This is a genomic window from Marinobacter sp. F4218 (genome assembly GCF_019443085.1).
GTDB classification, from domain to species: Bacteria; Pseudomonadota; Gammaproteobacteria; order Pseudomonadales; family Oleiphilaceae; genus Marinobacter; species Marinobacter albus.
In genome coordinates, this window is sequence record NZ_JAHZIL010000004.1 from 287,205 (window position 1) to 342,100 (window position 54,896).

Below are 54,896 nucleotides of genomic sequence, written 5' to 3' on the forward strand. Positions count from 1 at the left end.
TCTGGTGCACCCGCAGGTCCCGCAGGTATCGCTCCAGCGGGTACTCCCGGATGTAGCCGTAGCCACCGTGCAGCTGCAGCGCGTCGTTCACCACGTCAAAGCAGGCGTCGGTGGCGAAGCGTTTGGCCATGGCACAGTGCAGGGTTGCTTCCGGATCTGCGCTATCGAGCTTGAAGGCACCCAGCCGCACCATCTGGCGGGCCGCCACCAGGTTGGTGGCCATGTCGGCGAGCTTGAACTGCAGCGCCTGGAATGCGGCCAGGGGCTTGCCGAACTGTTCGCGCTCGTGCATGTAATTCCGGGCTCGCACCAGTGCCGCCTGGGCACCACCGAGGGAACAGGTGGCGATGTTCAGCCGGCCACCGTCCAGCCCTTTCATGGCGATGGCGAAACCGTCGCCTTCCTCACCTACGCGATTGGAGACGGGGATACGAACGTTATCGAGACTGATCATGCGGGTCGGCTGACTGCGCCAGCCCATTTTTTCTTCATTCTTGCCGTAGGTGATGCCCTCGGCATCGGCCGGGATCACGAAGGTGGAGATGCCCTTGGAGCCACTGTCCGGCGCTCCGGTACGGGCCATCAGTACCAGGATATCGGTACTACCGGCACCGGAAATAAACACCTTGCTGCCGGTTATCACGTAACTGTCTCCGTCACGGACCGCCTTGGTTCGAAGGCTTGCCGCATCGGAACCGGCCCCGGGTTCAGTCAGGCAGTAAGACGCCAGCCACTCGCCGCTGGCGAGCTTGGGCACGATCTCCTGCTTCAGGTCATCCGAGGCAAAGCTGGCCACCATCCAGGTCGCCATGTTGTGGATGGTCATAAAGGCTGCCGTAGATGGGCAGGCAGCGGCCAACTCTTCGACAATCACCGAGGTATCAAGGCGGGACAGCCCCATGCCGCCCAGGGATTCCGGCGTATACAGGCCCATAAAGCCCATCTCGCCCGCTTCCTTCATGACGTCGATGGGGAAGATATGCTCGTCGTCCCATTGTGCCGCGTGGGGCGCCATGGATTTCTCGGCAAAGGCGCGCGCTGCTTCCCGGAACGCCAGCTGGTCTTCGGTCAGATTAAAGTCCATTGAATCACTCCAGATCTAAGAGGTCGGGCTGAGGTGAAAAAAGGGGGCCGGAAACAGGTTCCGGCCCAACTTACCCCACCTACAACACACTCAACGCAACTGGATAGAGAAGTTCGCCTCGGTGCTGGCTTCGCTTGAGAACCAGCGCGACGTGACCGTCTTGGTTTCGGTGTAGAAGCGCACAGCCTGCTTGCCGTAGGCGTGCTGGTCACCGTAGAAGGAGCCCTTCCAGCCGGTGAACGAGAAGAACGGCAGGGGTACCGGGATGGGAATGTTCACACCCACCTGGCCCACATCGATCTCGTGCTGGAAGCGACGGGCGCAGCCACCGGAGGAGGTAAAGATCGAGGTGCCGTTGCCGTACGGGCTGTTATTGATCAGCTCGATGGCCTCACCCAGGCTGTCAGTCTCCATGCAGGACAGGACCGGGCCGAAGATTTCCTCGTTGTAGATGTCCATCTCGGTGGTCACCCCGGAGAACAGGGTCGGGCCGACCCAGTTGCCGTCAGGCAGACCGTCCACAGTGCAACCGCGGCCATCCAGCAGCAGCTTCGCGCCCTGCGCTTCGCCGGTGGCAATCAGGGACTCAACGCGGTCCTTGGCCTTGGCGCTGATGATCGGCCCATAGCTGGCACCGGCGTCGTCCCAGGCGCCCGGACGGACCTTGGCCATGGCTTCCTTCAGTTCCGGAATCCACTGCTGGGCCTCGCCCACGAAGACTGCAACGGAAATCGCCATGCAGCGCTGACCGGCAGCACCCACAGAAGCACCAACCAGGGCGTTGATCACCTGCTGCTTGTCCGCATCCGGCATGATCACCATGTGGTTCTTGGCGCCAGCGAAGCTCTGAACACGCTTCATGTTGCGGGTACCGGTCTCGTAAATGTAACGGCCGACCGGCACGGAGCCAACGAAGGAAATCGCGCGAATGGCGGGATCGGTCAGCAGCTTGTCGACCTGCTCTTTGCCGCCATGAACAACCTGCAGTACGCCTTTGGGCGCACCGGCCTCCTCGAACAGTTCAGCCAGACGCATTGGTGTCAGCGGATCCTGTTCGGACGGCTTCAGGATAAAGGTGTTGCCGCAGGCAATCGCCATCGGGAACATCCACAGGGGAATCATGGCCGGGAAGTTGAACGGGGTGATACCGGCGCACACGCCCAGCGGCTGGATCCAGGAGTGGGTGTCCACTTCCCGTGCCACGTTCTCAACGGTTTCGCCCATCATCAGCGAGCCCACGTTGGCGGCATGCTCGACCACCTCGATACCGCGCCAGACGTCACCCTTGGCGTCTTCAAAGGTCTTGCCGGTTTCCTGGGACAGGATTTCGGCAATTTCGTCGTGGTGCTTTTTCAGCAGCGCCTGGTAGCGCAGCATGACCCGGGCGCGCTCGGACACAGGTGTTTCTTTCCAGGTCTTGAACACTTCACCAGCGTACTTGATGGCCTGGTCCATTTCCGAATGGGTGGTGCACGGAGCCTTGGCGATCACTTCGTTGGTGGCGGGGTCGGTGACATCGATCCATTCATGGGTCTGGCTCTGGATGAATTCACCGGCAAGGTACAGAGGTACATTTTTCATAGCGAAATCCCTGTTTGTTGTTATGAGGGAAGCAAGCCGAAAACCGTGAGGTTCCGACCACGAATGCAAAAAGACTAGCACGGGGTGTGCGGGAAGGTGATTGACTAAATTTCGCTCTTGATGGACTATCTTTCGATTACCCACAAAACCAGCGACACCGTAATGACACAAACCTCGCAGTGGCCGGTACCAGAGGACAGCGTTCGCTATGTGGTACCGGCTCCGATTATCCGGCTGCTCTCCAGTCACCCGCTGACCCGTGACCTGTATCCCCTGGCATTCGGGCACTATCGCCGGGCGGTGGGGCATCACATGCACCGGGAGCACCACAGCGACAATCTTATGATTTACTGCACCGAGGGCAAGGCGTTCCTGAATGTGCTGGGCGAACCCTATACGGTAGAGCCCGGCGACTTGCTGCTGCTACCGGCCGGCGCCCACCACCGTTACACCGCCGATCCGGCCAACCCATGGACAATCCATTGGGTACATTACACCGGCCCCCTGGCTGAGGAATTCCGGAATTACATGGGCTTCTCCGGTACGACCAGGATCCGCCACCTGGGGCGCCAGCCCCGGCTGCTGGTGGACTTTAACGGGTTGCTGTCGGTGCGCCAGACCGGCTTCCGGGCCCGGGGCCTGATCCATGCCGCAAATCGCCTGCGCCAGTTAATGGCGGCCGTCCCCCTCAATGCGGACGAGACGAGCCACGAACACAAGGCTGAGCTGGACACCATCCATAACTACATGCGGGAACATCTGGACGAACGCATTTCCCTGGACCAACTGGCCGATCTCGCGGGCCTGTCTCCGGCCCATTTCGCAACGCGATACCGGGAACAGACCGGCACCTCGCCCATCCAGCATTTCCTGCACCTGAAAGTGGAACGGGCCTGCCAGATGCTGGACACCACCGAGCTCAGTTTTGCCGACATAAGCCGCCGCCTTGGCTACGACGACGCCTATTATTTTTCCCGGTTGTTCAAGAAGGTAATGGGACAGTCGCCGCGGGATTACCGGCACACGGCCCGGCACTGAACCGCGCGATTCAGGCCAGAGTCGCATCTGTCCATTACTGCGACTTTTGTTTGAACAATCAAACGGATACCCTTGGGCGACATAACGCATAACAAGAGTAAGCCCATGGCCATGTATACCATTGAAATCAAGGAAACATTTGAAGTGCCCCGCGACCGGGTTTTTGCCCTGTTTGCCGATCACCACCGCTTCGGCAAACTGCTCGGAGCGCCAATCAAGCGAATAAAGGACAGCGATCAGGCCGACCCCAACGGCATTGGTTCCGTCCGCAAGATCGGCATTGGACCCTTAGGCCTGAAGGAAACCGTGCTCAATTTCGAGCCGGATACGTTGATCGAATACACCATTACCAGCATGAGCCCGATCAGGAATCACATCGGCCGAATCCTTTTCGAGGACACCCCCGAGGGCCATACCCGTATCCACTACACTATCTCCTTCGAAGATATCGTGCCCTTTACCGGCAAGGTGGTCAGGAACGCGCTTGAGCAAGGCATCCGCCGGGGCATCAAACGTGTGCCCGAACTGGCCTGAGAGCTGTCCGGAAATACAAAACCTTACTTGATGAATATCAGATATTTGACCTGTGGCAATAGGCTGTCATTCGGGATTTTGTAATCTCCGCGCACTTTGCAATAGCCGGCCACCCGGCCGGCTATTCCACTTCCAGCGGGAGACCACACATGGCAGCCGAGCCGATTGTTCTGTTCGATAACGGACACCACAAGTGCCTGATGTTCGATTCACTGGTAACCGGCGAGGGCGTTCAGTCCAACCAGTTCCTGATCGTTGACGGCAAACACGAAGCGCTGATCGATCCGGGCGGAGACCTCACCTACACTCCCCTTTCCGTCGCCGCATCGCGGTACATGAATATCAGTGACATGGATTATGTTTTCGCCTCGCATCAGGACCCGGACATCATCGGTGCCATCGATCGCTGGATCGTTCACACCCGGGCCAAAATTGTCACCTCCAAGCTCTGGGCACGGTTCCTGCCCCACCTGGTGTCCGGCTATGTCACCAGCCAGCTCAGCGGCAGCGTCTACGATCGGATCGTGAGCGTGCCCGACGCCGGCGCCAACGTGAAATTCGGTGATTCCTACCTGCAGTGCCTGCCGGCCCACTTCATGCACTCGGTTGGCAACCTCCAGTTCTACGATCCGGTGGCGAAGATACTCTTTTCTGGAGACCTGGGCGCATCACTCGGAGGCGAGGACGACCATCTGCCTGTCGCCGATTTCGACAAGCACATTCCCAGCATGATCGGCTTTCACCGTCGCTACATCGCCTCGCGAAAGGTCTGTCGCCTCTGGGCCAACATGGTGAGGGAACTGGACGTGGATATGATTGTGCCTCAGCACGGCAAGCGCTTCGAAGGGCCAGCCATGGTTGAGCGCTTTCTGGACTGGGTCAGCGAGATGGAATGCGGAATCGATCTGATGACGCAGGAGCATTATCAGCGCCCCATCGACTACGTTTAATCAGGAAGGAACGGCCCCGGACGGCTGTTCCTTGATGCCGGCATATGGAGATTCAAAGCGAACCTGACTGCCGGCTAAATGGGGGCGATTTTAGTATTCGTGATGAATACGCCCCCGATGGCCGGTCCGCCAGTCATGCTTGCGATCCCGATCGTACATACTTCGGCCATCAGGATACCCGGCTGCCGTGGCGGGCAGGTTCTCGATATCATCGATACTGCTAACGCCGGCCGTCGTTGGCATAGTCTCGATATAATCGACACTGTTCTTACCACCCCGCTCCAGCATCATCCTTCGATTTTCCTCCACGCTGGCTACGCGGTACGGCATTCCATCGTCAGAATACATCTGGGACTGATTTTCCATCATCTCCTGGTTAAACCTCTGACGCTCCCAGTTTTCGCCATAAGACGGCGCAACAAACAGCGTCAAAGCCAGTGTTGCCGAACAAATCACTACCTGTTTCATTGAGATACCCTCCTTTTCAAGCCCGATATCCCCGGGCTCAGGAACAGCATCAAAGGACCGGCCATATCAACCCGATCCACCGACTCAGGATACTCCCCGGATCACTCCGGGTAATGCTTAGAGGGTAAATTCGGCAATTCGTTACAAGAATTTCACGGGAAATTCATGCTGCAGACATGTTGCTGACATCCCAGACGCACTGAAGCCTGTTCCCCCGCCAGCCGGGAAGCCCATCGCCGGCTAAATAAGCCTGTTCCATGAGGGCATAGTTGAGTAAAATCCGGCCCTTTCCCAAGAAATAGAGAGGCAGCGCAGATGGGCAGAGCCTACCAGAACCGCAAAGAGTCGATGGCCAAAACGGCCGCAGCAAAAACCAAGGTCTACAGCAAATATGGCCGTGAGATTTACATGGCGGCCAAGTCCGGCGGCACGGATCCGGATGGCAACCTGTCCCTGCGTGGACTGATCGATCGCGCCAAGAAAGACCAGGTACCGTCTCACGTTATCGAAAAGGCCATCGACAAGGCCAGGGGCGGCGCTGGCGAGGATTATTCCCCGGCCCGATATGAAGGTTATGGCCCGGGCAACTGCATGGTGATTGTCGACTGCCTCACCGACAATCCGAACCGCACGTTCGGGGACGTCCGTCTCGCCTTCACCAAGACCAAATGCAAGATCGGCACGCCGGGCGCCGTGGCGCACATGTTCGACCACTGCGCCATTTTCGCGTTCAAGCACGACGACGAAGAAGCCGTGCTGGAAGCACTCATGGAAGCCGATGTCGACGTGACCGACATTGAGAACGAAGACGGGCTGATCACCGTATTCACCCCGAACACTGAGTACGCCAAGGCCCGCCAGGCCCTGGTAGACGCCTTTGAGGGCATTGATTTTGAAGCGGACGAAATCCAGTTCCTGCCGAAGACCACCACCCAGGTGGAAGGCGATGACATTCCGCTGTTCGAGAAGTTTCTCGACATGCTGAATGATCTGGACGACGTTCAGAACGTGTTTCACAACGCCGAAGTGCCCGAGCAATCCGAGTGAATCGTCAGGCAAGGGTCGTCATCCTGAAGACCGGAACCACCTACCCCGCCATCAGGGAGACCTCAGGTGATTTCGAAGACTGGTTCGTTCGTGGGCTTTCGGACGAGCTGGAACTCACCGTTATCAACGTTGAACAGGGTGACGCTCCCGGCAATGTGGAAGACTGGGACGGCATTGTGATCACCGGTTCCCCTGCCATGGTCAGTGATCGGGCGGAATGGAGCGAAACCACGGCGCAGTGGCTGACCGGGGCCGTCGACAAAAAGGTTCCGGTTTTGGGTGTGTGCTACGGACATCAGTTGCTTGCCCACGCCCTTGGCGGTGAAGTCGGGTACCACCCGGAGGGCCGGGAAACCGGCACCTGGTCAATTGAACTGCTGCCGGACGCCGACTCCGACCCCCTGTTCGCCGACCTGCCCGCATCCTTCAAGGTCCAGCTTACCCACAAGCAATCAGTGCTTGGCCTGCCGCCCGGAGCCGTACTTCTCGGTCGCAGCCGGTTTGAACCCCATCAGGCCTTCCGGGTGGGTGAGTGTGCCTGGGGCGTGCAGTTCCATCCGGAATTCACAGACGACATCATGAGAGCCTATCTGTCGGTGCAGACACCGGAACTGGCCGCCGAGTGCCTGAACCCCGATGCACTGCTGGCGGCCGTCGAGCCGGCACCGGTTGCGTCCGGGCTCTTGCAGCGCTTTTCTGAGCTCGTGATTGAAAAACTCGACTGAACCCGGATACGGCGTTCAGTCGAGAATGTAGGCGGTTTTCTCGAGGGCGTTCTCGTCTTCGTCAATAAAACGGAATTGATTCCAGCCAACCCGCACCATATCGTTGCTGTTCAGGCGCTGGCGGCTCTCGACGCGAATGTCGTTGACGAACGTGCCGTTGGTGCTGTCGCTGTCCGTGATGTAATAGTCAATCGTACCCTCGAGATAGGCGTTGGGTACGGCCTCGATAACCGCATGGTGGCCACTCACGGAAATCTCGTCGATCTGGATATCGTTGTCGGTGCGCCGGCCAATCCGGGTCTGGGGTTGGTCCAGCTCAAACGTGTTGACGACCACGTTGTCTACCAGCTGTGAAAACGATGCCATGTCAGGTTCCTCTGCTTAATTCAGGGTCATTAGTACTACAGACACGTTGTCCGATGCCTGATTGTCCAGGGCGGTTTCAATCAATGTCTCCACGGCGCATTCCGTGCTGCCAGCGTTCTTGAGTATGTCTTCCCAGTCCGGCTCCGGAACGGAGTTGGTCAGGCCGTCCGAGCAAAGCAGCAACTGATCGCCAGGCTGGAGAGAGTGGCTGCAGTAGCTGATTTCAAGCGGGTCCATGGCTCCGACCGCCCGGGTAAGCACGTTTCGAAACGGGACATTGGGGGCATCCGTCTCGCTGATGCTGCCATCCTCGAGCATGTTCTGGACGACGGTATCATCGCGGGTCAGGCAGTCGGCTTGCCCATGCCGGATCAGATAACACCGGGAATCCCCGACGTGGGCAACATGCGCGGTGCTCCCTTCGATCCAGGCCACCACCAGGGTGGTGCCCATCTTGTCCAACTGACTGTCGGAAGCCCGCCGCACCTGAATGCGCTCGTTAGCGAGAGCAAGCGCTGCACCGAGGTTTTTCCGGGTGGGCTCCTCGCCGGCGAACAGGCCCGGCGTAAGCGCCTCCATCACCGAATCGGCTGCCAGGCGGCTTGCAATCTCGCCCCCCTGGTACCCGCCCATGCCATCGGCAACGAGCATCAGCGCCGCACCGCCATCATCGCGGACTTGCCACGCCACTACATCCTGATTGCTTTCCCGAACCACTCCTGTGTGGCTCCGGCCTGCAACGTGAACGCTCATCAGGAGACCTCCTTCGCTTCCCTGACAGCCAGCCGGCGGACTGCTTCGGCCATGGCGGACGCGGACGCAAAGCGTTTGTCCGGCTCTCGCTGAATCGCCTTGTTGATCAGTCTTACCAGGCCATTGGGAAGATCGGCATTGAATTCGCGAACACTGCGGGGACGCTTGTTAAGAATCTGATAGGTCAGGTTGGCGAGGGTATCCCCCTGGTAGGGTGTTTCTCCGCTCACCAGTTTGTACAGGGTGACACCGAGACTGTAGATATCGGAGGCACCACTTACCTTCTGCCCCTTGAGCTGCTCCGGCGACATGTAAAGCGGGCTACCCATCACGCTGCCGGTGCGGGTCCGGGAGTCATCGGAAATCTTGGCAATGCCAAAATCGGTAATCTTGATGCCGCCGTCGTCCGGGTTGTAGATGATATTTCCCGGTTTAATATCCCGGTGCACGATTTTCTGGCTGTGGGCATAGGCCAGCGCATCTGCCACCTGGGCAATGATTTCCAGCACGGTATGCAATGGCAGTAACCGGCCTGGCTTGCCGAATTCACTCAGGGGCCGCCCCTTGGCGTAATCCATGGCGATGTAGGCCAGGTCCGCCTCTTCACCGACGTCATAAACCGTCACAATGGCCGGGTGATTTAGCCGACCTGCGGCTTCGGCTTCGCGGAAGAAACGGTCTTTCAGCTCCGCCAAATGACCGTCATCGAATGCCTCGTAGCTCAGGGTCTTGATGGCGACGGTCCGCGCGATTTTGGGGTCCTTGCCGAGGTACACAACTCCCATGGCACCGCGACCTATCTCCCGTTCGATCTCATAACGGCCCAGGGTGGGCCGGCTCAGGGACTGGGCTGGCATAAGCAGCGTTCGGGTACTGTCGAATCCGCCGGTTTGCAGGGACGCTGTTTCCGGGGACAATTTTTCCAGTGCAGAAAGCCGGTCCGCGGCATCCCGGAAACCCTTGCGGTTATCGAGGATGTCCCGGTAGGTCTGAATCGCTTTCTCGTACTGACGCTTCCGCTCCTGCTGGATGGCGATCTCGTATCGGACCTCAAGCGCATCCTCACAGACCGGACACGCCTCGACCGCATCCAGGGCCTCGTCGGTGTGCCCCTGTTGCAGCAGCAACCTCGCGAGACGCACGCGAGCCTCGCGGACGTTGGCACTCAAAGCACGAATCTCACGATCGGGCTGGAGCCAGAACAGCATGGTCACAAACCCGGCAACCAGCAGGGTGATCACCTCGCCCAGCGGTAACCATTCGCTGTGGTAGAACGTCAGCGCTGCCTGCAGAACAATCAGGGAGCCGCCCAGCAGGAGCGTGACCGGAAGTGCCACCGCCGCACCCATTCTCGGGATAGCAAGCACCAGATAGAGAGCCGAAAAAAACAGCCCCACGCGAATGGCCAGATCGGACCAGACCGGCTCGGACAGGCCCCGCGCCATCAGGGTCGACTGCAGTGCATCGGGCGGGATCGGGAGCGACAGGCTTTCGGATTCCGGCGCCCCCAGCAAACTGAGCAGGACTCGATCGGCCCAGCTCAGAAACGCAAACTGATCGCCGGCGAGGGCAAACAGGATCGCAGCAACAACCACCAACAGCCTCAGGCTGAACAAGTGCGAAAACAGGAAGAAGAGTGAGTTCACAGGCTACTTTATTCTAAATGTTTGATCTGGCTAGTTTAGAAACAGTGGACGCCCGGCGATACCGGTAAAGAAGTGTTTTTTGTAAGTGTTTGTTTACCTGAGAGGAAGCTCACGTATAGTAGCCCCAGCACCGATAAAGGATGGCGGACATACAGACATGACATTGAAGTTGCTAATTGCCCTGTTTTTCCTCCTGCTGGCCGGGATTGGCCTGTATCACACCAACAAGCCATTGCCGGCAGGCATCAGTTACCGGGGTACCCCCTCTCCGCTGGAAAACCCGGTTTTGCTTACCGATGTTACCCGGCACCACACGGACGGAACGGAAACCCTTGATCATGAAATTTTCGACGAAGTCCTGCGCCTGATCGGCAGCGCCGAAAAATTCGTGTTGGTGGACATGTTTCTGTACAACAGCACTCAGCCGGAGGGCGCCGCCCACCGGCCCCTCGCGAAGCAATTGACGGAAGCACTCCTGGCCCGCAAGCAGGCTCGGCCGGAGATTGCCATGATCGTCATTTCCGACCCGCTCAATACGATGTATGGGGGCTCCCGATCGCCCTGGTTCGAAGCCTTGCGCGAGGCGGGGATAACCGTCGTCGAAACCCGCTTGCCACCGCTGCGGGATAGCAACCCGGCCTGGTCGTCCCTGTGGCGGCCCTGCTGTCAGTGGTTGGGCAACGATCCTGACGGTGGCTGGCTGTCAAACGCCCTTGGCAATCGCCTGGTAACCGTGCGCAGCTACCTGGCGCTACTGAACTTCAAGGCCAATCACCGCAAACTGCTGGTGGTCGATCAAGGTTCCCGCCTCCGGGGCTTGGTTACCTCCGCCAATCCTCACGACGGTAGCAGTCGCCACGGGAACATTGGCCTCAGCTTCACCGGTAAGGCGGTCGCTGATCTCCTGAAAAGTGAACAGGCGGTGCTGGCCATGTCCGGCGCCGACACATCGGCAGTCGACCGGTGGATCACCATCGCCGAAAATCGTAAGGCTCCGGTAGCCGATAGCCGCACGGCTGCGCCGGACACGGGCCGCGTCATGGTGCTCACCGAGTCTGCGATCCGCGACAAGGCACTGGATATGATTGATCGTGCCGGCCCGGGTGACCACCTGGACCTGGCGGTTTTCTACCTTTCCCATCGCGGAATCGTTGACAGCCTGCTTGAGGCCCACCTACGTGGCGCCATATTGCGGGTGTTACTGGATGCCAACAACGAGGCCTTTGGCCATTCCAAGAGCGGAGTTCCCAATCGGCAGGCAGCGCTGGAGCTGCACCGGGCCGGCGCATCCGTGCGCTGGTGCAACACCAGAGGCGAGCAGTGCCACAGCAAGCTGCTGATGCTCAGACCGGAACAGGGCCACATCGAGATCCTGTTGGGCTCCGCCAACTTTACCCGCCGCAACCTGGACGATCTCAACCTGGAAACCAATGTCTGGCTGTCGCTGGCATCCAGCGCAGCGCCTGCTGCCAAGGCGGTTCATTTTTTCAACGAACAATGGCGGCTCGGGCCCGGTAATGACCCGGTCATGAGCCTGCCCTACGAGGCGTGGGCCGATGACTCCAGAGTCCGTTACTGGCGCTATCGCATTATGGAATTTACCGGACTTTCAACATTCTGAATTCAGTAGATGACAAGATTGTATGTTGAACAGCCTTCCATGTCTGGTCTATGGTCATAACACATAACTAAAAGCGGGAGCCCGATATGTCCGGTATTAGAAAGCACCTGAGATATGTTTCGTTTTTCATGGCCCTGATGATCAGCCTCGGGTCAGTCTGGTCCTCCACCGCCTCCGCGGCCATGGTCGGAACCGGAGAGATGATCAGTGGCCAGGAGGTCCAGCTGGATCGCCAGCAACTGATGGATATGCTGGAAACCCAGGAGGTTCAGGACAAGCTCGCCGAAATGGGTGTCAGCGACGATCAGGTCAGGGACCGGATCCAGAACCTGACACCGCAGGAACTGGCCGATTTCGAGCAGCAGCTCGCTGAAGCACCGGCTGGCCAGGATGTGGTCGGTATCATTGTTCTGTTCCTGTTGGTCTTCATCATTACCGACATCCTGTGTGCAACGAACATCTTCCCGTTCATCAACTGCATTCGGTAAGTGCCCTTCACCATCCTTCCTAAACCGGCCGGCAGCCTGACCAGTCTACTACTGGTTCTGCTGCTGGCCGGCTGCGCTTCAGCCCCCAAATGGCCCTCAGGCACCGACGGCAATCCGTCGCTGCAGACACGCACGGTTCTGGATGAGGTTCCTTTCTATCCCCAGGAACGCTATCAATGTGGTCCGGCCTCATTGGCGATGATGCTGAACAGCCAGGGTCTGGAGACCAACCCGGAAGTATTGCGCGATCTGGTCTACATTCCAGGCCGGGAGGGATCATTACAGGTGGAGATGGTGGCCGCCGGGCGTGCCCACAACATGCTGGTCTACACCCTGGACGGCAGCCTGGAAAGCCTGCTCAAGGAGGTGGCGGCGGGCAACCCTGTTCTGGTCATGCAGAACCTGCTGTTCAACTGGTTGCCCCAGTGGCATTTTGCCGTGGTGATCGGTTTCGACGCGCAAAAGCAGACCATTATCCTGCACACGGATACCAGGGAACGCCATGAAACCAGCGTGGAGGTCTTTTCCAACACCTGGTCTCGGTCCGACAACTGGGCCGCCGTCATGCTGCCACCCGACCGAATTCCCGCGAGCGCCGAACCTCTGGCCTACCTGGCCTCGGCCAACGATCTCGAAACCACAGGGCGGACCAACGCGGCCATGACCGCCTACCAGACTGCGGAACGGCAGTGGCCGGATCAGCCAGCCGCCATTCTGGGCCAGGGTAACATCGCCTACACGCGCCAGAACCTGCAGGAAGCCACCAGCCACTTTGCTCGCCTGGTCTCCCGATTCCCCCGGGAAGCCGTTGGCTGGAACAACCTGGCCCACACACTGGGTGAAACAGGATGCCTCGAAGAGGCAAAACAGGCCCAGCGCTGCGCCTCAGCGCTGGCACCCGATCGTTTCGGCGCTCAAATCGATCCGGGCACGGCGGTGCAGAGTCCGAGTGACTGCCCGACACTGGACTGTCCTGCCCTCACTACGCCCCAGGAATAGGCGGCTTACGCAGCAACGCCACGTCCTTTCGAGGCACCGTCAATTCCCAGCCCAACTGCCCGGCAATGACGGCTAATGTCTGCTCCCGGTAAAAGACTACATGAGTCGGATCCCGTCGGTAATGCCAGTTGGCAAATCGCGCATCGTCCGTCTGAAAGCAGGTCATGATGCCCAGCCAGCCGCCTGGCTTTAGCAGCTCATCCAACTGATGGAACACCTTTGAAGGCCGATGCAGGTGCTCAATTACCTCGGTACAGGTCAGAAAATCATACCGTCGATTGAGCACGTCGGTTGAGGGGTGGAAAAACGGGTCATAGACACACATCTCCATGCCCGCTTCCTTCAGCATCCCGGCCAGTTCAGGACCTGGCCCGCATCCGAAATCCAGGCCGGACAGCCCGGGCTCAAGGCGCTCCAGCAGAGGCTCCGCCAGCTTCGACAGGAACCGGCGATAGCCGGGATCCCCCGTGTCGTTTTCGTGGTAATCGTAGACCGCCTTCTCCTCGGCTTCCGACAGCCGACAGGATTCCGACATCACCGTGGCTTCGCAGACCGGGCACCGCAGGTAATGCCGGGCACCGACCGTCTGGAAATCCATCAGTTGTCCCTGCTCGCACACCGGGCATGTCATGACATTCCGCCGCCGGTGCTGTCGGCCTCCTGAAGACCTGCGGCCGCCTGAACCCCATGGTCCAGATCGGTTTCCGGTAGCTCCCCGGCGCTGATGACCTCAATCCGGGACAGATCGCGGGGTTCGCAGTCAGTAACGGACAGCGAACCATCCACCATATTGAGCGTTCGCCAACCATCGAGACAGTGAATGACAGCCTTGAACCGTTCAAACCGACTGTCCATGGCCAATGCCATAAGCCGCTTTTCGTCAAACCGGATCTCCGGGTGAATCCGCCAGCCAAGGCTTACGTAGCCCTGCCCGGCGTTTCTGACCCGTTGCCACGGCTGCTCCTGAATGTCGGGCGCCGGCACAAAGCCCTTTTCATCATGATGATGGTGGGCGTGAGGGGTCGTTACTTCGGGCAGATCGGTCTGTCCGTCCAGCCATTCGGGCCTCAACCGGCCCAGGCTGGTCAGGAATACCCCCCGCTTTGTGCCGGCGAGAGAGGCAGCCCAGCGCTCAAAAGCGTCAACCTGCGCTGGCGAGGCAAGATCGGTTTTGTTGGCCACGAGAATGTCGGCCGCCGCCACCTGGTCACGAAACTGCACATTCTCGAGCACGCGAGGGTCTTCCAGCTTGCGGGGATCGACCAGTGTGATGACCGGCCCGAGATTAAGCACAGTTGCGTAATGCTCACCGGTCAGGGTCTCAAGGATCTGTGACGGATGACCCAGCCCAGTGGGTTCGATAATCAGACGATCGGGCCTGGCCTGCCGGATCAGCTGGTTCAGACCAACCTGCATAGGCAGGCCGGCTACACAACACATGCAGCCCCCGGGGATTTCCTTGATCACGGCACCCTCGGACTGCAGCATCGCACCGTCTATGCCGACCTCGCCAAATTCGTTGACCAGCACCGCCCAGACCTCGCCGTCGGGTTTGGCTTTCAACAAGTCCAGAATCGCGGTGGTTTTGCCGACACCCAGAAAACCGAGGATCAGGTTGGTAGGAATGGATGTTTTCATGAACGGTATTGCCGCCTTATCGGTTCTTCTGTGTTAACAATCGGTCCAGCCGGAGACGCTCACGGTCGTCGAACAGCCGGCGACTGCCCCACGATACCGCCATCAGGGTTCCGAAACCGGTGCCGACGGTGATAGTCAGCATCACCAGAATCTGGTACTTCACCGCCACCGCGGGAGGGCTGCCGGCCAGAATCTGGCCAGTCATCATGCCCGGCAAGCTGACGATACCGGCGGCGGCCATGGCGTTGATGGAGGGCATCATACCGCTGCGCATGGCGTGTCTGCGGATGTCTTCAAGAGCATCCCGCCAGGGCTCACCGAGCATCAGGCGGTTCTCGATGATCGAGCGCTGGCTCCAAACTGACTCGTTGAGACGGTCCAGGCTCAGGGCCACGCCGGTCATGGTGTTACCCAGCATCATCCCGAGCAACGGAATGGCGTACTGCGGCGCATACCAGGGTTCAGGACCAATGATGACCGCGAGCGTCAGCACTGTCACTGTGAATGAGGAAACAAACATGGCGCCGGTGCCAATGCCGAAGGACCAGAAGCCCCTCAGCCGGCGCTGTTGGCGAGCCATGACTTCCCGGCCAGCCACTAACAGCATGACCGTGGCCAACAGGGCGATCCAGTAGAATTCGGAAGACGCGAACAGTGCTTCCAGCACCAACCCGATCAGCGCAAGCTGGATGACCGTGCGGGTGGCGGCAATGAGGAGACTGCGGGCCACACCAAGCCGGGTGGTCAGGCAGACACCCGCCAGTGCCAGAATCAGCACCGCGGTGAGGGCCAGCTTCCACCAGGCGAGATCAATGACTTCCATGGACGGGCTCCAGTGCATGACCCCGAATGCAGTAGTGCCGATCAGCCACGCGTTCAATCTGGGCGGCATCGTGGGCGACCCAGATCACCGGCAGATCCCGCTTCCTGATTTCCTCAAGCAGCCAGCTTTCAACCTGACGGATCATGGCGTCATCAAGGTTCGCGGTGGGTTCGTCAAGCAGCAGGACCCGGGGATTCCGGACCAGTGCACGCAGCACAGCCAGGCGTTGCTTCTCCCCCGAGGATAACCGGTTCACCGCCCAGTCCATCACGTCCGGCGGGAACCCGAGCGCGCCGGGTACCTCGCGGGCATCCGAACCAAAATGAGAGCCGACGTCCTCAAACCACCACTGGCTGTCCGCCGGCACCATCATGACCTGCTGGCGCCAGATATGCCCGGGCACAGTTCCCTGGAATGTTTCGTCCAGCAGCACCCGGCCCTCATGGGGGTCCAGGTCCGCTACAGCTCGGAGCAGGCGGCTTTTGCCACTGCCTGAAGGCCCGGACACACAAACAATGTCACCGCCATGGACCGAGAGATCGACAGCGTGCAGCGTTCCAACGGAGAGCTTGTTCAAAGTCAGCGTCGTCAAATCGTGCTCCGCAATGGTCAGGACTGCTCGTTTCCGTTAAGAAACATCCGGACCAGGCGATCCGAGAGGAAAACATGGGCAAAAGCCGGATACGGCAGATAGTGAGAAAGCAGGGTCGCGGCGATCAGCAGGTCGAACCCGGTGTCCAGAAATACCCAGGCACCGAACGCCAGGAACAAAGCCCCCAGAAAACCGCCGTAAATCCACAGCGCCCGCGACCGCTCTTCCGGTAAAGGCTCCCGCTTCAGGGCGCGGGCCACCGAGAACCCCATGTAGGCCGCGATCAGTGCTGCAATCAGAACGGACGGCAGTACACCGGTGAATCCGAGAAGAAAACGGCAGAGATAATTCGCAAGGAAAAACAGGACAATACCGGTGACTGCGACAATCGTAATTCGTGTCTTTTCCATAAAGACCTTATAGACCGTTTGAGGGCCGCTCCGTGATGAGGTTGGCCCGTTTGTATTGCGCAAGCGCTGTCGAAAACGCTTCGACCAGATCTTCCGGAATCCCCCGTCGAAAGGCAAGGTATACCGGCCCGCCACTGATCGCGACGTCTGACAGCTCAATCTTGTCGGTCACCCCCATACGATCGGCCTGATTCAACACCACGTACCGGTTGGCAAGCGTGACATCGATGCGCCCCGGCAACAGCATGCGCAGTCCGGAGTCGATACCGGGCATCCTGATTTTCTCGAAGTTGGTGGCGCTGGCAAATCCCGAAGAGTAGGAGTAACCGGGCGAGATTCCGACTCTCAGACCGGCAAGCAAGGCCGTGCCTGCATATTAACGTGGATGATGTCCGAATGATGGCAGAGGCTACGGGAAAGCGCCAGCACAGAGGCTGTAAGCCCGGTACACCCCTGCTATCATGTGCTCACTCAGCCATCAACCGGACCACAGATGACCACCAGTTCCTCCACCCGTCTGAACAAATACATCAGCGAAAGCGGACTCTGCTCCCGGCGGGAGGCCGACCGTTACATCGAACAGGGCAACGTCTACATCAACGGTAAACGCGCCACGGTGGGCGATCAGGTATTGCCCACCGACACGGTCAAGGTCAACGGTCAGGTCATTGAGCCGCGATCAGAAGACGACCTGGTTTTCATTGCCGTCAACAAGCCGGTGGGCATCGTCAGTACCACCGACACCGCCGAAAAGCAGAATATCCAGCGGTTTATCGGTCACAGCGAGCGCATTTTCCCCATTGGCCGGCTCGACAAGGATTCCCAGGGCCTGATCTTCATGACCAGCAACGGTGACCTGGTGAACAAGATTCTCCGGGCCGGCAACAATCACGAAAAGGAATACCTGGTCACCGTCGACAAGCCCATCACCAAAGACTTTATTCAAGGCATGGCCGGCGGCGTACCGATCCTGGGCACCGTCACCAAGAAGTGTAAGGTTCAACAGGAATCCCGATTCGTTTTCCGGATCGTCCTGGTCCAGGGTCTGAATCGCCAGATACGCCGGATGTGCGAGCACTTCGGCTATGAAGTCACCAAACTCGAACGCATCCGCATCATGAACGTCAGCCTGGGCGGCCTCCCGGTTGGCCAATGGCGAGACCTCACCAGCAAGGAGCTGACGGTGCTGTTCGACGCCATCAGGGATTCCTCATCCGAGGCACCGGCGGGAACCCGTAAAAAGACCCGCCCCGCCAAACCGGGCGGCGCTGCCACTGGCAAGCGTCCCGGCAACAAAGCCCGCAAACCCGCCGCTGGCAATAAGCCGGCCGGGAAGCCTCCGGGGCGTTCAGGTGCCAAACCGGCAGCAAGCCGGAAGCCAAAGAAACAGCGCCAGCGCAGCACCAAGCGTTAGCGGCGGCCGTATCATTCCCCTCGCCAGTTCACGCTGTAAAGGTCATGGCGGCGGTCCTGAAGATTCTTCACCGTACCGCTGTTGCGCGCAGTAATCAGTACTTCCGGACGCAAGTCGGCAAAGGCCACCGTTTCCACATTGGGCTCTGTGTCAGCGGCGATACCATCCCGGGCGAACGGAAAATCACAGGGCGTCAGAATGCAGCTCTGGCCGTACTGGATTTCCATGTTTGGCACGTTGGGCAGGTTGCCGACATTGCCGGACATGACCACGTAAACCTGATTCTCCACCGCCCTCGCCTGGCAGCAATAACGTACCCGCAGATAACTCTGACGCTCGTCGGTGCAGAACGGCACGAACACGATCTGGACACCCTGATCCACGAGGTGTCGGGTCAGCTCTGGAAATTCTGCGTCGTAACAGATCAGCACACCAATCGGTCCGCAATCGGTTTCAATGGCACTGACCCGGTTCCCGCCCCGCACGTTCCACCAGTAGGCCTCATTCGGCGTCGGGTGAATCTTGGGCTGGGTGAACACCTGGCCATCGCGCAGACAGATATAGGCGGTGTTGTGAACGGACCCGTCCTCCTCTCGGACAGGCGTGGAGCCGGCAATAATATTGATGTTGTACCTGAGGGCCAGATCCCGCATCAGGTCCCGGTAACGTCCGGCATAATGGGTAACCGCAGCGAACGCCTCGGCCGCGCTTCCATCCCGCCGTTCAATGGACAGCAACTGGAGCGTAAACAGCTCCGGGAACACCACGAAGTCGCCCTTGTAGGTGGATACGACATCCACGAAATAGCGGACGATCTCGCTGAACTCGTCGAATGAACGGACCGGCCGTTGCTGGTACTGGACGGTTCCAACGCGCACCGTATCCGGCATCCGCCTGCCATAGCGCTTGCTCTGCTCGCCCGAACCGTTCTGGGGGACTTTCGGGTTACGCCAGACCAGATGAATGCCGTACCCGAGCGAGTCGTGGTCGGCATCGAGGTAATGGGGAATGATTCCGTGCACTTCGAAGCCATTGTGGAGCTGGAACGACAACACCGGATCCGACTGCTCCTTGGAACGGATGGCTTCAACGTACTCCTCGACGGACTCGTATTTCTTCAGCCGCTTGCGCAGGGTCGGCAGACGCCCGGCGAACACAACACCCTGCAACTCGAGGCTCTGACACAGCTGCTTACGTTCGTTATAGAGACGCTCGCCAATGCGGTAACCGCGACATTCAGGGTCCACGCACACTTCCATGCCATAGAGCCAGTCGCCCTCCGGGTCATGGCGTGAGGCGTACCCGTTTCCGGTGATGGACGTCCAGTCATGGGGCGCCAGGGCAATGGCCCCGGAAATCCGGAAGGTTGCGCAGTAGCCAACCACGGTTTCGCCGAGCATGGCGACAAACTGGCCTTCGGGGAAGGTGTTGATCTGGCCAGTCAGAGGGCCCTTGGTATAGCCATACATGCCTGTGCCTTCATACACACGGCGGCTCAGTTCAATGATTCCGGGAATGTCAGAGAGGGAGGCATTGCGCACGAACAGACGCTGATCGGGATCCGAAAACGGAGGACTCATAACCACCTCAGTGCAAGCGCAGGACTAACCTCATCTTTGGTGAGAGTCGGCGGTTTCGTCAAGGGAATTCGCCAGCGGGAAACGTTCCACCACGGTGTAGACGGAACCCGAGCCACCCTGGGTGCTTTCCAGCAGGACAAACTCCTCAACCAGAAACGCACCGAAGCAACCCTCACGGTGCGCCGCCAGCACTCCGGCCACTGAACCCCGCTGTTTCCGGAACCGTGCCAGGGTAATGTGAGGACGGAACGGTCGCTTCTCGAAATGGAACCCGAGATGCCCCAGACGTTCTTTCAGGATGCCATGGAGGGCTACCACCGGCGGCTCGGGGCAGACACCGGCCCAGACATTGCGGGGTGTTTCCGGGCGACCAAAACACCCCACGCCCCGCACCTCAAGCTCGAAACCGGCCAGTGGCAGCTCCTTCAGCGCCGAGCTGATCTCCGGCAGGCTCTCCCTGTCCACATTACCGAGGAACAAGAGGGTCAGGTGCAACTGGCTGGCATGCTGCCATTTGGCACCGGCAACCGGAGCGGCTACGTTGAGCAATCCTTTTTTCACGGGTGCCGGAATTTCCAGGGCGAAAAACAGGCGCGCCATTGCCCTATTCCCCGTATATCATCTTCCGGACCATGCCCCCGTCCACCACGAAGTTCTGGCCGGTAATGAAGCCCGCTTTTGGCGAGATCAGATAGTCCGTCATTGACGCGATATCTTCCGGCACCCCAACCCGGCCGACCGGATGTTGAGAATGATCTTCCTTGGTCAGCGGCGGAACGCCTTCGGAACTCCCCTGATGGGCCCGGGTATCAATCCAGCCCGGACTGATGCAGTTCACCCGGATTTCAGGGCCCAGGCTCATGGCGAGAGCGTGTGTCAAGGCAACAATACCGCCTTTGGTGGCCGCATAGGCTTCGGTATCCGGTTCCGACTGCAGGGCCCGGGTGGAGGCAATGTTCACGATCGCGCCCCGGGCTTGCCTCAGGTGGGGAACCGCATGTTTGGCGACCAGAAACGGACCGGTCAGGTTCACGTCCAGCCGGCGCTGCCACTCCTTGAGACTTAACGCCTCGACGGGACCGGTCTCCGGATTGGCAATGCCGGCGTTATTGATGACGGCATCCAGGCGCCCTCCCCAGGACAGTGTCTCGCGGAGCATTCGTTTCACATCGCGTTCGCTGGCGACATCGCCGGCAACAAACTTCAGCAACCCCTTGCCCGCTGACTCCAGCGTTTTGCCCACTGTGTCATCGAGGTCGCTGAAGACGACTTTCCAGCCTTCATTGCTCAGGTGCTGGACAATGCCCCGGCCAATGCCTTTCGCACCGCCGGTCACCAATGCCACTCGTTCAGAAGGGTTCACGGTAACCTCCGGTCACGGGAATGATCATTCTATCGTCGCGGCTAACCCGGATTCTGGCAAGGGCAAGAGGGCAAAACAGTACAGTAAGGCGGGTGGCAGCTGCCGGAAAACCCGACAGCTGCTCTGATTTTTCGAACCTTAGTCGACGCGTTTGAGGGTGACGTCGATGTTGCCACGGGTGGCGTTGGAGTAGGGGCAGACCTTGTGGGCTTCATCAATCAGCTGCTTCGCCTGGGCGTCGTCCATGCCCGGCAGGCTGATGCCCAGCTCTACCTCAATACCGAATCCGCCTGGAATCTGTCCAATGCCGACCGAACCTTCAATTGAGGCATCTTCCGGCATATCCAGCTTGTCTCGTCCGGCGACAAATTTCATGGCACCAATGAAGCATGCGGAATATCCCGCGGCGAACAACTGCTCCGGGTTGGTGCCTTTACCACCAGCACCACCGAGCTCCTTTGGCGTGGTCAGTTCGACGTCCAGAATTCCGTCCGAGGAAATGGCACGGCCATCACGGCCCCCGGTGGCTTCTGCAGATGCACGGTAAACGACCTGTTCGATCGACATAACACTCTCCTTCTCTACTTTGATGGTGGACGCCCGAGGCTGCACGGCAACCTCAGGACTTCCCGGATTCCAGATGGTTGAGAAGACGCTGCCTCAACGCATTCAGCTGATTTTTCAGCTCCTCCAGCTCATCCAGGGAACAGCCGGAAGCCGAGGCGACTTGGGGCGGGACGCCCAGCGCCTGTTCCCTGAGACTGTGCCCTTTGCCGGTCAGATGAATCATGACCTGACGTTCGTCTTCGGCGGAGCGCCGCCGGGTGAGCAGTTCCTGCGCTTCCAGGCGTTTGATCAGCGGCGTCAGCGTCCCGTAATCAAGGTGCAGACGTTCCCTGAGCGCAGATACCGACACGCCGTCGTTGTCCCACAGCACCAACATGACCAGATATTGCGGGTAGGTGAGCCCGAGATCGGACAGCAGTGGCTTGTACAACTTGGTCATTGCCAGCGACGCCGAATACAGGGCGAAGCACATTTGACGGTCGAGCTTCAGCAACCCGTCCTGTGATTCACAACCGTCAGCGTTTTTGAGTTCCACGAATTTAACCTCGCACACGATTACCTTGTGTACGAGGTAAATTAGCAAACAGTTCATGAAATCGCAAAAAAGCATCGAGAAGTCCCCACCTGGGCGGGGACAGGATCGAAAGGGCTATTTTTCAGCAGGTGTCGGACGCACCAGAATTTCGTTTACGTCGACGTGGGCAGGCTGGGACACCGCATACATCACAGCGCTGGCTATGTCCTCCGGTTTCAGAGCATGTTCCGGACGTTCGTCAAAGAACGGTGTGTCCACCATACCTGGTTCGATCAGGGTGACCCGAATACCCGAACCGCGAAGTTCTTCGCGTACGCCATAACCAATTGCGGAAACCGCCCATTTTGTCGCGCTGTACATAGAGCCGGGAATTGTCACTCGACCGGCGGCGGATCCGGTCAGCAGGAGGTGCCCCTTGCTTTCACGGAGTGCCGGCAGGCAATGCTGCACCGTCAGACCCACACCGTAAATATTTGTCAGGATCATGTCCTTCCAGACTTCCGGATCGGCCTTACTGAACCCGCCGGGCTCGCCGCCACGACCGGCGTTGGCAAAGACTGCGTCAATCCGGCCGAATGTCGCCAGCGCCCGTTGCACCATCGCTTTCTGATCGTCGCCATCCTGTACATCACACCGGACCGTCAGTACGGTTTCGTCGCCACCCAGCTCCCGGGCCAGTCCGCTCAGTTTTTCCTCGGATCGCGCGGCCAGCACCAGGCGGTAACCTTGTTTGGCGGCCGCCCGCGCAGTGGCAGCACCGATGCCCGAGGAGGCGCCTGTAATGAGCATTACCGGCTGATTTGCCATAAGTCTGGTCTCCAATCGAAAAATTACGAAGTGTGTTACGACGCTTTGGGTGCCGTCGATCAATGGATCACTAACCCCGAGACAAGTGATGCCCCAACAATCAGTCGATATTGATCAGCAACACCCCGATGATGGCGAGGGCGAGCAAAAACCACCGAGCGTAGAAATCGGGTTTGTCATCACCCTTATCGGACGCAACGGCAGTGTTACCACCGGCCTCGTATTCCTGAACCAGTTCTCTGGCCCGGTACAGGTCCTCGTCCTCCACGTGGACATTGCTGAAACCGGCGGCACCGATTTCGCCCATGGCACCTTGCAGGTAGTGTCCGCCCACATGGGCGTCAAGACCGTGGGCATTGAGATATCCCGCTACAATGTGTGCCTCGGTGATGTCCCGGGCCCGATAGGCTATTTGCATCGCCCTGCTCCTTCTGTGATCTTTGAGGGCAGAACCCGCCGCGATCAACGGGTATTATTTCAAGCATAGTTCGCCCCCATGTCCGGGGCCAATTTGATACGGACGCCCCATGCTCTGGATTCTTCTGGCTATCGTTGCACTGATTATTGTCGTCACCCTGGTGCTGTTCCGGGTTGAGGACCTGTCTCACCTCGACAGCCACGAGCACCCGGTCCGGGAGGGCCCTCCGAGCGATGCTCACCAGGAAGTCCTCGGCCGTATTAGGGAACTCGGACAAAGCTCCCGCGGGCTCAGGGGCAAGGCGCGCCTGACTGCCCTGCGGAAACATATGGATGGTCTGAGCGACGGGCTGAGCCTTGATTCCGAATTTCGTGCCAACGACAGCCCCCGGGGCGAATGGGTGATTGCTCCGGGCGTCGACACCCGTCGACGGGTCTTTTACATCCACGGTGGCGCATGGGCGGCTGGCAGCCCAAGAAGCCATCGGGGAATTACGGACCGATTTTCCCACCTGGCCAACGCCGCGGTTTTTGCGGTGGACTACCGGTTGATGCCTGAGAACCGCTACATGGACGGAGTCCGGGATTGCCGTAAGGCCTATGCCTGGTTGTTGAAGCACGGGCCGGATGGCCCCGGGGAGGCTTCTTTCGTAGTGGTCGCGGGTGACTCGGCGGGCGGCAGCCACACCCTCGGATTGCTGGCGTGGATCCGGGACAACGGACTTCGTCAGGCCGATGCGGCCGTAGCCCTGTCGCCGTCGACCGACCTGACCCTGACGGCGCCCAGCAATCGCGAAAACATCCGCACAGATCCGCTGCTCGGGCCCGCATTCGGGGGGCTGTCAAAAATTCCGTTGCCGGTGATCTGGTGGGCCACCCTTGCTGCATTCCGGGTGTCACCCGCAAGCGCCGTGGCGTCGCCGGTCCGGGGTGATCTGCGCAATTTGCCACCCACCCTGATTCACGCCAGCGATACCGAAATGCTGCTCGATAACGCCCGCAGGTATACCGCCAAGGCCCAGGCCGAGGGGTCGCCCGTGGAGCTGCACACCTGGGCCGGCATGGTCCATGTTTGGCACATTTTCGTGTCACTGCTACCGGAAGCGGAAGAAGCCTTCGAAGATATCAAAGAATTTTTGCACAGGGTCGAATCGGGCAGCGCTCAGCCGCAAACGACTCAGACCTGAACCTTGCCGCGCAGAGCCTTGGTCTTGCCCTTCTTGGTTTTACGGTCAACCCGCTTGCGTTGAGCGGATCGGGAGGGTTTGGTGGGCCGGCGGGCTTTTCGCGGTTTGACCGCTTCCAGTATCAGGTCCTTCAGCCGCTTCAGGGCGTCTTCCTTGTTCAGCTCCAAAGTCCGGAAGGATTGTGCTTTGATAACAAGGATACCGTCCTTGCTGATCCGCTGATCATTCAGCGCCATCAGTCGCTCCTTGTAGAACGGAGGCAGGCTCGAGTGCAGGATATCGAATCTCAGGTGAACGGCTGAGGCGACCTTATTTACGTTCTGGCCGCCGGCTCCCTGAGCCCGGATCTGGGTAAGCTCGATCTCCCAGTCGGCGAGTTCAACAGCATTGGATAGTTTCAGCATTCAGTAAGGGTAACAAATCCGGAGGCCCCAGGCCTCGAAAACCCGGTAACCTGAGACATGTGCGGAAGATTCACTTTCTATACACCACCGGAAACCCTGATCAATCACTTCTTCCCGGAGGGGCTTGAAGTCGACGGGCACTTCGACCCCGATTACAACATCCCTCCGGGGGTGGGCATTCCGATGATTCGCACCAGCATGAACGGCACGCTCATACTGTCGCATTCGCACTGGGGCTTCCGCCCTGTTTGGGCGGGTGACAAGGCGCCAGCACCGATCAACGCCCGTGCTGAAACCGTGGCTACGTCCCGGTATTTCCGGGAAGCCTTCGCCCATCACCGCTGCCTGATCCCGGCCAACGGCTGGTACGAATGGAAGCAAACCGAGCGGGGAAAGGAGCCACACTACCTGACCCCCGCCAATCCACGGCAGACCCCTGCCATCTTCTTTGCGGGCATCTGGACGCCCAGAGAGGGCGACGACACCACCGCCTGCGCCATCATCACCGAACCGGCCAGCGATGTGTTCAGGCACATCCACGACCGCCAGCCGGTCGTGCTTGACCCAGCCTGTTTCAAAGGCTGGCTGGATTCCTCATTGACCGATCGGGATGACATTCGCTCTGTCACCCACCGTCTGCCGGTGGAACAGCTGGAGGCGTTCCCGGTCTCCAGCGACGTCAACAATCCTCGCCACAATGAACCGGACCTGATCAACCCAGTGTGACGCCGCGGCTGTGGGTTCACCCAATGACAATAAACCGTAACCTGACATCCGGACCGTTCGGTAATAAGGTTTGTCGTAAACCTTTTCCCGGAGTTACGGAATGGCAGTCACGCTTAGACAATCACTTGTGCTGGTGATTCTCGCCTTTGCGCTCGGCGGCTGTGCCAGCAACCAGAACCTGCAAACCGGAACCGACGCGGGGCTTAAGCGAGTTGAGCCGGTTCCGTCATCGGACAAAGCCCATAGGCTCTGGCAGGTCTACGAACGCTATGCGGGGGCACCCTATGAATATGGTGGCACCTCGGCCGACGGATTCGATTGCTCCGGTTTTATCCTCACCGCATACCGGGAAGGGCTTGGGCAGCAATTACCCCGTACGACCTCACAGATGCTCCGGTACGGCAAAGTCGTTGCGCCGGATGCGGTCCAACCGGGCGATCTGGTGTTTTTCCGAATCCGCGGCAAGGAACAGCATGCCGGCATTTACATGGGCGATGACCGCTTTATCCACGCTTCCACGTCCGTCGGTGTCACCCAGTCAAAACTCGACGGTTATTACTGGAAAGACCGGTATACCGAGGCACGGCGATTTGACTAGACCGGGAATCGCCCTAGCGTTTCTCGCGCACGTAAGCATGTAGAGGGGGTCCACCATGCTGTAGAGCGACCCGCCGCAGTGGGTACCCACGTAGTTGGTGTTGAACCAGTGCTGGCGCATTTCGACCGTCGCGGTACTGAAATCGTCGGCGATATGAGCCACTTTGACGCCAGCACCCAGGTAGGGCCCGAAGGTGGTCAACCTGCGCCGCAACGCCCCGGCGCTCGCAAACCACTGGCGGATTTTTCTGTTCATGAGTACGCCCCTGCAGTGAATTCGGCTTTACATAGCAGCCTATCTTCAACAAGCGCACCCAAGGATGCAATCAAAATTCATACGGTCGTTTGATTTTCCAGAAATCCGATACCGGTCCGATCACAGTCCGCCGAAGGCAAGCTGCAAGGCGATGGCGGCCATCATCAGACCGATCACGCCGTCGATAATGCGCCAGGCCATGGGGCGCGAAAGAACCGGCGCCAGCGCGGAGCCACCCCACGCCACCAGCGTGAACCACAGAATCGAGGCACTGCTGGCCCCGGCCAGAAACGTGGTGGTGCTTTCCTGCTGGGCGCCCACCGCGGGAATCAGCAGGAGCGTATCCAGGTAAACCTGAGGGTTCAGCAGCGTTACCGCCAGGGTAGTGAAGAGCACACCTTTGAGGCTGCGCCGGGTGATTTCGCCGGCTTCCAGGGCCAACCGCCCCCGACCGGCCCGGTAGAAAGCCTGGACCGCCAGCCAGCCGAGAAAAACGACTCCCAGCCAGCGCAGAATTTCCAGTGCCTGTGGCATGGCCATCAGGGCGGCGCTGACACCGAACATCCCCAGGGTAAACAGGGACACGTCCGCGATCATGCAGATGCCGGCGGACCACCAATGGTGCTCACGGCGGATCGCCTGGCTCAGAATGTAGGCATTCTGGGCACCGATTGCCACGATGATGCCACCGCAGACCACCAATCCTGTCAGATAACTTTCCAGCACAGCATGAACTCCTCAGTTGATGGCGCAAGAATAACGGTTCCCGGCTATACTTGAAATTCATACTCGTAATGCTGCATAAGATTTTCTAATGATTGATTACAAGCTGCTGGAAGCCCTGGCAACCGTTATCGAATGCGGCGGGTTCGAACGCGCCGGCGCCGCGCTCGGCCTCACTCAATCCGCCGTGTCCCAGCGAATACGGACGCTCGAGATTCGTCTCGGCCAACCCGTACTGGTTCGCAGTCCCGCCCTGAAGGCGACGCCGGCGGGCCAGCGGCTGCTGAACCATGTGCAACAGGTTCAGCTACTGGAGCGCGACCTCGCCCGCTCCATCCCCGCCATTTCGGAACCGTCTGCCCGGCTGCGAATTGCCCTGAACGCCGACACCCTGGCCACCTGGTGGGCCGGGGCAATAGGGGCGTTTTGCAGTGACGAGGCCTTGCTACTGGACCTGGTGATCGAGGATCAGGACATTGGACTGCGTCGCATGCGCGAAGGCGATGTGGCCGCCTGCCTGTGCAGCAGCCCGCAACCAGTCGCCGGCGCGCGCAGTGTGCCGCTCGGCAGTATGGCTTACCTACCTCTGGCCACACCGGCTTACGTCCGGCGGCATTTCGGTGATGGCTTTAACGAACAGAGCCTGGAGACAGCGCCAGCCATCGTGTTTGGGCCCAATGACCAGCTCCAGCATCGTTTTCTGGCACAGTGCGGTTTCCACGGCAGCGTCCCGCACCACCTTTGCCCGTCGTCGGAGGGGTTTGTGAAGCTGGCATTGGCGGGAATGGGCTACGGCATGATTCCCGAGATGCAGGCGCGCAGGGAGTTGGACGCAGGTACACTGGTCAGCATTGCGCCCGGTAAGTCCTTGCAGGTACAACTATACTGGCATTTTTGGCGTCACAGTGGCGGAATCATGGATCGACTGACCGATACGCTGACAGCCGCCAAACCATTTACGTATTAAAGGAGCTCTGAGAATGGCCACACTGATTGCCGGCCTGGTTCTGTTTTTGGGTATTCACTCGCTTTCCATCGTCAATGAGCCGCTGCGGAACCGCTTGCAGGCCTCTCTGGGCGAATGGCCGTTCAAGGGACTCTATTCGATCGTCGCCCTGATCGGGCTGGTTCTGATTGTGATCGGCTACGGCGCGGCCCGACTGGACCCCACCGTTCTGTACACGCCGCCAGGCTGGTTGCGACACCTGGCCATGCTGTTGCTGGTGCCGGTGTTTCCTCTTCTGTTTGCCACCTATTTTCCTGGCCGCATCAAGGCCACGCTCAAACACCCGATGCTGGTTGCAGTCAAACTGTGGGCCTTGGCACACCTGCTGGCCAATGGAATGCTGCACGATGTGATTCTGTTCGGGGCATTCCTGGCCTGGGCCGTTGTTGACCGCATCTCCATGAAGCGAAGAACCCAGCGAGCGATCCCTGCCCTGCCCGCGGGGAAAGCCAATGACCTGATCGCTGTCATCGGCGGGCTTGCGGTTTATGTGGTCACCGTCGTCTGGGCCCACCAGTGGCTGATCGGCGTATCCCCCACCTGATAGGAATAGGTGGGACACGGTGAAACACCTGGTAGCGGTTTACGGGACCCTGAAGCGTGGCTGCTCCAACAGCGGTCTGCTTCGGGAGGCAACCTTTCTTGGCGAGGATGCTTTGACCGGGTTGACGTTGTATGACCTTGGCCCCTACCCCGGCGCGGTGATCAGGCCCTCGGACGGCGTAGTGGTTGAGGTGTACGCCATTAACGACCGTATCCTCGCGGATCTGGACGTTCTCGAGGACTATTTCCCGGCAGCACCGGAAGAGAGCCTGTACCTGCGCAAGCGCATGGCAACACATCATGGCTCTGCGTGGGTCTATATTTACAACAGGCCGGTTGCATCCCACCGGCGCATAACCTCGGGCGTGTGGTAACCAGCGCCCGCCCATTCGCACTGACAAGGACCCGATTTTGGACCTGACAACGCCTGCCCTGCTGTTCCCGGCGATTTCATTGTTACTGCTGGCCTACACCAATCGCTTCCTGGTTCTTGCCCAGCTCATTCGTCAACTGAAACAGATGGACACGGAGGAAGATCACGCGCTGATTGCCCGTCAGATCAACATGCTCCGCAAACGCATCGTGCTGACCAAGCGCATGCAGGCCTATGGCGTCCTGAGTTTTTTCCTGTGCACCATGTCGATGTTCCTGCTGTTCCTGGGCGCGGAGATGCCGGGCATTGTGGCCTTTGGCATCAGCCTGGTTCTGCTGTCCCTATCTCTGCTTTACTCCCTCTACGAGATACAGATATCCACCAACGCCATCAACGTCGAGCTGTCCAGCTTTGAAGCGCGCAAGAGCGCTCCGCAGGAGGATACCAATTAAGGGTGCTGTCGCGGCGAAACGCCAAACCAGTGTGGGAAACGCAGCAGACAGAACAGCGCGACCATGTCGTACACCGCGTGCCAGATCATAACCATGGAAAGGCTGTCGGACAGGGCGTAGGCGGTGCCCAGCAGCAATCCGAGCCCTGTCGCAACGAGAAAATAGGTGAAGGAAATGTAGTGCACCAGACCAAAGAGCAATGAGGCGACTGCAATCGCGGTCGTTTCGCCCAGGCTGCCAGTGAGCCAGCCCTGCACCGCTCCCCGGAATAGCAACTCCTCACCGACCCCGGCAATGACGGACAACACCACCAGAATCGCCCCACCAAAACTGGCGGCAAAATCGTGAAGATTTTTCATCTGGCGTTCGAGATTGTCCGGGAACAGACCCGGTATGCGGGTGAGCGCAATCAGCACCCCATAGGTACCGACAGCACCCAGACAACCCCAGGTAACACTCTGCAGCCAGGACAGCCCGCTATTCTGAACCGGGATACCAAAGACCAGTATGGCAACCAGCCCCACCACACCTATACCACCCTGAAATAGCAGGGCGCTGAGCGCGGAGATTCCGGAACGGGAGCGCCCGACAGCCATCAGGACTCGAACAGGCCTTTTACCGGGAGCAGGTCACCGTACTCCGGAACCTGTTTCTGGGCCTTGGCCTGGAAAGTTTTCATCATGTCACCCGGCCGGAACATGCCTGCCTGCCAGGTCGCCATGTAGCGAAGGCTGTCTTCGACGGAGTGATCACGGCTGTAGTTGAGCATTTCCTTGCAACCGGTGACCGCCAACGGGGAATTGGCACTGATCTGGCTGGCGATTTCCATAACGGCTTCCAGCAGCGAATCCTGGTCCGGGTAAAGAGCGTTAACAAAGCCAAGGTTCTGGGCTTCCCGAGCCGAAAACTTCCGACCGGTGTAGGCCAGTTCCCGGACCACACCCTCCGGCATTAGCTTTGGCAGCCGTTGCAGGGTGCCGACGTCTGCCGTCATGCCGAGCTCGGTCTCCTTGATGGTGAAGTAGGCGTCCTCGGTGCAGTAACGGCTGTCGGCGGCACACACCAGATCCAGGGCGCCGCCGATGCAGCCACCGTGAATGGCGGCGAGTACCGGCAGACGAACCTTTTCAAGGGAGGTCAGGGTGTCCTGGAGCTGCAGGACAACGCGGCGGAGGTTTTCCGCCATACGGCCCGGATCACCAGTCATGGGCACGGCTTTCGGATCGCTGAAAACCCCCAGATCCATACCTGCAGAGAAGTGCTTGCCGGTACTGGAAATAACGATCACCCGGGCATCGGTATTGGCCTCAATGTCCTGCATGCATTTCGGCAGTTCCAGCCAGAAAGCCTTGTTCATGGTGTTCAGCACGTCCGGGCGGCTGAACTGAACGTGGGCGATGAAATCTTTCACTTCAACGTTGAAGCTTTCGTAAGTGGCAAGATCAGACAAGACAGGACTCCTCCATAGGTTTTGTTTTTGGGCCAGAAAGCACTAGCCTGGCCAGCAACACAACATCATTACCCAGCTAACCATATGCCGACAACCCGGGGCAGGTAAATTCTGATACGTTCAGCCCGATTGCCTCTGCCAACCAGCTTGCTGTTTGATTCGGGCAATACCATGCTGAAGATTCACTGTAAGAGGCGAAAAAATATGACACAGCGCTTTCAGGCACGAACGGGAGAAGTGGGCGGCATACCCGTGGCCCGAAATCTTCCGACTCGGGGCCGTCGCCAGATCGGCGCCTGGTGCTTTCTTGATCACATCGGCCCGGTAACCTTCGATGAAGCCGATCCGGGCCTGCGTGTCGGCCCACATCCTCATATCGGGCTGCAAACGTTCACCTGGATGATTCAGGGCGAGCTTCTGCACCGGGACAGCCTTGGCACTGCCCAGCCGGTCCGACGGGGCGAAGTCAATCTGATGACCGCGGGCCAGGGGATCAGTCACACCGAGGAATCACTGTTCGGTGACCGGACGCTGCACGCCGCCCAGTTGTGGATTGCCCTGCCTGAGGCCGACCGCAATACGCCACCGCGATTTGATCATTATCCCGCTCTGCCCTGCTGGCAGAATCAGGGAGCAACCTGGACACTGCTGACCGGTCAGTACGAGAAACGTCAGGCAGACACCCTGCACTACTCGCCTCTGGTTGGCCTGGATATTGACTGCGAGTTGCGCCAGACCCTGGCACTGGAACTGAATCCCGAATTTGAATACGGCATCCTGCCACTGACCGGAGCCTGTGAAATTAACGGCGAGCGGTTCGAGGCGGACGAACTTGCCTACCTGGAAGAGGGCCAGACAACGCTGGCCGTAACCTGTGATCCGGCAACCCGCCTGCTCCTCATCGGCGGGGAACCTCTGGAGAAGGAGGTGATCATGTGGTGGAACTACGTGGGTTATCACAAAGAGGAAATAGTCGAGGCCGAGCAGGACTGGGACACCGAAAGCCTCCGGTTTGGCAATATTCCCGAGTGGCCGGGTGAGCGGCTCCAGGGGCCGCCGTCACCGTGGCGACGGTGAGGCCGCCAAAAGCTCTTCGCCGTCCACCAAGCGGGCGCGGATCCGCGGGAGATACTCCGGGTAGTTCTCCTGGAGGAAGGTAACCAGGCCCTCGCGTATAGCACACCTCAGATCCCAGGCCTTACTGGAATCCGGGGCACTCATCAGGAAGCGTACCTGGATCGTCCGGTCGTCGGAGTCAGTCACCTGTACCGTTTCCACCTTGCCATCCCATTGCGGTGCCTCCCGCAACAGCCGGGCAAACTCCTCCCGTAGCGGAACAATCGGCATGCCGTAATCGAGCCGGATGAACACGGTGCCGAGCAGATCGGAGTTGTTCCTGGACCAGTTCTGGAACGGATTCTCGATGAACCACTGCAGGGGCACGATCAGGCGCCTTAAATCCCAGACCCGCAACACCACATAGGTGGCCGTCACCTCTTCCACCCAGCACCACTCACCCTGCACGTACAACACATCATCGATTCGGAACGGCTGGGTCAGCGCAATCTGCATTCCAGCCAGCAGGTTCCCCAACACCGGCCTGGCGGCAAAACCCAGAATGATGCCACCAACACCTGCCGACGCCAGCAGGCTGCCACCGACATGGCGAACCGAATCGAAAGTCATCAGGGCTGCACCGAGACCGAGGATCACAATGAGAATATTCAGGCCACGGACCAGGAAGCGGGTTTGGGTTTCCACTTTCCGGGCCCGTTTCCATTCACCCTCGAGAACCGGGTTCAGTGTGACGATGACATCGCCGAGGGCCGAGGTACATCGCACCAGCGTCCAGGTACCGGTGATAATCAGCAACAGCGTTGCTGTGTGCTGCAATTCGGCCAGAAACGGAAGTCTGGAAGGGGCAGCCTCAAGGACACCATTGAGCACCATCAAACAGATAAAGATGCCCAAAGCCCTGGCTGATGCATCAAGGAAGAGGCGGGGGACCGCCTTACGGCGCGTGAGCCGCCGGATTATGCCGAGAACCAGACGGAAAACAGCGTAAGTCAGAGCGACGGACACGAGGGCCGTCAGGCCCGGATACAACCAAGAACTCGTGCCCGCCTGAAGAGATTCCAACATGCCCTGCTCCGACTACCCTAAGTGATTGTGTCTAAAGATAGCAGGCAATCTGGAACAGAAGACAGTTTCCGGCACTCCCTAGAGGCTCTCGCAGGGAGAGTCCTCAACTGGCACAGAGTGTATTGAGTTTGCTTCTTTGCTCAGGTCGATACCGAAGGTTCTCACCAGAGTTACATCGGAAAATGTTGTTCGGTTTCGGAAACAAACCGCTGTATTTTCTGATCGATATTCAAGGGGCAAGTCTAAACGGATGGGCAACGATACGACTCCATCGGCCACTTCTACCGGCATTTCCTGACCACCAACAATCCAGGCCAATTCCAAGTTCATAACCGGGTCGCCATCGGGATCCATGGCCATAGGTGGAGAATAGAGATCGACGCGAACTGGCTGAGCACCGTCCAGACCGTCCTTGACGATCAAATACTCCAGGGGGGCGTTTATCCAGAGCGGAAGAGCGTCATCGACAGGTTCGCCCAACAAAGGGGTTTCATTCTTAAAAACTCCGACATTGGTTACACTGCCATCCTGCTCAGACACGACCTCAGCTCTTACTCGCTGCTCCAGATCGGCGTAGTCCGGCAGGGCGATAGAATTTAGCTGGCCAACCAAAGTTACATCATCGTTATAGAACTCCACGCTGGCAAAATCATTAATGCCTTCGGGACCATTAGAATAGAATACTCCTGCCATCCGGTAAGCACCCAATTCCCAGTCCGTTACGTAAACGCTTCCCGAAAGTAAGGACTCCACTCTTACCGTTTCCTCTACGTCGCTCGAAACTTCGGTGTATTCAACCGGGAGATCCGCGACGATTCGAACAAACCGCTCCGAGTTCACCTCACGAAGTGTCGTGTCCATCGTCCATAATCGTTTAACCAGGTAATCATTCACCCCAGAATGAACGACATTTTGCCAGCCATGAAGTCCAAAGTACCCTTCGCTGCCAGTTACCCGAAGATCATAGAAAAATAGCCGGTATTCATAGAAATCCGGTTTTTCAGGAATCAGGTCAGTGGTGTCGACGTCAGGCCCCAACTCTATGACGACACCGGCGCTTGCTGACGCCTGGCCCGAGTCCGAGTTGCTTTGGACAATATCCGCGCCGATCGAACCATGGTATTGCCAACCATTCAGTTCAAAACCGTCAAAGGTGACGATAAGGCTGGCATTGGTCACTACATCTTCATTGCCTTCGACGCCTCCGACAACCCGAATGCCCGGCGCCTGTGCCAGGCCTTGCAGGCGTCGCTCGGCAATATCAAGCAGCAGATTGGGATTTACCCACTCGAACATCCAGTGAAGATTGGGGGCCGGGGTGGCTGGATCAGCCCAGAAAACTTTTGCCGCTTTGCGAAGGTTATCTGGGGTTGGCGTCATTGGCGATTGCCGCCCAGCGTAATTAGGGCCCGTATCGATCAGCGCGACGATATCCGCTTCCGACACCTCTTCTGGTAGCTGCGAATAGGTGGATATGAGGTGGTTACGGGCATACAGTTCGCTGACCAGGCCAACTCGACCTACATTCGCCAATGCTTCAAGCAGGACACGTGATTCGCCGAATTCTGAGGCAGGCCTGGACAGGTCAAATCCCAGATCCCCGAATGCTTCGTGTGCCTTCTCGTCGATGACAATACCGTTGCGAGGGTTCTGGTCGGCATCCAGGGTAATCAACAAACGCGCAATGTTAATGGCACGGGTGCCGTCCCATCCTGCGTCTTCATCCAGATTTCCGGGCATCATGAAGCCGACCGCTTCACTCGATCCAAGTTCGGTCGCGCCGATGCTGAAGGTAATTGTTTCGCCGGGAAGGTAACTAAACTGGCCTAACGGGCCAGAGAGACCTTCCTGGCTTTCCGTGCGGTAGGCCAGGCCTTTTACGGGGGAATCAACAAAGTAACCCGTGCTTGCCTCGCTTTCATCGGTTTGAACCGGGGCCTCCGTGGACTTTCCATTTTCTGCATTACCGCCGCCGTCACCACTACCACCACAACCGACCAGAATAAAAGCGAACAGCAAACCAATCGAAATTCCCTTTACAGCCACAACAGAGTCCCCATTTGTCATTTTGAGGGCTCATTGTAACGGGATGTAACCGGCTTTTTCGTGACACACCGCCGGCTACAAACATGTCGTCAGAACAAACGCCTGATCAGAGTAATGACTATTGGTCAGTGCTCCCCGGCGGCATCACCACCCATTCCGGATCTTCGAATTCCCCAAGTGGCGTAATCTCCACAAACGGAGCGGCACTTCGGATAATCTCCGCCACCCTGGGATTGTGTTTGGATTCCATGGCGTCCCGGGCCTCCTTGCTGTCCCAACTGGCAATGGCGATCAGGGTATCCGGGTCACCAATCTTGCAATGCAGCTCCGTGCCTCGGGCACCGGGCGCCTGCTGTATCAGCCTGCTTGCCCTCACCCAGGCATCGGCGTACTCCTCTGCGGTGTGGCCCTCTTTCACTTTGACTTCGAAGATAAACTTCATAGGCTCCTCCCTCATTCACGTGGCAACACATTGAATCTGAGGTTGCCACGGGTTTGTGCTTATAAGAAATCCCTTTGCATCTGCATGGTTGTGGGGTACAGTGGACGCCGTTGGAAAGATTTAGCAAAGCATTTCATCAATAAGACGCATTTAAGCTGTAATAAGTTGTACGTCCTGTTTTTGATCCCGCCAGTTTTTTGTTTCCCGCACAACGTCGATCAGATATCACGATGATAGTCTGGCGGCACATTAAAGATTGAATTCAGGAAAGTTATTATGTCTACAGTTACCGGCAACGTTAAGTTCTTCAACGAAGCAAAAGGTTTTGGTTTTATCACTCGTGAAGGCGGTCCGGACGTATTCGTTCACTACAGCGCCATTCAAGGCGGTGGTTTCAAGACTCTGGCCGAAGGTCAAGAAGTCGAGTTCACCGTGACTCAGGGCCAGAAGGGTCCTCAGGCGGAGAACGTTGTTGCTCTGTAATCCTTAACGGATTAAGCAATAACCGCGAAAAAGGCAGCTTCGGCTGCCTTTTTTTGTTTCTGCCCCCCCGTCTGGCCTAAGGCTGCACATCCACCGGAATCGTTTCCGTGTTCTTTATTTCCCGCAACGCAAAGTTCGAGTTAACCTGGGCAATGCCTTTCAGGGTGAAGATCTTTTCGTTCAGGAAGCGGTCGTAGCTGGCCATATCCGGAACAATGACACGCAACACGAAATCCGCATTCCCGGTCACCGCGAAACACTGCAACACCTCGGGATAGCTGCTCACCTGTTGCTCGATCTCCCCCGTGCTATCAATGTTGTGCCTCTGGAGAGAGAGATTGACCAGTACACACAACCCCTGCCCTATCCGCTCCGGGTCCACCCGCGCACTGTAACCCTGAATCACACCGGATTCTTCAAGGGTCCGTACCCGCCGCCAACAGGCCGCCGGAGATAAGCCGACCTGCTCTGCCAGCAACTGGTTACTGATTCGCCCATCGTGTTGCATAACCGAGAGGATTCGTCGGTCCAATTTATCCAGCTCAACCTGTTTCATTCAGTAACACCCAATTTTTATCAAATATTCTTCGATATTATTGTCATTCATCAAAGATTCTTTCGCAAACCCTCTCATGCAACCTCCAATAAGCAAGCACCTTTTGTCGACTTCCCTCTAAAATTTTGTTCATAAAATCGACAAAAAGGAGGGCACCATGTCCGCCGATACCCCCGAACTCGACAATTACAAACTTGAAGACCGCTACCTGCGGGCATCTGGCCGGGTATTTCTGACCGGAACACAGGCACTGGTCCGCATCCCCCTGATGCAGGCCGCTCTGGATCGCAAACAGGGCCTGAACACCGCCGGTATGGTCAGCGGCTATCGGGGCTCGCCCCTCGGCGCTTATGACCAGGCACTGTGGCAGGCGAAGACACTGCTGGACGACAACAGCATCGACTTCGTACCGGCGATCAACGAAGACCTGGCGGCAACCATCATGCTGGGCACCCAGCAAGTGGAAACCGATGACGACAAACAGGTGGATGGCGTATTCGGCCTCTGGTATGGCAAAGGCCCCGGCGTAGACCGTGCCGGTGATGCCCTAAAGCATGGCACCACTTATGGCAGTTCCCCTCATGGCGGGGTTCTCGTAGTCGCCGGCGATGACCACGGGTGCGTGTCCTCCTCCATGCCCCACCAGTCCGATGTGGCGTTCATGAGCTTTTTCATGCCCACGATTAATCCGGCCAACATCGCGGAGTACCTGGAGTTTGGCCTCTGGGGCTATGCCCTGTCCCGTTACAGCGGCTGTTGGGTTGGGTTCAAGGCCATATCCGAGACGGTGGAAAGCGCCGCGTCGGTTGATCTCCCGCCCCTGCCGGAATTTGTAACTCCGGACGACTTCACCGCTCCGGAGGGTGGCCTGCATTACCGCTGGCCGGACCTGCCCGGCCCCCAGCTGGAAACGCGGATCGAGCACAAACTGGCCGCCGTCCAGGCGTTTGCCCGAGCCAACCCCATCGACCGCTGCCTGTACAACAACCCAAAGGCGCGTTTCGGTATTGTCACCACGGGCAAGGGTCATCTGGATTTGCTGGAAGCCCTGGACCTTCTCGGTATCAGCGAAGACGGTGCCCGGGAAATGGGCCTGGATATCTACAAGATCGGCATGGTCTGGCCACTGGAGCGGCGCGGCATTCTGAATTTCGTTCACGGCAAGGAAGAAGTGCTGGTGATCGAAGAGAAACGCGGCATCATCGAAAGCCAGATCAAGGAATACATGTCTGAACCGGACCGGCCCGGTGAGGTTCTGATTACCGGGAAACAGGACGAATTGGGCCGACCGTTGATTCCGTATGTGGGTGAGCTCAGCCCGAAGCTGGTTGCAGGCTTCCTGGCCGCGCGTCTGGGCAGGTTCTTCGGTACTGACTTCAGTGCGCAGCTGGAAATCATCAATACCATGACCAACGCACAGGATCCGGGCGGCGTCAGACGCCTGCCCTATTTCTGTTCCGGCTGCCCCCACAACACCTCCACCAAAGTGCCAGAAGGCAGCAAGGCACTGGCCGGCATTGGCTGCCACTTTATGGCGTCCTGGATGGGGCGCAACACCGAATCCCTTATCCAGATGGGTGGTGAAGGGGTCAACTGGATTGGCAAGAGTCGCTACACCGGCAACCCTCACGTATTCCAGAACCTGGGCGAAGGGACTTATTTCCACTCGGGCTCCATGGCCATTCGCCAGGCCGTGGCAGCCGGTATCAACATCACCTACAAGATTCTGTTCAACGACGCGGTCGCCATGACCGGTGGCCAGCCCGTGGACGGCCAGATCACCGTGCCCATGATCGCCCAGCAAGTTGCCTCCGAAGGCGTCCGCCGGGTCGTGGTGCTGAGCGATGAGCCGGAGAAGTACGAGGGGCATGAGGACCAATTCCCGACGGGCGTCACCTTCCACGACCGCACCGAGCTGGATAACGTCCAGAGGGAGTTGCGGGAGATTACCGGCTGCACCGTCCTGATTTACGATCAGACCTGCGCGGCTGAGAAGCGTCGTCGTCGCAAACGCAAGCAATTCCCGGATCCGGCTAAGCGCGCCTTTATTAACCACCATGTCTGCGAAGGCTGTGGCGACTGCTCTGTACAGTCCAACTGCCTGTCAGTAGTGCCCCGCAAGACCGAGCTGGGCCGGAAGCGCAAGATCGACCAGTCTTCGTGCAACAAGGACTTTTCCTGCGTTAACGGTTTCTGCCCCAGCTTTGTCACCATTGAGGGCGGCCAGCTTCGCAAATCCCGGGGCATGGACACCGGTTCAGTGCTGACCCGCAAACTGGCCGACATTCCGGAGCCTGACGTGCCCGCAATGACCGGCTCCTACGACCTGCTGGTTGGCGGCGTTGGCGGCACCGGCGTAGTCACCGTGGGCCAGCTCATCACCATGGCTGCGCACCTGGAGTCCCGTGGTGCTTCAGTGCTGGACTTTATGGGCTTTGCCCAAAAAGGCGGCACCGTACTCAGCTATGTGCGGATGGCACCGTCCCCGGACAAGCTTCATCAGGTTCGTATCAGTAATGGCCAGGCTGACGCTGTCATCGCCTGCGATCTGGTGGTGGCCTCTTCCCAGAAAGCCCTGAGTGTACTGCGCCCGAACCACACCCGAGTGGTGGCCAATGAATCCGAACTACCCACGGCGGATTATGTGCTCTACCGCGATGCCGACATGCAGGCCGACAAACGCCTGGACCTGATTCGCGACGCGGTAGGCGACGATCATTTCTCCCGCCTGGATGCCAACGGCATTGCCGAGAAACTGATGGGCGACACCGTGTTCTCCAACGTCATGATGCTGGGCTTCGCATGGCAGAAGGGCTTGCTGCCCCTGTCCCAGGCGGCGCTGATGAAGGCGATTGAATTGAACGGCGTGGCCATCGAGCGAAACAAGGAAGCCTTCGGCTGGGGTCGGGTTGCTGCGGTCACCCCGGGCGCCATTGCCGATCTACTGGACGCCGATAAGACGCAGGTCGTCGACGTTCAACCGGAGCCGACCCTGGACCAGCTGATCGAAACCCGTCACCAGCACTTGGTCAAGTATCAAAACAAACGCTGGGCGGACCGCTATTCCGATCTGGTGGATCAGGTGCGTAAGGCGGAGGAAAGTCTTGGCCAGACCAACCTGCTGCTGACCCAAACCATCGCCCAACAGCTTTACCGCTTCATGGCCTACAAGGACGAATACGAAGTGGCCCGCCTGTTCGCGGAAACCGACTTTATGAAGGAAGTGAACGACACGTTTGAAGGGGACTTCAAGGTCCACTTTCACCTCGCGCCACCGGTCATGAACCGGGGAACCGATGCCCAGGGGCGGCCGAAGAAGCGCCAGTTTGGCCCCTGGATGTTCCGGGCCTTCAAGCTTCTTGCCAAATTGCGGGGACTTCGTGGCACGGCACTCGACCCGTTCCGATACTCCGCCGACCGGAAGCTGGACCGAACCCTGCTGGACAACTACCAGCAACTGATTACGCGCCTGACCCGTGAACTGGACGCCAGCAACTACGACACCTTCCTGCAACTGGCAGAATTGCCCTCAGATGTCCGTGGTTACGGCCCGGTTCGCGAGCAGGCAGCCGAGGCCATTCAGGAGAAACAGTCGCAACTGATCAAGGCACTGGATACGGGTCGACCGACACTGATTCGCACCCAACAGGCCGGTGATAAGGAGGCAGACCATGTTTGAGGCTCTCAAGCCCCTACCGCAGGATCCGATTCTGCAACTGATGCAAACTTTCCGGGACGACCCTCGCCCGGACAAGGTGGACCTGGGCATCGGCGTCTACAAGAACGACGCCGGGGCCACCCCGATCATGGCCGCTGTACACGAAGCCGAACGGCGCCTGCTTGAGGGAGAGACCACCAAGAGTTACGTGGGACCGGCCGGGTCCCAGGGCTTTAATGACGCGATGGCCCGCCTGATCCTCGGTAACGAAAGCTCACTGATCCGGGACGGCCGCACCTCCGTGGTCCAGACCCCGGGCGGCTGTGGCGCCCTCCGCATGGCGGCAGAGTTCCTGAGGCTATGCCAGCCAGACACCACGGTCTGGGTCAGCACCCCAACCTGGGCCAACCACCTTCCGCTGCTCGGTGGCGCCGGCCTGACCATTCGCGAATATCCCTACCTTAACCAGAACACGTTGCAGGTAGACTTCAACGCCATGCTGGAAGCCCTGGAGGGTGCGCGTGCAGGCGACGTGGTGCTTCTCCACGGCTGCTGCCATAACCCCTCCGGGGCAGACCTGACCTTGGACCAGTGGCAGGCCGTTACCACTCTAATCCAGCGCAAGGGCCTCCTGCCCTTTGTGGATATGGCGTATCAGGGGCTGGGTGACGGGCTTGATCAGGACGCTGCCGGCCTTCGCCATCTGGCCAGCCAGGTACCGGAAATGCTGGTTGCGGCCTCCTGCTCCAAAAACTTTGGCCTGTACCGGGAGCGCACCGGCGCCCTGATGCTGATCTCCGCTACGGCGACGATCAACGCGGCGGCGACCAGCCAGCTACTGAGCGTTATTCGCTCCCACTATTCCATGCCCCCGGCCCACGGTGCCGCGATTGTGGAAACCATTCTGGGAGACGAGGGATTACGCAAGCTGTGGCAGGACGAGCTGGATGGCATGTGCAAACGCATTCTGCACCTTCGCCACGCTTTCGCGGACGCCCTGGCCCCGGCCGGTGACTTCGGCTTTATTGCCCGGCAAAGAGGCATGTTCTCGTTTCTGGGCATTACCCCGGAGCAGGTTCGCCGGTTGCGGGAAGAGAACGGCATCTACCTGCTGGAAAGCAGCCGGGTCAACGTAGCAGGACTGAACGACCGGGTCCTTCCAGGCGTCGCCAAAGCCATACGCAACATCCTGTGACAGTCCGGCGCACAGGAACAACCGACTAAACCTGAAAAACGATCCGACAAAAACAACTATTCGGAGAAGCCAATGAGTCAGAATACTCAACCCCACCAGCAGGCCAACAACCTCTGGTCTTCAAAGCTCGCCTTCACTCTGGCGGCCGCTGGTTCTGCCGTAGGGCTCGGCAATATCTGGAAATTCCCCTACATCACCGGCGAAAATGGCGGTGGTGCCTTTGTGCTGATTTACCTGGCGTGCATCTTTCTCATTGGTGTGCCCGTTCTCGTGGCTGAAACCATGATCGGCCGCAAGGGCGGGCAAAGCCCTGTCGCAACCATGCGGACCCTGACCCGGACCGAGGGCACCTCCCGGGGCTGGCAGGCCATCGGCTGGAACGGGGTTATCGCTTCCTTTCTGGTGCTCTCCTTTTACGCAGTGATCGGTGGCTGGGCCCTGGTGTACATCGGCAAGGCCGCACTCGGCCTGTTCACCGGTGCTGATGCAGAGGCCATCGGCGGGCAATTTGGCAACCTGCTGGCCAACCCGTGGGAACTGCTGCTCTGGCACTCCGTGTTCATGGCTATCGTGGTGTTCATCGTCAGCCGCGGTATCCGCTCCGGCCTTGAAAAAGCCGTCAACCTGCTGATGCCCCTGCTGTTCGTGTTGCTGATCGCCATGGTGTTCTACGCCATGACAAGCGGCAGCTTCGGCCAAGCCGTCAGTTTCATGTTCTCACCCGACTTCAGCAAACTCACGACCGCCGGCGTGCTCACCGCCCTTGGCCACGCTGCCTTCACACTCAGTATCGGCATCGGCGTTCTGATGGCCTACGGCTCCTACCTGCCGAAAAGCGTGAATATCGCCAGAACCGCCATGACCATCGCCGTACTGGACACCGGTGTCGCCCTTCTGGCCGGCCTGGCAATCTTCCCGCTGGTGTTTGCCAACAACCTCGAGCCCGGCGCCGGCCCCGGCCTGATCTTCGTTACCCTGCCCCTGGCGTTCGGCCAAATGAGCGGCGGAGCACTCTTTGGCACCGTCTTCTTTGCCTTGCTTCTGGTCGCGGCCATCACGTCCGCCATCTCCATGCTGGAACCGGTGGTGGAATGGCTGGAAGAACACAAAGGCATCAGCCGGGTGAAGAGTGCCATTGGCGGCGGCTTTGCTATCTGGTTTATCGGCATTGGCACGGTATTGTCTTTCAACATCTGGAGCGATGTGCATCCGCTCGGTTTTATCAGCTTCCTCGAAGGCAAGACGGTGTTCGATCTGCTCGATTTCCTCGTATCGAACCTGATGATGCCCCTGGGCGGTCTGGCCATTGCACTGTTTGCCGGCTGGGCCATGAAACGGGAGGGCCTGGCTTCCGACATAGGCCTGAAAGGCGGAAGCTTCAAGGCCTTCATGTTTGTGCTTCGATTCGTAACACCGGCGGGCATCGGCATCGTGTTTCTGTATAACCTGGTCTGATCCGGTTATTGCCTGACATCAAACATAGCGCTCTCTTTTTGGCAAAATCCCCGGATCACTGCCACGCTTAAATCAAGGACAGGATGCAACATCCCAAGCTAGATAAGGAGAAGCGCTATGTATCACAAATTACTCGTGCCGGTAGACTTGGCACACACCGAAAAAATGCCCAAGGCATTGAACACAGCGATTGATATTGCCAAGCATTACGATGCCTCGGTTTGCTATGTCACCGTGACCAACACCGCTCCGGGCGCAGCAGCGCACAACCCCGAGGAACTCGCCGAAAAGCTTGAGGCCTTCGCCGAGGAACAGGGCAAAGCGCATGGAATCCGGGCCACAAGCAAAGTGCTGTCCACTGCAGACACCGCAGTAGAGCTGGATGACAAGCTTCTTGAGGCCATCAGGGACACTGGGGCGGATCTGGTTGTCATGGCATCTCACACGCCTGGCATTGGCGACAAACTGCATATCCTGCATTCCAATGCGGCCAATATCGTCAAGGAAAGCGATATCTCCGTATTTGTCGTGCGCTGAAGCAAGCCTTCGGGTAGGTCCAGGATCAGTGATGCTGATCCTGGCATTTGCAGAGCACGAACCAGAGCAGCAAAACGATCGGTAAGACTGGCTGACTGGCAATAACAATCCAAGCCATTAAACAGGGTTTCTGAGCTTTGGCCACACAGACTGGCCTGATCAGTTTCCCGGAAAGGTTATATCCGTTACGGAAACAACAAAGAACGGGAAATAGTACTCGGTACCAAAAAAGTTGCCGGCTTCCACCCGGGTTGCCAATCGGAATCCGCTGAACTCCTGAAAATCCGTCAGGAAGCCGCCGAAAGGCTGAAGGCGATAAACCTTCTCCGGATTGGCATCACTCCAACGAAAGAAACTGACCTGTAATGGCTGTCCGCTCTCGGCCACCCTGACCTCGACCGCCTGTTCCAAACCGTTCTTGCGGACAACCACCCTCGCCGTGTTTTCATCCACCAGCTCCCAACGGACTCCTGGTCCGGGCAATAATGCCGCCGGGCTCCAGAATACGGCTTCTGCCACATACCGACCGAATGCAGATCGGGCATGATTGAGGTCACCTCCTGAACGCGCGACCGGCAGAAGGCCCATCAACCAGAACCTCGTCCAGCGCTCTGTATCGGAGCCCGATAGGCGCATCAAGCCCCGCCTGGCCGCCATTTTCCAGGCAAACCCGGTCGGCAACGCCAGAACCTCCAGGGCACTCATATCGAGGTAATCCGGCTTATCTTTGCTCCCCATGCCAAACCGGCCCGCCATACCGATGCGAGCAACCGTGTAAAGCGGCGTGCCCGGCGCTATGGTGAAGAGAAAATAGCGGCGCGCGGGTTCCGGCAACCCTTCTATCATGGCAGGCTCGAATTGCTCCGGATGCAACGGTTGTGTTGCTGACAGACGGTCCATGGCGGCCTGATCAGCGCGATGATCCAACTGACGCCAGAGCCAGAGGGCCAACAGCCCGCCAGCAACTACAATCAACAGGATGACAAGAAGAGTTTTCATGTAAGCTATGCTCCGTACCCGTCATTCTCCAGGCCCAGCCCACGCCGGGCCTTGCTCCAGATCAACCAATCCGGTCGGGTCGGCAAACATACGGTGAACCAGAAAGGTTTTATGAAAGTACCGAAGCGATTACAACCCCTTGTCGACGATGGCATGGTGGACGAAGTGCTGTACCAGCTCATGAGCGGCAAGGAAGCACAGGTGTATGTAGTGCGCTGTGGCGACCAGCTGCGATGTGCCAAGGTGTTCAAGGAAGCCCAGAAGCGTAGCTTCAAGCAGGCCGTGGAATACCAGGAAGGCCGAAAAGTACGGAACAGTCGTCGGGCCAGGGCCATGAGCAAGAAGACCCGCTACGGACAGAAAGAGCAGGAGGATGCCTGGCTCAACGCCGAGGTGGACGCCCTGTACCGTCTGCAATCAGCCGGGGTACGGGTTCCCCAGCCCCTGGGCTTTGTCGATGGCGTGCTGCTGATGGAAATGATTGCCGACGCTGACGGCAAAGCAGCGCCGCGACTTGACGATGTCACGCTTGCCCCGGAGGTGGCCCGCCTTTACCACGACCGGGTCATTGCAGAAATCGTTCGCATGCTCGACGCCGGGCTTATCCACGGCGATCTGTCCGAATTCAACGTACTGGTAGATGCCGATGGTCCTGTGATCATTGACCTGCCCCAGGCTGTGAACGCCGCTGGCAACAACAGTGCCCAGCGCATGCTGGAACGGGATGTTGATAACATGCGTCGGCACTTTGGGCAGTACGCGCCGGACCTCCTGGCCACGGATTATGGCAAGGAGATCTGGGCCCTTTACGAGAGCGGGGATCTTCATCCGGACAGCACGCTGACCGGCTGCTTCGAGCACGATACCCACAGCGCCGATGTGGATGATCTGATGGCGGTGATTGATGCAGCCAGACTGGAGGAAATGGAGCGACAGGAACGCGTTCAGATGGAAGACGATGACTGAGATGCTGTCGCGTTACCAGGCCAGCCAGATAACGTGCCGGGCGCCCTTGCCCGGCCGATGGGCGCGCACGGTGACGGGCTCCACTGACAAGCCTGCCCGCTTGAGGCGTTCGGTAAATGCAGGGTCCTGCCCGGCCGACCAGTAGGCCAGTATGCCGTCCGGCCGCAGTGCGGCCTGGGCTGCCGCAATGCCCGCTCTGGTGTAAAGCCAGTCATTTTCCTTCCTCGTGAGCCCCTCCGGACCGTTGTCGATGTCCAGAAGAATGGCGTCATAAGTGGCGGGAGACTCCTTGATCAATTGCACCACATCCCCGATGTGAACCTGCGCCCTCGGGTCTTTCAGCGGAAAACCGGCGGCCCCACCCAAGGGCCCGAGGTTCCAGTCTTTCACCTCCGGCACCAACTCCGCCACGGTCACCTCCGCGGTCTCGCCCAGAGATGCCAGCGCTGCGGCCAGGGTATAACCCATGCCGAGCCCCCCGATCAGGATCCGCGGAGCAGGATGATCCGAAATCCGCTCGCAGGCCAGCGTTGCCAGTGCATCTTCTGACCCGTGAAGACGGCTGTTCATCAGCTCACCGGTACTGCCGGCAATCTTGATTGAGAATTCGTCATTACGCTGCAGCAGACGCAGCTGCGTTCCCTTACCGGGAATGATCGCTGTGCCTAGCAGCTCGAAACGGGCCATACAAACCTCGAATAATGTGGGTCAGTCGCCGGCCAGCAGACCGGCCAGAATTTGCTGTTCACTCGGGCCCGGCAAAACACCGGTCAGCCAGGCCTCAATCACTACGTCTCCATGCTGATTCGAGAGCACCGCTTCCGCTCGAGCCCTGCTCTTCTCATCCACCTCGGTGATTGTGAACACGCAGGTTACGGTGTCACCAAAATACACTGGCCGCCGGAACCGGAAATTCATTCCGGACGCCAGCCAGCCGATCTGACCACCGACTTCCGTGATCATGCCGCCGACGAGCAGGCCGTGACAGATCCGCCCTTGCAGGTTCTTGGCCCTGACAAAACCTTCGTCGTAGTGAATTGGGTTATAGTCGCGGCTGATCTCTCCGAAGGTCACGGTGTCCGCCTCGGTGAAGGTGCGAGTCAGCGTAAAGCAATCACCCGCCTCTAGCCCCTCTATGGTCTTTTTTCGAATGTAAGACATGGTCAGCTTCCCGGTTGCCCGACTCCAGACGCACTTTACAGATACCGGCCACCCGCGCCGACCACAATGACCACCAACCCCAGAATCAGGTTGATGCCGACCAGCCTGCGGATCTGGCCGACCCGTCGACCACCTTCCTGAGGATCCTTCTCGGCCACTGCCTGCTTGAGCCGGCGGAACGGAGCGAAGTACACGTGAAAGAACAGCAGCATCATGATCAACCCCAGCCCCTGCATCGCATGGATATGCCAGCCCGCGCCGGCCATCCCCCCGAAGACGCTGAACACCATCCAATAACCGGTAACCAGCAACAAAATGATGGCCAGCCAGACCCAGCGGAAGAACCGGGACAGGGTGCGACACCAGAGCGTGCCGCGCTGGCTTGCTTCAACCACCTCAATCACCGCCGGGCGCATGGCCATATACGCGAAGAACATGCCCCCTACCCAGACAACCGCAGACAACACGTGCAAGGCAATCGCCAGACTCATCAGCAAACTCCTGTTGATACTACCTGTGTGCCGGGCTGCCCCAGGGACACCCCGCCTTTGCCGGCGCCCAAGACAACCGGCTAACAAAACTCAGAGCGACCTTACCACGGCAACTCGTCTCCATTGCTATGCCAGAACGAGCCGGTGTTTTCGAGGTTGAGGCCCTCTATCCGGGCAGCCAGCCCCTTGGCGGACTCCTCGGGTGTAATCAATCCTCCGAAATTTACCATCCGCGTCTGTACATAACCCGGGTGCAACTGGGCCACGGCAATGCCCTTCTGTTTCAGGTCCATCGCCAACGATTTGCCAAACGCATTGAGCGCCGCTTTCGAGGCCCGGTAACCGTAGCGGCCTCCGGAATCATTGTCGGCAATGGATCCCATACGACTGGTAATGTTGGCGATCTTGCCACCGGACGGGATGTGCGACACCAGGGCCTCGGCAACCCGGAGCGGCGCGTAGGCGTTGACCTCCATTTGAGTGCGGATGGAATCGAAATCAATGGAACCGAGTTTTTCATCCTGCAGCAGGCCGGCGTTGTTGATGAGCAGATCAATTCGCTGACCCTCGAGCGCGCGGGTCAATGTCTGGATGCCAGCATCCGTCGTCACGTCCACACCTTCGACAACCCGGGCCGCGATTTCTGAGAGTTCGCTGGAAGCCTTCCGACAGACACCGATTACGTGACAGCCCGCATCGGCATAATGCCGTGCAAGCTCAAGGCCGATACCGCGATTGGCACCTGTGATAACAACGGTTTGTTTCTCGGACATGGCAGCCTCCTGAAGATCGTTTGGGGTAAGATGGCGGAATACCCATCGAAGTGGAACCCTAAAGAATGTCAGCCCTGCTTGTATTTGCGCTGTTTGCAGTGACCTTCATTGCACTGTCCGTATTCTATCTGTTTTTTTACCAGGACTGGCGCCGGAAACGGCAACTGAAGCAACCATTTCCCGAAGCATGGCGACAAGAACTGGAAACTTCGGTACCGCTCTACCGTAAGTTGTCTTCAGGTCTCAAAAAACGCCTGGAACAGCACGTTCAACTGTTTCTGGCCGAGAAGGCATTCTATGGCTGTGATGGCTTCGAGGTGGATGATCGGGTGCGAATCACCGTTGCCGGGCACGCCTGCCTGCTGATCCTCGCCCGGCCGTTCGGCGAATACGATGAAGTGCGGAGCATACTGGTGTATCCGGATGTGTACAGGGTTCAGGCTCCGGAACGGGACGGCATGGTGGTGAGTGTAAACGAACAGATCCGTGCCGGTGAAGCGTCTTCACGGGGCCAGGTCGTGCTGGCATGGTCCGAGTGTGAGGAAGGGGCCAGGACCCCGAATGGTCCGCACAATGTCATCCTTCATGAGTTTGCCCATCAGCTCGACTACCTTGATGGCACCGCCGACGGCGCTCCGCCACTCAGCGGCAAACAGGCTGAGGAGTGGCAACACACCATGACCAAGGCTTACGAGGACCTCCGGCACTCACTCAGGCATCACCACCAGGGCTGGCTGGATCCCTACGGAGCGACCCAACCTGCGGAGTTTTTTGCGGTACTGACGGAAGCCTTCTACCAGCAACCCCACCATCTGAAAGATACACAACCGGCTGTATATGAGGTACTTTGCGACTATTACCGGGTGGATCCCATACAACTGAACCTGTCCTGAACCATGACATAACCCGGGTTTGCATATAGTCTATGAAGACAGTTTTAAACGGACGTAAAACCAAGTGCTTCGGTTTTGGACCTTACTACTCCTTTTGTCCCTTCTGACTCTGCAGGTCTTCGCGACTGGCGCTTTCGGTGCGTCTTCCGACGAAGAACAGACAGTGCCCCGGCTGGATGCCCGGATGGGGTACCATGGTGCAATCGCGCACCGGATGGCGTTTATCGAAGAACAGGGTGAGGAACTCTCTGTTGGCGACATCCAGTTCCTGATAGGGGAAACGCCCGAAGGCGTGCAGCGTACCGATGACCGCGTTATGGCCAACGGTATTGATTCCGGTGCGGTCTGGCTGGTTGCAGATGTGATTAATCCGACCAGAGACACCATTACCAGACGCATGTCAGTACGGATTGGCTGGCTTGACCGGGTCGACTTCTACTTCATGCCGGCGGGCGAGCCACCCGAGCGTTTTATCAGCGGCGATAGCATTCCCGTCCACAATCGCTCATTTGCCACGCGGGTCCCAACTGCAGAATACGCATTCCCCTCGGGCATGACGCGCCTGTTTTTGCGCGTTGAAACAGCAGATCCCGTCGTCATCCCCTTCTATTTTTCCAGTCTCAAGGCCGGGCACGATCAGGAACAGTTCGACGCTGCTTTCTACAGCTTCGTCTATGGCGTCATGTTTGCTCTCGCGGCCTACAACCTGATGCTCTTCACCGGGCTCCGGCGTAAGCGGTACCTGTTCTATACCATTTACATGGTCTCCTTCATCCTCATGACTGCCTCCTATAGCGGCATTGGCATGGTGTTGATCTGGCCGTCTGCCGTGGTCTGGCAGCAGTGGGCGCCGCCCCTGTTAATGTTGGTTTTTGCCTTCTCCGGCATTACCTTTGCCACCAGCTTCCTGGAGGTGAAACTCCGGCGACGCAAACTGTTCCGGGCCATCCAGGTACTCTGTGCGGTTTATTTCGCGCTGTTTGCAGCCTGCTATTACATCGGCGAACGGGGGTGGGCCCTGACTCTCGCTTTCGCTTTGGTACCGGTCTTCACAGGCTTGATGCTTTACCTGGGCGTATCCAGCTGGATGAGCGGCATGAAATCCGCGCGCTACTACCTGTTTGGCACACTCGCCTCCGCGATTGGCGCGTCTATTACGGCACTGACCGTCTATGGCATCCTGCCGTACAGTCAGATTGGTTTTTATGCCGTGGACATAGGCATGGTGCTGGATGCCATGCTTCTGGCACTGGCATTGGCGGATCTGGTCAAGAGAACCCAGCAAGCGCGGATCGCGGCTGAACGCAAAGCCCAGGTGGATCATCTTACGGGCCTGGAAAACCGACGGGGCTTCCTGCCTGTCGCGGAATCGCTCTGGAACCTGGTAAAACGCAACAATCGCGATATCTGCGTGGCCATGATCGATATCGACCACTTCAAGATGATTAATGATCAGTACGGCCATGCCACCGGGGACCGGATACTGCGCAAAATCGCCAAGGTGCTCGACAGTTCCCGGCGCCAGGGGGATCTCCTGGCCCGCTGGGGCGGTGAAGAGTTCGTTCTGCTGTTACCGGAAACCGATCTTCCGGAGGCCTGCAACGTTGCCGAGCGCTTGCGCCAGAATGTCGAAGCGCTCACCATCCGCGAAGGCGCGGACATCCTTCAGTGCACCATCAGCGTTGGCGTCGCCAATCGCGATTCGGAAGAAGTAAGCCTGGATAAGACCATAGTGATGGCTGACCAGGCGCTCTACCAGGCCAAGCTCGAAGGTCGCAACCTTGTCTGTGCTGGCAATGCCTCGGATGCCTCCGCCCGGGCAGTACCTGTCTGAATTTGGACCAGCAATCAACGAGGCCGTATCAAAAACCAGCTGATCAGGACCAGGCCTCCAAACAGGGAATAGCTGAGAATAAACACCCACTCAGGAGCACTGTAATAGAGAATGGCGTGCAGCCAGTGCTGGATGAACGACCCCTCGTATACGGCATCGCCCGCCTTGTTCCGGAGCGCCATTTCCCAGGTGGTTAACGGACAGATTACTCCGACCCAGGATTGCAAGACGACAACAGCAATCGCAATCAGGTGAGACACCCTGAACCAGATGTTGCGCACCCACTCCCAATTCAGAAAATGACCGAGGTAGATAGCCAGCAGACCCAGAACCACAAATGCTACGAATACCACGTGCAACACAAGCAGCGAGTCTGCCAGAACTACGTATACCGAACCTGAGAACATGGAATTCACCGGGCACTATGCCAGCGCCCGGCATGGGGCTGACTCAGCAATACGCAATGAACATAAAATCAGTTTCTGCCGCTGCAAGCTGGTTTGTCCAGGCCGATACTCTGAACGAGTTGGCGCCAACGTTCTCGACAACTACGCTGACCCCCGGCGTCATTGACGTAGCAACAACCTGCATATCGAGCTCAGGATTGTTCAGGTTGAGATTATGAGTAATTTCATAGATTTCAGTCTGCTGCTGTTTGGAGACCGTCCAACTGGGCAGGCCGGCCAGAGGGGCCGGGCCTGAGAATCCCTCACCCGCCCCAACTTTTGCTGAATAGATTTCTGATGCAGGCATTTAAAAACTCCTTTTTAGTTTCCAGTTCAACGCTGTTTTCGGATAGCCCCGAAAACAAACATCACCAGATGCTTCCCTATATACATCATGACTAAATATAAAATACAAAGCGCATCTATCTTATGATCTCAATAAAACCAATCTTTTCCAGCGTAGCCTCGATAGAGCCTTCCGGCGAATAATAGTTTGGTGGATCCGGCAAGACGCTGCATTAATCCTTACCGGCCACCCACTTTTCAGCCGCCTCAAGGTCATTCACAGGAAAGTGCTTGATGTCCGCAGACAAAAAATGTGATGCGAGATGCTCCCCAAGGTCGCCAAAGGCCGAGTCCGTCACCAGTGCAACTTTCCTGATGAATTTGTGATGATCCCTTACGAAGCGAAAATGCGTGACCATTGCCCCGATGCTTTTCCAGCCCGGGAAGGTAGGACTACTGATGATAAGGCCCTCAAGTGCTCCGGTTTCTTCAATAAAGGGATCCGCCGTTTCCGCTAGCTGACGGAAATCGTCTTTTTCCAAAGACGACGTGGGACGGACATAGAGAATGGAATGGGCGGTATCCAGAGTGTGTTCGATCATGCTTTTACCCTCCATGGCTGAGGCGAACTTGATACCAGGAATCGAGCTTTGAGGTTCGCTTCAGTGTTGCGCTGCTTCCTGCCGCATACAGAACTTGGGATGCTCGAACAATTCCCAAAGTATAGATCAGACTGGATTTGTACCTTGCTTATTTTCAATCGCAAAAACCATGCGGCCCGCAACCGGATCAAAACCTCCTCTACCGGAGAGTTTTCCCCGCTTTCAGCGCGCGGAGGGCAGGTTTCCTCCCAGCATGTTTTCAACCACTGCAGCGTTATAGAATGCTTCGACCGTGTGGATTTTTTCGTTGCGCACGCGAAACCAGACTGCAAGCCGCACATCCCCAATCGGCTCAAAGTGGGTCCGGTAATCCAGGATCGCGAAAACATGCTCGCCGTCAGCACTCAGCTGCCGGAGAACCAGGTCTTTCTGAATGGCAACCATACCGAATTGGTAGGCCAGCATGTCATCGCGGCTGAGGAAGCGCATGTTTGGCCCGACGTATTCAAACTCTTCTGCAGCCAGCAAGGTCTTTGCCTCATCCAGCCTTTGGGCGTGGATGTCCGAGATGAACTGCGCCACGATGTCTTTTGGTTGCATGGATAGACTCCATTTCTAAGACCGGGACGATTGGAATGCCTGCATCCGCGCAGATGCCCTAAACAGTTTTACTCCCACTTTATCTTGATAACAAACAATGGCCCCGGACCGTTTAGGTAGCAGGGCACTCCCCACCCAAAGTGTTTGATGAGACCTCGACGGCTTCAGTTGCAGGCGGGAATGTTTTCTTGAAGGTGAACGCATCGTTTGTGGGCCCAGACTTCCTCAATCTCTGCAACTTTTCGGATGCCTCTTCCAGGGAGGGGATATGTCCGGCTGGCACCCACCAAAGCACCATGTGGGACTCAGCCAATTTGTGAAACCACTCCTTTTTGCGGCGCATGATCTCGACGTGAACAGACCGGTAAACGTAATCGTGCAACGCTTCGACCGACTCCCAGACCGAAAGGTTCACAATCTGGTCCGAGCCAAAATAATCAATGCCCGTGGCATCACCGTCTTCCGTTTGTAGCCGCCAGACAAAGCCTGGAGAGTCATCCGCCAAGGCATTGATCCTATCCAGATTCGCGACAAAATCTGCAAGCTGAGGGGAGTCTATCGGCGCCTTCAGCTTTGCCACATTGAGTTGCGCAATATGATACTGAGTCACGGTTTTCCTCCTGAAATCACTAACCGCCAGTCACAGCCGCTTTTCAGAAACTATTCAGCAGCCTTCGGCGATCGTCCCACTCTTTATCCTGGTAGAAGTTTATTTCAATAAGGTAGATACGGTGGCTATGTTGTTGGCATAGCGCTCGAACCCGGGAGTTCGTAGGGATCCAAGATGTATTTCAGAAAACAGATCACCACCTGAACTCCCTTTCGATCGTGGTTTAATCGTGGGTTCAGCGAACCCACTGAGTAGTGCTTGAGAACCTGCCACTACGGCTGAAACACTGAAGTCAGAACGCGTTGTTCCATTGTTCAGTATCGATAAACCATCGCTCCTCGTAAATTTTGTTGCCTTCAAATCGGAAAAGCACCGCTAGCTGGGAGCCGGTAATCTTTGATGATTTCCAATCAACGATCGAGACGACCTCAGCATCACCCTCTATGTTACGCAGTCCGGTAATCTCGAACCCTGGCGGAAGAATTTGCCCAAGACCATTGAGAGCCTCTCGGAAAGGCCCTCGACCTTCAAGTACATCCGTCTGCCCGGGCATAACGAATATCATCTCTTCCGAGTAATCGGCCACCACCCTGTCAAAATCTCCGGCGCCAACCGCATCCCATCCGCCTTGAACAATGTTTGCCAGATTCATGATCGCCCCCCCCTCTTTTGATGACTTATCACTTCTCATACCAGATTGACCGGAAGGCTCTGTGAAGGGTCTCCTGTAAACTGGAATTATAGTCGTCAAACAGGCGTGCTCCATAACATTGGGCAAACCTGCCGCGCTCTGGCAGTCTCGTCATTCCATCTGATGCCCAGAATGGTCCATTTCTTTTTTCATTACGCCGTAATCCAACGGCTCAACAGTGAGCTCGACCTGCACGGTTTCCGCTCCCCTGAACTTCAGTGTGAGAGGTATGCGTTCGCCTTCGTGCAAGGGTTCCGGCAGTTTCTCCAGCATCAGGTGATAACTGTGGGGTTTCAGCTCAACGGTTTCACCCGCGGGGATGACAAGACCCTGCTTCAGGGGCTTCATACTCATTACACCGTCACTCATGCTGGACTCGTGAATCGAGACGTGCCCTGCCCTTGGGGTTTGCGCTCCGATCAGGGTGATCGGCGCCTCGCCAATGTTGGTGATGGTCAGGTAGCCAACGCCGGTGGGGGTGCCCGGCGGGGTTGGGCGACTCCAGGGGTGGTCGATTTTCAGGTTGTCCTGAGTGTAGTCGTGGGCACTGGCCAGTGCAGGAATGATGGAAAGCAGCAAGGCAGCAACAAGGGATTTCACTTTCACGGTGCTTGGGTCCTTCGGGCAATTGATTGTGTGTTTGAGCTTACCCGAGGGCCATGACGGAACAAGGGTTTTTCTGCGACGAATCGTCGCACAAGGTCATTCGACGGAAGCGGTGAGCAGTTCCCGGACGTCGCCAATCGGTACGGGACGGCCGAAAAAGAATCCCTGAAAACGCTGGCAGCCGATGGCAATCAGGGTGTCGGCCTGCTCCTGGCTTTCAACGCCCTCGGCGACCAACTCCAGTTCGTGATTGCGGGCAATG

Annotated in this window: 65 protein-coding genes (2 of these 65 cut by a window edge); 25 read left to right on the forward strand and 40 right to left on the reverse strand. The window is 58.1% G+C overall.

The genetic code is table 11. From position 1 onward, the window contains the following. Positions 1–1,084, reverse strand: partial view of an acyl-CoA dehydrogenase family protein gene (locus tag K0B93_RS16580; protein ID WP_219868373.1) — the 5' portion only. 83 nt of this gene lie to the left of the window's left edge; the window shows 1,084 of its 1,167 coding nt (coding positions 1–1,084); it begins with the start codon at positions 1,082–1,084; the stop codon falls past the left edge of the window. Positions 1,085–1,174: 90 nt separating this feature from the next. Beyond that, positions 1,175–2,665: a CoA-acylating methylmalonate-semialdehyde dehydrogenase gene (locus K0B93_RS16585; protein ID WP_219868374.1), complete on the reverse strand. Its 1,491-nt coding sequence runs from the start codon at positions 2,663–2,665 to the stop codon at positions 1,175–1,177. Positions 2,666–2,827: 162 nt separating this feature from the next. On the opposite strand from K0B93_RS16585, the gene K0B93_RS16590 reads away from it, so the two are divergent. The 3 genes from K0B93_RS16590 to K0B93_RS16600 all read left to right on the forward strand — a co-directional run bounded on the left by K0B93_RS16590 (position 2,828) and on the right by K0B93_RS16600 (position 5,187). Further along, complete coding sequence (locus tag K0B93_RS16590) at positions 2,828–3,703, forward strand: AraC family transcriptional regulator (protein ID WP_219868375.1); 876 nt, start codon at positions 2,828–2,830, stop codon at positions 3,701–3,703. A 105-nt stretch (positions 3,704–3,808) separates the two neighbouring features. After that, positions 3,809–4,237, forward strand: a complete 429-nt coding sequence (locus tag K0B93_RS16595) for an SRPBCC family protein (RefSeq protein ID WP_219868376.1) — start codon at positions 3,809–3,811, stop codon at positions 4,235–4,237. Positions 4,238–4,386: 149 nt separating this feature from the next. Continuing rightward, positions 4,387–5,187 carry an MBL fold metallo-hydrolase gene (locus K0B93_RS16600; protein ID WP_219868377.1) on the forward strand — a complete coding sequence of 267 codons (801 nt, stop codon included), beginning with the start codon at positions 4,387–4,389 and terminating at the stop codon, positions 5,185–5,187. A 90-nt stretch (positions 5,188–5,277) separates the two neighbouring features. Here the strand turns inward: K0B93_RS16600 and K0B93_RS16605 are convergent, their stop codons facing one another. Continuing rightward, on the reverse strand, positions 5,278–5,655 hold the full coding sequence (locus K0B93_RS16605; RefSeq protein ID WP_219868378.1) for a hypothetical protein: 378 nt from the start codon (positions 5,653–5,655) through the stop codon (positions 5,278–5,280). Between the two features lie 315 nt (positions 5,656–5,970). Between K0B93_RS16605 and K0B93_RS16610 the strand changes: the two genes are divergently transcribed. Both K0B93_RS16610 and K0B93_RS16615 read left to right on the forward strand, forming a co-directional pair. Beyond that, positions 5,971–6,702, forward strand: coding sequence for a YebC/PmpR family DNA-binding transcriptional regulator (locus tag K0B93_RS16610; protein WP_219868379.1), 732 nt, complete (start codon positions 5,971–5,973; stop codon positions 6,700–6,702). Next, complete coding sequence (locus K0B93_RS16615) at positions 6,699–7,427, forward strand: glutamine amidotransferase (protein WP_324125631.1); 729 nt, start codon at positions 6,699–6,701, stop codon at positions 7,425–7,427. The genes K0B93_RS16610 and K0B93_RS16615 overlap by 4 nt, the downstream gene beginning before the upstream one ends. A gap of 15 nt (positions 7,428–7,442) precedes the next feature. On the opposite strand, the gene K0B93_RS16620 is transcribed toward K0B93_RS16615, so the two are convergent. Genes K0B93_RS16620 through K0B93_RS16630 form a run of 3 tightly spaced genes read right to left on the reverse strand, consistent with a single transcriptional unit; the run spans position 7,443 to position 10,192 of the window. Then, complete coding sequence (locus tag K0B93_RS16620; RefSeq protein WP_219868380.1) at positions 7,443–7,793, reverse strand: FHA domain-containing protein; 351 nt, start codon at positions 7,791–7,793, stop codon at positions 7,443–7,445. Between the two features lie 15 nt (positions 7,794–7,808). Then, positions 7,809–8,546, reverse strand: coding sequence for a Stp1/IreP family PP2C-type Ser/Thr phosphatase (locus tag K0B93_RS16625; RefSeq protein ID WP_219868381.1), 738 nt, complete (start codon positions 8,544–8,546; stop codon positions 7,809–7,811). Further along, positions 8,546–10,192 (reverse strand): serine/threonine-protein kinase, encoded by a 1,647-nt coding sequence (locus K0B93_RS16630; protein WP_219868382.1) that lies wholly within the window; start codon positions 10,190–10,192, stop codon positions 8,546–8,548. The genes K0B93_RS16625 and K0B93_RS16630 overlap by 1 nt, the downstream gene beginning before the upstream one ends. Before the next feature lie 157 nt (positions 10,193–10,349). On the opposite strand from K0B93_RS16630, the gene K0B93_RS16635 reads away from it, so the two are divergent. From K0B93_RS16635 to K0B93_RS16645, 3 genes are all read left to right on the forward strand, one after another. After that, positions 10,350–11,813 carry a phospholipase D-like domain-containing protein gene (locus tag K0B93_RS16635; protein ID WP_219868383.1) on the forward strand — a complete coding sequence of 488 codons (1,464 nt, stop codon included), beginning with the start codon at positions 10,350–10,352 and terminating at the stop codon, positions 11,811–11,813. Between the two features lie 128 nt (positions 11,814–11,941). Next, on the forward strand, positions 11,942–12,301 hold the full coding sequence (locus tag K0B93_RS16640; protein WP_228743603.1) for a PA2779 family protein: 360 nt from the start codon (positions 11,942–11,944) through the stop codon (positions 12,299–12,301). Next, positions 12,302–13,300 (forward strand): PA2778 family cysteine peptidase, encoded by a 999-nt coding sequence (locus K0B93_RS16645; protein ID WP_219868385.1) that lies wholly within the window; start codon positions 12,302–12,304, stop codon positions 13,298–13,300. Here K0B93_RS16645 and K0B93_RS16650 read toward each other — a convergent pair. Genes K0B93_RS16650 through K0B93_RS16675 form a run of 6 tightly spaced genes read right to left on the reverse strand, consistent with a single transcriptional unit; the run spans position 13,284 to position 17,124 of the window. Further along, positions 13,284–13,898, reverse strand: a complete 615-nt coding sequence (locus tag K0B93_RS16650) for a class I SAM-dependent methyltransferase (protein ID WP_228743571.1) — start codon at positions 13,896–13,898, stop codon at positions 13,284–13,286. The two genes, K0B93_RS16645 and K0B93_RS16650, sit on opposite strands and share 17 nt — an antisense overlap. Before the next feature lie 29 nt (positions 13,899–13,927). Continuing rightward, positions 13,928–14,938, reverse strand: a complete 1,011-nt coding sequence (locus tag K0B93_RS16655; protein ID WP_219868387.1) for a CobW family GTP-binding protein — start codon at positions 14,936–14,938, stop codon at positions 13,928–13,930. A gap of 16 nt (positions 14,939–14,954) precedes the next feature. Then, on the reverse strand, positions 14,955–15,761 hold the full coding sequence (locus K0B93_RS16660) for an ABC transporter permease (RefSeq protein WP_219868388.1): 807 nt from the start codon (positions 15,759–15,761) through the stop codon (positions 14,955–14,957). Then, a complete protein-coding gene (locus K0B93_RS16665) occupies positions 15,748–16,353 on the reverse strand; it encodes an ABC transporter ATP-binding protein (RefSeq protein ID WP_219868389.1) in 606 nt (201 codons plus the stop codon). The genes K0B93_RS16660 and K0B93_RS16665 overlap by 14 nt, the downstream gene beginning before the upstream one ends. A 17-nt stretch (positions 16,354–16,370) precedes the next feature. Continuing rightward, on the reverse strand, positions 16,371–16,763 hold the full coding sequence (locus K0B93_RS16670; protein WP_219868390.1) for a hypothetical protein: 393 nt from the start codon (positions 16,761–16,763) through the stop codon (positions 16,371–16,373). Between the two features lie 7 nt (positions 16,764–16,770). After that, on the reverse strand, positions 16,771–17,124 hold the full coding sequence (locus K0B93_RS16675; RefSeq protein WP_219868391.1) for a substrate-binding periplasmic protein: 354 nt from the start codon (positions 17,122–17,124) through the stop codon (positions 16,771–16,773). Positions 17,125–17,256: 132 nt separating this feature from the next. Here K0B93_RS16675 and rluF point away from each other — a divergent pair, with 132 nt between their 5' ends. Further along, complete coding sequence (gene rluF / locus K0B93_RS16680; RefSeq protein ID WP_219868392.1) at positions 17,257–18,177, forward strand: 23S rRNA pseudouridine(2604) synthase RluF; 921 nt, start codon at positions 17,257–17,259, stop codon at positions 18,175–18,177. A gap of 11 nt (positions 18,178–18,188) precedes the next feature. Here the strand turns inward: rluF and K0B93_RS16685 are convergent, their stop codons facing one another. The 7 genes from K0B93_RS16685 to K0B93_RS16715 all read right to left on the reverse strand — a co-directional run bounded on the left by K0B93_RS16685 (position 18,189) and on the right by K0B93_RS16715 (position 23,447). Further along, entirely contained in the window at positions 18,189–19,757 is a 1,569-nt protein-coding gene (locus K0B93_RS16685) for a carbon-nitrogen hydrolase family protein (protein ID WP_219868393.1), read from the reverse strand. A 30-nt stretch (positions 19,758–19,787) separates the two neighbouring features. Further along, positions 19,788–20,357, reverse strand: coding sequence for an RNA 2',3'-cyclic phosphodiesterase (gene thpR, locus K0B93_RS16690; RefSeq protein WP_219868394.1), 570 nt, complete (start codon positions 20,355–20,357; stop codon positions 19,788–19,790). Between the two features lie 4 nt (positions 20,358–20,361). After that, positions 20,362–21,120: an SDR family oxidoreductase gene (locus K0B93_RS16695; RefSeq protein WP_219868395.1), complete on the reverse strand. Its 759-nt coding sequence runs from the start codon at positions 21,118–21,120 to the stop codon at positions 20,362–20,364. A gap of 138 nt (positions 21,121–21,258) precedes the next feature. Beyond that, positions 21,259–21,687, reverse strand: a complete 429-nt coding sequence (locus tag K0B93_RS16700; protein ID WP_219868396.1) for an organic hydroperoxide resistance protein — start codon at positions 21,685–21,687, stop codon at positions 21,259–21,261. Between the two features lie 52 nt (positions 21,688–21,739). Next, a complete protein-coding gene (locus K0B93_RS16705; RefSeq protein WP_228743606.1) occupies positions 21,740–22,159 on the reverse strand; it encodes a MarR family winged helix-turn-helix transcriptional regulator in 420 nt (139 codons plus the stop codon). A 177-nt stretch (positions 22,160–22,336) separates the two neighbouring features. Continuing rightward, positions 22,337–23,029 (reverse strand): SDR family oxidoreductase, encoded by a 693-nt coding sequence (locus tag K0B93_RS16710; RefSeq protein ID WP_219868397.1) that lies wholly within the window; start codon positions 23,027–23,029, stop codon positions 22,337–22,339. A gap of 100 nt (positions 23,030–23,129) precedes the next feature. Further along, positions 23,130–23,447, reverse strand: coding sequence for a DUF2007 domain-containing protein (locus K0B93_RS16715; protein WP_219868398.1), 318 nt, complete (start codon positions 23,445–23,447; stop codon positions 23,130–23,132). 109 nt (positions 23,448–23,556) lie between these two features. On the opposite strand from K0B93_RS16715, the gene K0B93_RS16720 reads away from it, so the two are divergent. After that, positions 23,557–24,633, forward strand: coding sequence for an alpha/beta hydrolase (locus K0B93_RS16720; RefSeq protein WP_219868399.1), 1,077 nt, complete (start codon positions 23,557–23,559; stop codon positions 24,631–24,633). Here K0B93_RS16720 and arfB read toward each other — a convergent pair. Next, positions 24,624–25,037 carry an alternative ribosome rescue aminoacyl-tRNA hydrolase ArfB gene (arfB, locus tag K0B93_RS16725; RefSeq protein WP_219868400.1) on the reverse strand — a complete coding sequence of 138 codons (414 nt, stop codon included), beginning with the start codon at positions 25,035–25,037 and terminating at the stop codon, positions 24,624–24,626. The genes K0B93_RS16720 and arfB overlap by 10 nt on opposite strands. 57 nt (positions 25,038–25,094) lie before the next feature. Between arfB and K0B93_RS16730 the strand changes: the two genes are divergently transcribed. Together K0B93_RS16730 and K0B93_RS16735 are read left to right on the forward strand one after the other, a co-directional pair. After that, positions 25,095–25,763 carry an SOS response-associated peptidase gene (locus tag K0B93_RS16730; RefSeq protein WP_219868401.1) on the forward strand — a complete coding sequence of 223 codons (669 nt, stop codon included), beginning with the start codon at positions 25,095–25,097 and terminating at the stop codon, positions 25,761–25,763. A gap of 100 nt (positions 25,764–25,863) precedes the next feature. Then, the gene (locus K0B93_RS16735; protein ID WP_219868402.1) at positions 25,864–26,361 is read left to right on the forward strand and encodes a C40 family peptidase; all 498 of its coding nucleotides are present in this window, start codon (positions 25,864–25,866) and stop codon (positions 26,359–26,361) included. Between the two features lie 375 nt (positions 26,362–26,736). On the opposite strand, the gene K0B93_RS16740 is transcribed toward K0B93_RS16735, so the two are convergent. Beyond that, positions 26,737–27,342: a LysE/ArgO family amino acid transporter gene (locus K0B93_RS16740; protein ID WP_219868403.1), complete on the reverse strand. Its 606-nt coding sequence runs from the start codon at positions 27,340–27,342 to the stop codon at positions 26,737–26,739. Between the two features lie 88 nt (positions 27,343–27,430). On the opposite strand from K0B93_RS16740, the gene K0B93_RS16745 reads away from it, so the two are divergent. The 4 genes from K0B93_RS16745 to K0B93_RS16760 are packed head-to-tail and all read left to right on the forward strand — an operon-like array spanning position 27,431 to position 29,713. Beyond that, positions 27,431–28,306 carry a LysR family transcriptional regulator ArgP gene (locus K0B93_RS16745; RefSeq protein WP_219868404.1) on the forward strand — a complete coding sequence of 292 codons (876 nt, stop codon included), beginning with the start codon at positions 27,431–27,433 and terminating at the stop codon, positions 28,304–28,306. Positions 28,307–28,319: 13 nt separating this feature from the next. Continuing rightward, entirely contained in the window at positions 28,320–28,889 is a 570-nt protein-coding gene (locus K0B93_RS16750; protein ID WP_219868405.1) for an NnrU family protein, read from the forward strand. 19 nt (positions 28,890–28,908) lie between these two features. Further along, complete coding sequence (locus K0B93_RS16755; RefSeq protein WP_219868406.1) at positions 28,909–29,262, forward strand: gamma-glutamylcyclotransferase family protein; 354 nt, start codon at positions 28,909–28,911, stop codon at positions 29,260–29,262. Between the two features lie 37 nt (positions 29,263–29,299). Next, positions 29,300–29,713: a DUF2721 domain-containing protein gene (locus tag K0B93_RS16760; protein ID WP_219868407.1), complete on the forward strand. Its 414-nt coding sequence runs from the start codon at positions 29,300–29,302 to the stop codon at positions 29,711–29,713. Here K0B93_RS16760 and K0B93_RS16765 read toward each other — a convergent pair. Together K0B93_RS16765 and K0B93_RS16770 are read right to left on the reverse strand one after the other, a co-directional pair. Further along, a complete protein-coding gene (locus K0B93_RS16765) occupies positions 29,710–30,309 on the reverse strand; it encodes a CPBP family intramembrane glutamic endopeptidase (RefSeq protein WP_219868408.1) in 600 nt (199 codons plus the stop codon). The two genes, K0B93_RS16760 and K0B93_RS16765, sit on opposite strands and share 4 nt — an antisense overlap. After that, entirely contained in the window at positions 30,309–31,163 is an 855-nt protein-coding gene (locus tag K0B93_RS16770; protein WP_219868409.1) for a crotonase/enoyl-CoA hydratase family protein, read from the reverse strand. The genes K0B93_RS16765 and K0B93_RS16770 overlap by 1 nt, the downstream gene beginning before the upstream one ends. Positions 31,164–31,367: 204 nt before the next feature. Between K0B93_RS16770 and K0B93_RS16775 the strand changes: the two genes are divergently transcribed. Beyond that, positions 31,368–32,240, forward strand: a complete 873-nt coding sequence (locus K0B93_RS16775) for a pirin family protein (RefSeq protein WP_228743572.1) — start codon at positions 31,368–31,370, stop codon at positions 32,238–32,240. On the opposite strand, the gene K0B93_RS16780 is transcribed toward K0B93_RS16775, so the two are convergent. The 3 genes from K0B93_RS16780 to K0B93_RS16790 all read right to left on the reverse strand — a co-directional run bounded on the left by K0B93_RS16780 (position 32,223) and on the right by K0B93_RS16790 (position 35,793). Next, positions 32,223–33,305: a mechanosensitive ion channel family protein gene (locus tag K0B93_RS16780; protein WP_219868411.1), complete on the reverse strand. Its 1,083-nt coding sequence runs from the start codon at positions 33,303–33,305 to the stop codon at positions 32,223–32,225. The two genes, K0B93_RS16775 and K0B93_RS16780, sit on opposite strands and share 18 nt — an antisense overlap. A gap of 78 nt (positions 33,306–33,383) precedes the next feature. Further along, positions 33,384–35,351 (reverse strand): hypothetical protein, encoded by a 1,968-nt coding sequence (locus K0B93_RS16785; protein WP_219868412.1) that lies wholly within the window; start codon positions 35,349–35,351, stop codon positions 33,384–33,386. Positions 35,352–35,469: 118 nt separating this feature from the next. Next, on the reverse strand, positions 35,470–35,793 hold the full coding sequence (locus tag K0B93_RS16790) for an antibiotic biosynthesis monooxygenase family protein (RefSeq protein ID WP_219868413.1): 324 nt from the start codon (positions 35,791–35,793) through the stop codon (positions 35,470–35,472). 276 nt (positions 35,794–36,069) lie between these two features. Between K0B93_RS16790 and K0B93_RS16795 the strand changes: the two genes are divergently transcribed. After that, the gene (locus K0B93_RS16795) at positions 36,070–36,276 is read left to right on the forward strand and encodes a cold-shock protein (protein ID WP_036130097.1); all 207 of its coding nucleotides are present in this window, start codon (positions 36,070–36,072) and stop codon (positions 36,274–36,276) included. A 76-nt stretch (positions 36,277–36,352) separates the two neighbouring features. On the opposite strand, the gene K0B93_RS16800 is transcribed toward K0B93_RS16795, so the two are convergent. After that, positions 36,353–36,832, reverse strand: coding sequence for an Lrp/AsnC family transcriptional regulator (locus K0B93_RS16800; RefSeq protein WP_219868414.1), 480 nt, complete (start codon positions 36,830–36,832; stop codon positions 36,353–36,355). A gap of 157 nt (positions 36,833–36,989) precedes the next feature. Between K0B93_RS16800 and K0B93_RS16805 the strand changes: the two genes are divergently transcribed. From K0B93_RS16805 to K0B93_RS16820, 4 genes are all read left to right on the forward strand, one after another. Continuing rightward, entirely contained in the window at positions 36,990–40,511 is a 3,522-nt protein-coding gene (locus tag K0B93_RS16805; RefSeq protein ID WP_219868415.1) for an indolepyruvate ferredoxin oxidoreductase family protein, read from the forward strand. Next, a complete protein-coding gene (locus K0B93_RS16810; protein WP_219868416.1) occupies positions 40,504–41,685 on the forward strand; it encodes an aromatic amino acid transaminase in 1,182 nt (393 codons plus the stop codon). The genes K0B93_RS16805 and K0B93_RS16810 overlap by 8 nt, the downstream gene beginning before the upstream one ends. A gap of 72 nt (positions 41,686–41,757) precedes the next feature. After that, positions 41,758–43,140 carry a sodium-dependent transporter gene (locus K0B93_RS16815; RefSeq protein ID WP_219868417.1) on the forward strand — a complete coding sequence of 461 codons (1,383 nt, stop codon included), beginning with the start codon at positions 41,758–41,760 and terminating at the stop codon, positions 43,138–43,140. 117 nt (positions 43,141–43,257) lie between these two features. Further along, complete coding sequence (locus K0B93_RS16820; protein ID WP_219477554.1) at positions 43,258–43,677, forward strand: universal stress protein; 420 nt, start codon at positions 43,258–43,260, stop codon at positions 43,675–43,677. Positions 43,678–43,836: 159 nt separating this feature from the next. On the opposite strand, the gene K0B93_RS16825 is transcribed toward K0B93_RS16820, so the two are convergent. Continuing rightward, positions 43,837–44,676: a DUF6544 family protein gene (locus tag K0B93_RS16825; RefSeq protein WP_219868418.1), complete on the reverse strand. Its 840-nt coding sequence runs from the start codon at positions 44,674–44,676 to the stop codon at positions 43,837–43,839. A 111-nt stretch (positions 44,677–44,787) separates the two neighbouring features. Here K0B93_RS16825 and K0B93_RS16830 point away from each other — a divergent pair, with 111 nt between their 5' ends. Continuing rightward, positions 44,788–45,642: a PA4780 family RIO1-like protein kinase gene (locus K0B93_RS16830; RefSeq protein ID WP_219868419.1), complete on the forward strand. Its 855-nt coding sequence runs from the start codon at positions 44,788–44,790 to the stop codon at positions 45,640–45,642. 12 nt (positions 45,643–45,654) lie between these two features. Here K0B93_RS16830 and K0B93_RS16835 read toward each other — a convergent pair whose 3' ends face one another. The 4 genes from K0B93_RS16835 to K0B93_RS16850 form a co-directional block, all read right to left on the reverse strand. Beyond that, positions 45,655–46,329 carry a spermidine synthase gene (locus K0B93_RS16835; protein ID WP_219868420.1) on the reverse strand — a complete coding sequence of 225 codons (675 nt, stop codon included), beginning with the start codon at positions 46,327–46,329 and terminating at the stop codon, positions 45,655–45,657. Positions 46,330–46,350: 21 nt separating this feature from the next. Next, a complete protein-coding gene (locus K0B93_RS16840) occupies positions 46,351–46,803 on the reverse strand; it encodes a MaoC family dehydratase (protein ID WP_219868421.1) in 453 nt (150 codons plus the stop codon). Positions 46,804–46,838: 35 nt separating this feature from the next. Then, the gene (locus K0B93_RS16845; RefSeq protein ID WP_219868422.1) at positions 46,839–47,294 is read right to left on the reverse strand and encodes a CopD family protein; all 456 of its coding nucleotides are present in this window, start codon (positions 47,292–47,294) and stop codon (positions 46,839–46,841) included. A 101-nt stretch (positions 47,295–47,395) separates the two neighbouring features. Further along, positions 47,396–48,067 (reverse strand): SDR family oxidoreductase, encoded by a 672-nt coding sequence (locus K0B93_RS16850; RefSeq protein ID WP_219868423.1) that lies wholly within the window; start codon positions 48,065–48,067, stop codon positions 47,396–47,398. Positions 48,068–48,132: 65 nt separating this feature from the next. Here K0B93_RS16850 and K0B93_RS16855 point away from each other — a divergent pair, with 65 nt between their 5' ends. Both K0B93_RS16855 and K0B93_RS16860 read left to right on the forward strand, forming a co-directional pair. Then, a complete protein-coding gene (locus K0B93_RS16855; protein WP_219868424.1) occupies positions 48,133–48,960 on the forward strand; it encodes a zinc-dependent peptidase in 828 nt (275 codons plus the stop codon). Positions 48,961–49,054: 94 nt separating this feature from the next. After that, positions 49,055–50,794 (forward strand): diguanylate cyclase, encoded by a 1,740-nt coding sequence (locus tag K0B93_RS16860; protein ID WP_228743573.1) that lies wholly within the window; start codon positions 49,055–49,057, stop codon positions 50,792–50,794. A 14-nt stretch (positions 50,795–50,808) separates the two neighbouring features. Here K0B93_RS16860 and K0B93_RS16865 read toward each other — a convergent pair whose 3' ends face one another. The 8 genes from K0B93_RS16865 to K0B93_RS16900 form a co-directional block, all read right to left on the reverse strand. Continuing rightward, on the reverse strand, positions 50,809–51,201 hold the full coding sequence (locus K0B93_RS16865) for a DUF2784 domain-containing protein (protein WP_219868426.1): 393 nt from the start codon (positions 51,199–51,201) through the stop codon (positions 50,809–50,811). Between the two features lie 43 nt (positions 51,202–51,244). Continuing rightward, entirely contained in the window at positions 51,245–51,547 is a 303-nt protein-coding gene (locus K0B93_RS16870) for a hypothetical protein (protein WP_219868427.1), read from the reverse strand. A 211-nt stretch (positions 51,548–51,758) separates the two neighbouring features. Then, positions 51,759–52,127 carry an STAS/SEC14 domain-containing protein gene (locus K0B93_RS16875; protein WP_219868428.1) on the reverse strand — a complete coding sequence of 123 codons (369 nt, stop codon included), beginning with the start codon at positions 52,125–52,127 and terminating at the stop codon, positions 51,759–51,761. Between the two features lie 222 nt (positions 52,128–52,349). Beyond that, positions 52,350–52,727, reverse strand: coding sequence for a nuclear transport factor 2 family protein (locus K0B93_RS16880; RefSeq protein ID WP_219868429.1), 378 nt, complete (start codon positions 52,725–52,727; stop codon positions 52,350–52,352). 112 nt (positions 52,728–52,839) lie between these two features. After that, positions 52,840–53,337: a DUF3291 domain-containing protein gene (locus K0B93_RS16885; protein ID WP_219868430.1), complete on the reverse strand. Its 498-nt coding sequence runs from the start codon at positions 53,335–53,337 to the stop codon at positions 52,840–52,842. Positions 53,338–53,629: 292 nt separating this feature from the next. Then, positions 53,630–53,989: a nuclear transport factor 2 family protein gene (locus tag K0B93_RS16890; protein WP_219868431.1), complete on the reverse strand. Its 360-nt coding sequence runs from the start codon at positions 53,987–53,989 to the stop codon at positions 53,630–53,632. A 150-nt stretch (positions 53,990–54,139) separates the two neighbouring features. Next, positions 54,140–54,634, reverse strand: a complete 495-nt coding sequence (locus K0B93_RS16895; RefSeq protein ID WP_219868432.1) for a copper chaperone PCu(A)C — start codon at positions 54,632–54,634, stop codon at positions 54,140–54,142. 96 nt (positions 54,635–54,730) lie between these two features. Next, a protein-coding gene (locus K0B93_RS16900) for a putative bifunctional diguanylate cyclase/phosphodiesterase (RefSeq protein WP_219868433.1) crosses the window boundary here: on the reverse strand, positions 54,731–54,896 show its end. Its footprint extends 2,108 nt past the window's final position; the window shows 166 of its 2,274 coding nt (coding positions 2,109–2,274); its start codon lies off the right edge, out of view — the gene reads right to left on this strand; it ends in the stop codon at positions 54,731–54,733.

Coding starts and splice junctions, on each gene's coding strand:
- K0B93_RS16815 (WP_219868417.1), top strand. CDS start 41,758: ATGAGTCAGAATACTCAACCCCACCAGCAGGCCAACAACCTCTGGTCT.
- K0B93_RS16710 (WP_219868397.1), bottom strand. CDS start 23,029: ATGGCAAATCAGCCGGTAATGCTCATTACAGGCGCCTCCTCGGGCATC.
- K0B93_RS16650 (WP_228743571.1), bottom strand. CDS start 13,898: ATGGATTTCCAGACGGTCGGTGCCCGGCATTACCTGCGGTGCCCGGTC.
- K0B93_RS16790 (WP_219868413.1), bottom strand. CDS start 35,793: ATGAAGTTTATCTTCGAAGTCAAAGTGAAAGAGGGCCACACCGCAGAG.
- K0B93_RS16835 (WP_219868420.1), bottom strand. CDS start 46,329: ATGGCCCGTTTCGAGCTGCTAGGCACAGCGATCATTCCCGGTAAGGGA.
- K0B93_RS16810 (WP_219868416.1), top strand. CDS start 40,504: ATGTTTGAGGCTCTCAAGCCCCTACCGCAGGATCCGATTCTGCAACTG.
- K0B93_RS16830 (WP_219868419.1), top strand. CDS start 44,788: ATGAAAGTACCGAAGCGATTACAACCCCTTGTCGACGATGGCATGGTG.
- rluF (WP_219868392.1), top strand. CDS start 17,257: ATGACCACCAGTTCCTCCACCCGTCTGAACAAATACATCAGCGAAAGC.
- K0B93_RS16875 (WP_219868428.1), bottom strand. CDS start 52,127: ATGATCGAACACACTCTGGATACCGCCCATTCCATTCTCTATGTCCGT.
- arfB (WP_219868400.1), bottom strand. CDS start 25,037: ATGCTGAAACTATCCAATGCTGTTGAACTCGCCGACTGGGAGATCGAG.
- K0B93_RS16805 (WP_219868415.1), top strand. CDS start 36,990: ATGTCCGCCGATACCCCCGAACTCGACAATTACAAACTTGAAGACCGC.
- K0B93_RS16865 (WP_219868426.1), bottom strand. CDS start 51,201: ATGTTCTCAGGTTCGGTATACGTAGTTCTGGCAGACTCGCTGCTTGTG.
- K0B93_RS16585 (WP_219868374.1), bottom strand. CDS start 2,665: ATGAAAAATGTACCTCTGTACCTTGCCGGTGAATTCATCCAGAGCCAG.
- K0B93_RS16595 (WP_219868376.1), top strand. CDS start 3,809: ATGGCCATGTATACCATTGAAATCAAGGAAACATTTGAAGTGCCCCGC.
- K0B93_RS16850 (WP_219868423.1), bottom strand. CDS start 48,067: ATGTCCGAGAAACAAACCGTTGTTATCACAGGTGCCAATCGCGGTATC.
- K0B93_RS16745 (WP_219868404.1), top strand. CDS start 27,431: ATGATTGATTACAAGCTGCTGGAAGCCCTGGCAACCGTTATCGAATGC.
- K0B93_RS16610 (WP_219868379.1), top strand. CDS start 5,971: ATGGGCAGAGCCTACCAGAACCGCAAAGAGTCGATGGCCAAAACGGCC.
- K0B93_RS16720 (WP_219868399.1), top strand. CDS start 23,557: ATGCTCTGGATTCTTCTGGCTATCGTTGCACTGATTATTGTCGTCACC.
- K0B93_RS16670 (WP_219868390.1), bottom strand. CDS start 16,763: ATGGAAAAGACACGAATTACGATTGTCGCAGTCACCGGTATTGTCCTG.
- K0B93_RS16890 (WP_219868431.1), bottom strand. CDS start 53,989: ATGAATCTGGCAAACATTGTTCAAGGCGGATGGGATGCGGTTGGCGCC.
- K0B93_RS16825 (WP_219868418.1), bottom strand. CDS start 44,676: ATGAAAACTCTTCTTGTCATCCTGTTGATTGTAGTTGCTGGCGGGCTG.
- K0B93_RS16855 (WP_219868424.1), top strand. CDS start 48,133: ATGTCAGCCCTGCTTGTATTTGCGCTGTTTGCAGTGACCTTCATTGCA.
- K0B93_RS16730 (WP_219868401.1), top strand. CDS start 25,095: ATGTGCGGAAGATTCACTTTCTATACACCACCGGAAACCCTGATCAAT.
- K0B93_RS16880 (WP_219868429.1), bottom strand. CDS start 52,727: ATGCAACCAAAAGACATCGTGGCGCAGTTCATCTCGGACATCCACGCC.
- K0B93_RS16625 (WP_219868381.1), bottom strand. CDS start 8,546: ATGAGCGTTCACGTTGCAGGCCGGAGCCACACAGGAGTGGTTCGGGAA.
- K0B93_RS16600 (WP_219868377.1), top strand. CDS start 4,387: ATGGCAGCCGAGCCGATTGTTCTGTTCGATAACGGACACCACAAGTGC.
- thpR (WP_219868394.1), bottom strand. CDS start 20,357: ATGGCGCGCCTGTTTTTCGCCCTGGAAATTCCGGCACCCGTGAAAAAA.
- K0B93_RS16700 (WP_219868396.1), bottom strand. CDS start 21,687: ATGTCGATCGAACAGGTCGTTTACCGTGCATCTGCAGAAGCCACCGGG.
- K0B93_RS16655 (WP_219868387.1), bottom strand. CDS start 14,938: ATGAAAACATCCATTCCTACCAACCTGATCCTCGGTTTTCTGGGTGTC.
- K0B93_RS16750 (WP_219868405.1), top strand. CDS start 28,320: ATGGCCACACTGATTGCCGGCCTGGTTCTGTTTTTGGGTATTCACTCG.
- K0B93_RS16780 (WP_219868411.1), bottom strand. CDS start 33,305: ATGTTGGAATCTCTTCAGGCGGGCACGAGTTCTTGGTTGTATCCGGGC.
- K0B93_RS16765 (WP_219868408.1), bottom strand. CDS start 30,309: ATGGCTGTCGGGCGCTCCCGTTCCGGAATCTCCGCGCTCAGCGCCCTG.
- K0B93_RS16795 (WP_036130097.1), top strand. CDS start 36,070: ATGTCTACAGTTACCGGCAACGTTAAGTTCTTCAACGAAGCAAAAGGT.
- K0B93_RS16820 (WP_219477554.1), top strand. CDS start 43,258: ATGTATCACAAATTACTCGTGCCGGTAGACTTGGCACACACCGAAAAA.
- K0B93_RS16705 (WP_228743606.1), bottom strand. CDS start 22,159: ATGTGCTTCGCCCTGTATTCGGCGTCGCTGGCAATGACCAAGTTGTAC.
- K0B93_RS16870 (WP_219868427.1), bottom strand. CDS start 51,547: ATGCCTGCATCAGAAATCTATTCAGCAAAAGTTGGGGCGGGTGAGGGA.
- K0B93_RS16775 (WP_228743572.1), top strand. CDS start 31,368: ATGACACAGCGCTTTCAGGCACGAACGGGAGAAGTGGGCGGCATACCC.
- K0B93_RS16590 (WP_219868375.1), top strand. CDS start 2,828: ATGACACAAACCTCGCAGTGGCCGGTACCAGAGGACAGCGTTCGCTAT.
- K0B93_RS16620 (WP_219868380.1), bottom strand. CDS start 7,793: ATGGCATCGTTTTCACAGCTGGTAGACAACGTGGTCGTCAACACGTTT.
- K0B93_RS16715 (WP_219868398.1), bottom strand. CDS start 23,447: ATGCAAATAGCCTATCGGGCCCGGGACATCACCGAGGCACACATTGTA.
- K0B93_RS16660 (WP_219868388.1), bottom strand. CDS start 15,761: ATGGAAGTCATTGATCTCGCCTGGTGGAAGCTGGCCCTCACCGCGGTG.
- K0B93_RS16800 (WP_219868414.1), bottom strand. CDS start 36,832: ATGAAACAGGTTGAGCTGGATAAATTGGACCGACGAATCCTCTCGGTT.
- K0B93_RS16605 (WP_219868378.1), bottom strand. CDS start 5,655: ATGAAACAGGTAGTGATTTGTTCGGCAACACTGGCTTTGACGCTGTTT.
- K0B93_RS16845 (WP_219868422.1), bottom strand. CDS start 47,294: ATGAGTCTGGCGATTGCCTTGCACGTGTTGTCTGCGGTTGTCTGGGTA.
- K0B93_RS16640 (WP_228743603.1), top strand. CDS start 11,942: ATGGCCCTGATGATCAGCCTCGGGTCAGTCTGGTCCTCCACCGCCTCC.
- K0B93_RS16840 (WP_219868421.1), bottom strand. CDS start 46,803: ATGTCTTACATTCGAAAAAAGACCATAGAGGGGCTAGAGGCGGGTGAT.
- K0B93_RS16735 (WP_219868402.1), top strand. CDS start 25,864: ATGGCAGTCACGCTTAGACAATCACTTGTGCTGGTGATTCTCGCCTTT.
- K0B93_RS16635 (WP_219868383.1), top strand. CDS start 10,350: ATGACATTGAAGTTGCTAATTGCCCTGTTTTTCCTCCTGCTGGCCGGG.
- K0B93_RS16685 (WP_219868393.1), bottom strand. CDS start 19,757: ATGAGTCCTCCGTTTTCGGATCCCGATCAGCGTCTGTTCGTGCGCAAT.